The sequence below is a fragment of the Nonomuraea sp. NPDC050328 genome, assembly GCF_044459405.1.
Classification (GTDB): Bacteria; Actinomycetota; Actinomycetes; order Streptosporangiales; family Streptosporangiaceae; genus Nonomuraea.
On sequence record NZ_JBITIW010000019.1, the window covers coordinates 57672 to 115342 of the forward strand.

The window sequence follows — 57671 nt, forward strand, 5'->3', positions numbered from 1 at the left end:
GGCTCGGCGCGGGCGGCGCCGTCGCGGCCGGCGTCAGCGCGCCGCTGGCCGACTTCCTGGGCTCCTGGCCCGGGGCACTGGCTTCCTGGTCGGTGCTCGCGTTGGCCGGAGTGGCGGCGTGGACGGCGTCCCGGCGCTCCCTGGCCCTGGACCGGGCGGCCGCCCCCGCCGGCCCGCTCACCACGGGGCTGCCCTGGCGCAGTGGGGTGGCCTGGCGAGTGACCGCGCTGTCGGCGGCCAACTCCGCCCTCTACTACTGCGAGCTGGCCTGGGTCGTGCCCCTGCTCCAGGAGAGCGGGCTCGGCACCGGGGCCGGAATGCTGCTCACCGCGATGATCTGCATCCAGGTGGTCGCGATGCTCGCCGTACCGGCCCTGCTAGGCGAACGGCGCGACCTGCGCGTGGGGCTGACCCTGACGGCGGCGCTGACGGCGCTCGGCTTCACCGGCCTGGCCCTCGCGCCCGCCACGGCGACGTGGCTGTGGATCCTCGCCTTGGGCGTCGGGCACGGCGGCCTGTTCACCCTGGTTCTGACCGTGCCGGTAGCGGTCAGCCGCGACTCCGCCGAGGCGGGCAGGATCAGCGCGATGGCCTTCTTCGTCGGGTACGGCTGCGCCGCGCTGGTTCCCATGCTGGTGGGCATCCTGCGCGACGCCATGGCCGATTTCCGCCTCGCCTTCCTGCTCCTGGCCGCGGCGGCCGCCCTGACCATCGTGCCCATCACGCGGCTCCGAAGAGGGGTGGCGCATTCATGACCGCCCGGGCTGGCGGGAGGCCGAGGTGAGCCGCCCTCGGGCTGCTCGCGTTCGACGGCGATCAGCGGTGTAGCGCCAGAACTTCTCCCCGAAGGACGGCACGCAGCCGTTCGTACGTCGGAGCCAATCGGCGCAGGCCGACCGCGAGCGCCACGTCGTCGCCCGACACGAGCGGCCCCTGCAGGCCGCCGACGATACGGGCCTGCTCCGCGGCGACGGCCGCGCCCGCGTCGAGGCCGAGGTGCGACAGGCAGGCCGCCAGGTCGTTGAGGCGGCGAGCGCCCACCCGCACCGCGAACGCCTGCCACAGCATCCTGATCTCCGGATCCAGCCCTTCCTCCACCAGTTCGGCCGTGCGCTCGGCGGCCTCGGCCTGCCCGAGCGTGCCGGGCGGGACCTCCACATCCGCCCGGCCGGCCAGCCAGGCCAGCCCGGCCGGCAGGGAGCGCCGCAACGCCTCCTCCGAGCTGACCTGCTCGCGCCGGGTGAACCCGTACCGCATCCGGAACGGCCGCTCCAGATAAGAGATCAACTCCCCGCGCCACGCCTCGCCAAAGATGCCGACCGGCAGCGTGGCGTACGGGTAACCCTGCGGATCATGCACGAGCACGGTGTCGTCGCCCACTTCCAGCACCACCACGTAGTGGTCGGCACCCACCGCCTTGCCCGACCCCGGCTGGTACGACAGCAACCCAAGCTCAAGAGGCCCGGCCAGCACCGGACCGTCCTGGCACGCCCGGCGCAGCCGGTCCAGCGCCACCGCCACCGTCCCGCCATCGACGCGCTCGCACTCCCACCCGAGCAGACCGATCGCCGCATCGAGCCCGATCTCCGGGTCCCAGCCGAACGCGTCGAACAACGGCAGACGCCCGCCGATCAGCTGCAACCCGTACGGAGAGCCCGTCAGGACCTCGATCACAGCCGGAGACGGCGCCTCACCACCGAGGATCATCGCAAGAGAGTTGGCGTAGCAGTACGGCCCGGAGCCGACATAGGTGACAGACATGCCTCGCACCGTGCCGCCTGCCACGGTGTCAGGGTCAAGCCCGACTGCGTCTGCCTCGAAGTCCTCGTTTCGAGCGCCACTGCTTTTGGAGCTCCTACGCGCGCGTCATTCAGGCGACTTGAGGCTGGTCGGCCTCGCAGACCGGCAGGCGCTTCAGCGTGTCGGCGATCTCCAGGATTCGCCTGTGGCAGCGGCGGAGACGACCGCCGCGCCGCTGCTGGGCGACGAGCACGGGAAGGCGTCGTGCAACACCTTCACGATTAGCTGGCGCCGAAGACGAGTCGGCTGGAGGCAGTGAAGTCCTCGTCCCGCTGGAAGCGCGGCGGAACGAAGCCGTTCGCTATGTAGAAAGCGGGAGCCTGAGGGCGAGAGCCCTCACGATCATGGGGTGTTCAGGGTTTGTACAGGCGAGCACGGGTGGAGCACGGAACGCCTAGAACTATGTTCTTTCACAGCTTTTTCGCAGGTCAGCGCCGTGATAAAGGCGCGCCCTGCTGGATTCAAACCTGCGACCGTCGGACTAGAAGCAAGATCTATCGATAGTCGGACGTACCCGCTGATGCCGCTCTGTACGACAACGCATCGTTTGCGTGTCCGCCAGTGACCAAAGCTGACGCCCCATGTTCCGGACGTCCGAGCCGGAACGAGCACGGAATCGGATTCGTTTACAACAGGGTTGGAGCTTCTGGGGTTCCGCGGCGGGCGGTTTACGAGCGCTCGCGGACACCGGCAAGACGCCCGCTCTCTCGAGGCCGGCCTTGACGATGAGCGGGCGGTGACAAATTTCTCCAGAATAATCAGCCTGGGCGAGTTGCAGTTCCACACACAGGGTGAGCAGATGAAGAAGCTGCAAGAGCGCTGTGGTGAACTCAGCCGACCACTCTTCGCTGTGAACGTTGTCGAGGGCCGAGGACCTGCGGCCTGCCGGGTTCTTCTTGCGATAGCCAAACCACTTCTTGACAATCTTCATCCCGCAAACCTCGTACGTCCACACCTCAGAACGGACAGGTAAGATGCGGCCTGCGCGGATGTGCAAGGTCGCCGTCTCAGGGATGTAGGAGATGTCATCGGCATCTCCTCAGGCGTTCCGGGGATAGCTATTCGTGACTTGGCAGGTGGGACAAGTCCGGCTTGGGGGGGCCTGCAGGACGGCCCTGGGCCAGGTCGACGAAGCGCTCACCGTCGGTGTGCAGCCAAATGACGCGCTTACCTAGACGTACGGCCCGCTGCCAGAGCTCCGGGTCGGCCGTGAGCGGCACGCGTACGCCTGGGGCTCGGAGCTCTTGAGCGAAACGAGCCGTATAGCCACCGTGAGCGGCTACTGCCGCCACATACGCCCATACGTCGGGCGCAGTAACGGATAGGCCAAGACGCAGAGAGAGCACACGCGTCAGGCCTGGGGAAAGGTCGGCGAACCGGCAGCGCGATCGCGGTACAGCGGAAGTACCCTGCGGGTGCCGAAAAACCATCCGTGCAGGTCACAGGCTCGATGGGTGCTCATACCCTTCAAATCGAGGGGTCACGTGAGCCGCACCGGAACGGCATGATGATCTCTCGCGCTGCTGCGCCTGGCCCACCTAGCCGTCACGAACACCTTCTCGTTCATGCGGCTCCTGCCGATGGCCGATCGTGGCAAGGAGATCGAGATCCTGGCGCTCCGGCATCAGCTGACGGTCCTGCAGCGGCAGGTGCCCAAACCCGTGTTCACTCCGGAGGACCGGTTCCTGCTTTCAGGCCTGCTCCACCATTTGCCGATGGACAAGCTGGTGCTGCTGGTCCACCCGGACACCCTCATGCGCTGGCATCGCGACCTCCTCAGGCGCCGACACTCGGCAGCCAGCGCACCTCGGCGGTCAGGGCGCCCGCGTACCGTCCGAGCCATCCGCGCCCTGGTGCTGCGGCTCGCACAGGAGAACCCCTCCTGGGGCTATCGGCGCATCGAGCGGGGTCGTCGTCGTGGCGAGCGCGTACGCGATGCCTCAGGCGAGCTCACCCGTGCCGATCAGGACGAGTGTGGTCTTGGACAAACGGTGAGGCTCCTGGAACGTCATTGTTCTGGGAAATGAATTCCGGCCCAGCTTCGCCAGGCCGGAAAACATTGTGGTGATCCACACGAACTACTGTCAAACGCCTTGAAAACGGTAATTCGTGACACGAAATATCATTTGCGTGAAGCCAGTTCTCTATCGATCAGGTCGAGATTGTCGGCGATTTCCGCGCCCGCGATCGCGTCCGGTAATTCGTCCTCCATGAGGCGCAGCGGGCGATAGGCCAGTCCCAGCGCGCCCCAGGCCACGAGCACCACTCCGGTAAGCGCCAGCAGCAGCGCGACGCCGCGCCCGTCGCCGACGCCCACGAGGTCGCCCACCCAAGTGCCGTCCAGTGCCCCGCCGGGATTCAGCAGCGGCTCGAACCACGCCGACAGGGCCGGAGCCGTCAGGAACGCCAGCGGCGTCATCGACACCGCCAGCATCTGGTTGGTGGCCAGCACCCGCCCCTGCAGGTCGAGCCCCACCTTGAGCTGGATGATCGCCAGCCAGTGGGCATTGAGCACGCTCAGGAACACCCACGAGACAAAGCCGCCGAACGCCGCCACCCAGACCGACGGCTGCAGGCCGATGAGCACGATCCCGAAGCCGAAACCGCTGACGAAGCCGACCATGCCGATCGCGCGGCGCCTGGTGCCGTTCCAGAAGACCATGACCAGGCCGCCCGCGACCGCTCCCAGGCCCTGCAGGGCGGTGACCGTGCCGACCCCGGCGACACCGCCGAAGCCCATTACCACGGGGACGGTGATGGCCAGGGCGAGCATGCCGAAGTAGTTCTCGATCGCGAAGAAGACGATCATGACCATGAGCGGGCGCCGCCGGACGAGGAAACGCCAGCCGCCCGCGATCGCCTGCCAGAACGACTCCTCCAGGCGGCGGAAGAGCCGGTCGGGGAAGCGCACCAGCAGCAGCGTGGCCAGGCCGAACAGGAAGGTCACCACGTCCACGGCGATCACGCCGTGCACCCCGACCAGGGTGATGAGCGCCGCGCCCGCCAGCGGGGCGATCAGCATGCCCAGGCCGGTGCCCAGATTGGCCAGCGCGTTGGCCTGCATCAGGTACGGCTTGGGCACCAGTTGCGCCACCGCCGCCAGGTAGGCCGGCCGGTGGAAGGCGGTGACCAGCGACAGCACCGCCGCGATCACGCCGACCTGCCAGACCTCCAGCCGTCCCAGCCACAGCAGCACCACGAGCGCCGCCGTGGCCAGCGCCGAGACGCCGTCGCAGGCGAGCATGACCAGGCGCCGGTCCACCCGGTCGGCCACCGCTCCGCCGAGCGGCGAGGCGAGGACGGCCGGCAGCAGCGCCAGCATGGTGACCAGCGCGTAGTCGGAGACCCTGCCGCTGGACTGGTAGGCCCACACGCCCAGCGCGAAGGAGGTCAGCGCGTTGCCCAGCAGCGAGGCCGTCTGACCGGCCGCCACCGTGTAGAAACGGCGCAGATCCCGGCGAGCCTGCTCCCCGACCACCTCGACCGTCTCCAGCGGCTCGGGCACCCGGCCCGCCTCCCAGCTCGACAGGTGGCCGTCGATCAGCTCGGCCAGCCCCTCCGCCTGGTGCTTGATGAAGTAGTGACCCGCCTTCGGGATGGCGGCCAGCTCCACCCGGTCGGCGAAGGCGCCCCACTCCCTGTACCGCTCGGTGTACAGCTCGGTGGCGCGGTCGCGCTCGCCCACGACGCACAGCACCGGGGCGCGCAGCTTGCGCGGCGACTGGAGCTCGCGGGTGAACCAGGCCTGCGCCTGCTCCACGTCGTGGCGCAGGCCGCGCACCATCACCGAGACGTCGCCGGCGTCCTCGGCCATGCCCAGGGTGCGCAGGAAGTCGCGCTGGGCCCGGTCGTTGCTCCACCGATGGGCGGGGAAACGCCGGTTCCACCACTGCGAGAGCCGTCCGGGAAGCTGGGCGTCGGGGAAGCTGCCGCCCACGATCAGGCCGCTCACCTCGACACCCGCCGCCTCCAGGCGCAGCGCGAGCTCCGTCGCGACCGCCGAGCCGACGCAGTGGCCGTACAGCGCGACGGGCCCGCCGTCCTCCAGCTCGGCCGCCAGCCGGTCGACGACCTCGCCCAGCGGCAGCATCGCCTCCTCCGGCCTGGCCGGATCGTGGCCGGGCAGCTCGACCGCCAGCACCGCCGTGCCCTTGCCGCCGAGCTCGGCGGCCAGCGGCCCGAAGGAGGCCGCCGAGCCGCCGCCGTACGGCACGCACACGAGCGTACGGCGAGCGGTACGCGGACCGGCCAGGCGGTGCAGCAGCCCGCTCCCGGCCTGCGACCCCGCCTCCAAATGGGCGGCCAGCTCGCGCACCGTCGGCCTGGTGAACAGGTCGATCACCCGCAGCGACGGATCGATCAGCTTGATCGCCTTGATGGCGCGGAAGGAGTCGCCGCCGAGGGCGAAGAAGTCGTCGTCGATGCCGAAGTCCTGCTCGGGAAGCACCTGCGCCCACGCCGCCGCCACCGTCAGCTGCGCCTCGGTGCTCGGGGCGACGCGATCGGCGACGGAGATCTCCGGCGCGGGCAGCCGTGCCCTGTCCACCTTGCCGAGCGGGGTGAGCGGCAGCTCGTCCAGCACGACGATCGCCGCGGGCACCATGTAGTCGGGCAGGCGTTCCCGCAGCCCCGCCCGCAGCTCGGCCACGTCGACGCTCGCCGGCGCGACCCAGGCGGCCAGGCGGCGCGAGTGACCCTCGCCGACCGGCAGCACCGCCGCCTCCGCGACCCCCGGCTGCTCCTGCAGGGCGCTCTTGACCTCGCCCAGCTCGACACGGAAGCCGCGGATCTTGACCTGGTCGTCGACCCGGCTCAGGAACTCGACGAGGCCGTCGGCGTTGAGCCGTACCCGGTCTCCCGTGCGGTAGCAGCGGTCGGCGCCCCTGACCGGGTCGGGGACGAACCGTTCCGCGGTCAGCTCGGGCATGCCCAGGTAGCCACGCGCCACCGTGGGACCGGCGATCCACAACTCGCCCGGCACCCCGGCGGGCAGCGGTCTGCCGTGCCGGTCGACGATGTAGCAGGAGATGCCGGGCAGCGGGCGGCCGAGCGGCACCGAGCCGGAACCGGTCGGCGCGGAGGGCGCGGTGCCGGCCAGCACCGAGACCGTGGTCTCCGTGGGGCCGCAGTGGATCTGCAGCTCCAGGTCGGGGCGCGCTGCCCTGATCCGTCCGGCGAGCTCCCACGAGGTGGCCTCGCCCGCCAGGATGAGCAGCCTGCGCGGCAGCACCTCCGCCAGTTCGCCGTGGGCGGCCAGCAGCTCCAGGTGACTGGGGACCATCTTGACCACGTCCACGCCGCCGACGTCGTAGAGCGCGGGATCGGTGGCCGCGTCCTGGTCGACCAGGTGCACGGTCTTGCCGCTGATCAGCGCGCCGAACAGGCAGGTGAGGATCAGGTCGGAGGCGATCGTGGAGACCACGCCGAACGAGTCGTGCTCCGGCCCGACGTGATCGCGCACCGCGTTGAGGTAGTGCACCAGCGAGCGGTGCTCGACGCCCACGCCCTTCGGCCGGCCGGTCGAGCCCGAGGTGAACTTGACGTGCGACAGGAAGTCCGGGCGCACCGCCACCCCGGGCGGCGCCTGCGCCTCCTCCAGCAGGTCCTCCAGCACCAGCGCTCCCGGGACGCGCCCGGCGTGCTCGCGCGAGGCGATGACCAGCCGCGCGCCCGCCGTCTCGGCCATGTAGGCCAGCCGGTCGTCGGGATAGGCGGGCTCCATCGGCATGTAGGCGCCGCCCGCCTTGAGCACGCCCAGCAGGGCGGGCACCAGCGCCGTCCCGCGGCCGGTCAGCACGCCGACCGGCTCCTGGGGCAGCAGGCCCCGCGCCACCAGCCGGTGGGCGACGCCGTTGCCGAGCCGGTCGGCCTGGCGGTAGGTGAGGCTGCCGTGCGCGTCGGTGGCGGCGATCGCCTCCGGATGGCGTACGGCCTGCTCCTCGATGAGCTCGTGCACCGGGCGCGACAGGTCGAAGCCCGCCCGGCGGCCGGCGACCTGGGGGCCGTCGACCGGTTCCAGCGCGATCGAGCCCACCGGACGCTCCGGGTCGGTCAGCATGCCGTCGAGCAGCGTCAGGTACCACGACGCCATCCGCTCCGCCGTACGCGGCTCGAACAGGTCCGTGCGGTAGGCCAGCATGCCCTCGTAGCCGTCGCCGGTGTGGGTGAACGACAGGTTGAGGTCGTACTTGGCGGTCCGCACCGGCGGCTCGAAGACCTCCACCCCCAGGTCCGGGAAGGACGGTGGGGCCGGAGGGGTGTCGACGACGTTGAGCAGCACCTGGAAGATCGGCGTCGTGGCCAGGCTGCGTTCGGGGTGCAGCCGCTCGACGATGCGCTCGAACGGCACGTCACGATGGGCGAAGGCGTCCAGGGAGACCTCGCGGGTACGCGCCAGCAGCTGCGCTCCCGTCGGATCGCCTGACAGGTCGCAGCGCATGACCAGCGTGTTGACGAAGCAGCCGAGCATCGCATCGGCGTCGGAGTGCAGGCGTCCCGCCTCCGGCGCTCCCACCGGCACGTCGTCGGTGCCGCTGATCCTCGACAGCAGCGCCGACCAGGCCGCGAGGAAGACCATGAACGGGGTGCAGCCCCGTTCGGCCGCGCTCGCACGCACCTTCGCGGCCAGCTCGGGCGTCAGCCGTACCGGCACCTCGGCGCCCGTCCAGGCGGCCACGCTCGGGCGTGCCCGGTCGGTGGGCAGGTCCAGCACGCCCTCCAGGCCCGCCAGCCGCGCCTCCCACCAGGCCAGGTCACCCTCGGGGCGGGTGGCCAGCCAGGCGGCGTAGTCGCCGTAGCGCACCCTCGGTGGCGGCGGCGCCTGCCTGCCGCCCAGCTGGGCCGCGTAGAGCGCGCCGAGCTCGGCGACGGCCAGGTCGCGTGACCAGGCGTCGAAGGCGATGTGGTGGACGGTGAGCGCCAGCACGTGCTCGTCGGGTTCAACGCGGAACAGCGTGGCGCGGGCCGGGGGCTCGGTGGCCAGGTCGAAGGGCGTCTGCTGCTCGCGGCGCAGGCACTCGGCCAGTTCCTCCCTGCCCACCTCCGCCAGCCGCACCGGGATCGTGTCCGCGGGCAGGGCGGTCGTGGTCTCGCCGTCGACGGTGCTGCGCAGGACCGGATGGCGCTCGGCCAGGTCGTGCACGGCGCCGAGGAGGGCGTCGGGGTCGAGCTCGCCGGTCAGGCGGATGGCGGTGGGCACGTTGTAGGCGGCACCGTCGTCGAGTTGCGACAGGAACCAGAGCCTGGCCTGGGCGGGGCTGAGAGGCGTGGGACCCTCGGCCACGGGGATGCCCGCGGGCCGCTCGCCCAGCGCCCTGCGGCCCGCCGAGAGGCGGGCGGCGAGACGCTGCTTGACCCGCTCGTCACTCATGGTCATCGCGCGCCTCCCTCACGGAAGTCGCCCGCCTCCGCCTCGCCGTCCAGGTCGGCCAGCAACAGCGCTTCGACGGCCGCGGCGAAGGTTCCCAGCGTCGGCCGCTCGAACAGCAGCCGCACCGGCACCTCCAGCTCCAGCACCTCACGCAGCCGCCCGGTCACCCGGGTCGCCGCCACCGAGTGCCCGCCCAGAACGAAGAAGTCGTCGAGCACGCCGAGCCCGGTACGCTCCAGCACCTCCGACCACACCTCGGCGACGAGCAGCTCGGCCTCCGTCTCCGGCGGCGGTGAATCGGCCACGGACGTGCGCACCGGCTTGGGCAGCGCCCGCCGGTCCACCTTGCCCGAGGACGTGGTCGGCATCGCCTCCATCGCCACCCACTGGCCGGGCACCATGTAGCCGGGCAGCCGCTCCCGCAGCCGGGCCTCCAGGACGGCGAGATCACCCGCGCCGACCACGTAACCCACCAGCTGGTCACCGTCCACGACGGTCACCACCGCGTCCGCCACGTGCTCGCGCAACACCGCCTCGATCTCGCCGAGCTCGATGCGATGGCCGCGCACCTTGACCTGGTGGTCGCGGCGGCCCAGGTAGTCGAGCGACCCGTCGGCCCGCCACCGGGCCAGGTCGCCCGTCCGATAGCGGCGCTCGCCCGGCACGAAGGGGTCGTCGCCGAACACCGTCGAGGGCCGTCCCCGGTATCCACGGGCGACGCCCGCGCCGCCGATCCACAACTCGCCCGTCGCCCCGCGCGGCATGAGCCTGCCCGCCTGGTCGAGCACGTAGGCGCGCTCGCCGGGCAACGGCCTGCCGATCGGCACGCCGTCGTCCATGGGTCCTTCGAGGAGGGCGAGCGTGGAGTAGATCGTGGTCTCGGTCGGGCCGTAGGCGTTCCACAGCCGCCCCACCCGCGCCGCGAGATCGCGGGCGAGTGCGGGGTCGAGCGCCTCGCCCATGCTCAGCACCTGCATCGGCGCGCCCGCCCAGCCGGCGGCCATCAGCATCCTGAGCGTCGTCGGCGTCGCGGTCATCAGGGTCGCGCCGGACGCATCGATCCTGCTGGCGATGGCGTGACCGTCGACCATGCTGTCGCGGTCGAGCAGTTCCACGCGCAGGCCGCAGGCCAGTCCCGCCCAGAAGTCGAAGCCGAAGACGTCGAAGGAGAACGGGGTCAGGCCCAGCATCACCTCGCCCGGCCGGATGCCGACGGTCTGGCGTACGGCGGCGACGAACGCCGCCAGGTTGGCATGCGTGACCTCCACGCCCTTGGGGCGGCCGGTCGAGCCGGAGGTGTAGAGCACGTAGGCGAGGCCGCCCGGCTCGGCGGCGATGTCCTCGGCGGTGGCGTCCGGGAGGGTGTCGATGTCGATCACCTCGACGCCCAGGCCCTCGGCCACCGCCCGCGTCTGCGCCGTCGCCAGCACCACCTGGGCGCCTGAGTCGTCGACCTGGAAGCGCAGCCGTTCGGCCGGGTGCTCGGGATCGAGCGGCACATAGGCGGCACCGGCCCGGGCGACGCCGAGCACGGCCACGGTGAGCCTGCGGTCACGCGGCAGGCACACGCCGACGACGACCTCGCCGCCCGGATCAGCCGGAGGGCCGCCGACCAGGGCGTGGGCGACGCGGGCCGAGCTCCGGGCCAGCTCGCCGTACGTCAGCGTGCCCGTCCCGTCGTCGACGGCGATCGTGTCGGCCTGCCGTACGGCATGCGCCAGCACGGCGTGCACCGCGGTCGGCGGCACGTCGGCGGGCAGCGCCTGACCCGCGCCCAGCTCCAGCAGCGCGGCCCGCTCCTCCTCGCCGACCAGGTCGAACCCCGACACCGGCCGGTCAGGCGCGCCTGGCACCTGCTCGACGAGGCGCACGAACCGCGCGGCCAGCTCCTCTGCCGCAAGCCGCCCGAACAGGTCCTCGTCGTACTCGACCTGCACCTCCATCCCGCGCGACCCGGCGTTGACGAACACCGTGCACGGCGCCTGCGCGCCGCCGCCGCTCACCTCGCCGAGCAGCTCGACCCCGCCGACCCGCACCGGTACGGCAGGCGGCTGCAGGGAGAGCACCACCGGCGTGAGCATGGCCCCGCGGGGCCGTTCGACCCCGGACACCGCCAGCCGCTCGTGCGCGGGCAGCGCCATGTGGTCCATGGCCCGCGCGGTGGCCGCGGCCGACCGTGCGATCGCTTCGCGGACGGGCAGGTCGTGGTCGAGGCGCAGCCGTACGGGCAGGGCGTCCACCAGCGGTCCGACCAGGTTGTCGAGGCCCGGCCTGGCCCGGTCGGCGACCGCCGCCCCGAGCAGGACGTCCGCCCGGTCGGTCTGGGCGGCCACCAGCAGGCCCAGGATGGTCAGGTAGACGGAGAACGGCGTGGTGCCGCAGGCTGCGGCCAGGTCGCCGACCGCGGCGGCGGCCCGCTCGGCCAGCGGCAGCGTGACACGCCCGCCCCTGCCGCGTCCCGGACCGTCGCCGGTGGACAGCAGCTCGTACGGCGGAGCGGCTCCGGCCAGTTCGTCGGCCCAGTGGGCGCGCAACGGCTGCAGCCCGGCGAGAGCCTGCTGCTTGGCCAGCGCGACATCGCCCACCTGGAAGGCGGGGGCGCCCGTGACGGCCGCCTGCCCCGTGCCAGGGACGTGACGGGCGAGTTCGGCCATGAGCAGGCCGATCGACCAGCCGTCGAACGCCGTGTGGTCGCTCGACACCACCAGGTCGGCACTCCCGTCGCCCACCCAGAGCAGGTCGGCGCGCAGCAACGGCGTGTCCGCGGTCAGGTCGAACCCGGCCACGGGCAGGGCCGTGACGTAGGCCTCCTGCCCGGCGGCGTCCATGGACCGCAGGTCGTGCACCGTGACGGGGACGGGCTGCGGCGGCAGCACCGACGCTTCTGGGGTGCCTTCCGGGCCGGTGACGATGACGCTGCGCAGCACCTCGTGCTCGGCCACGAGCCGGTCGAGTGCCCGCTGGACGGGATCGGGCGTGTCGATGCCGTGCACGCGCAGCCGTACCGCGATCGCCGTGGCCGTGGTGCTCTGGCCGACCTCGCGCAGTAGCCACATGCCGTGCTGGGCGGCGGTGAGGGGGTAACGGGTGCGGCCGTGGTGCCGGGTGAGCGCGGTGGCGGCTTGTGCGGCTTGTGCGGCTTGTGCCGCGGGTTCCGCGGCGACGTATTCGGCCAGTTCGGCGACGGTGGGGCGGCCGAGGAAGGCGGTGAGGGACACGCGGACGCCCAGATCGGCCTCGATGCGCGCGCAGGCCTGGGCGGCGGCCATGGAATGCCCGCCGAGGTCGAGGAAGTGGTCGTGGACGCCGACGGGATCCGGGATGCCGAGCACGCCGGCGACGATGCCGGCCAGGCGTTGCTCGATCACGGTGTGGGGCGAGCTGCCTGGCGCGAGCTGCTCGGCAGTCCCCGGGTCGAGGTCCATCGCGGCCAGCCGAGCGCGGTCGATCTTGCCGGTGGGGCCGAGCGGCAGCCGCTCCATGACCACGACCCGAGCGGGCACCATGTGGTCCGGTAACCGCTCCCGCATCCACCCGCGCAAGCCGGCAGGCGTGGCGTCCCCCTCCACGTACGCCACCAGCCGCCGAACCCCCGCCTGGTCGGCGCGCGCGAGCACGGCCGCGTTGCGCACCTGCGGGTGCGCCGCCAGCGCGGCCCTGACCTCGCCGAGCTCGACCCGGAACCCCGCGACCTTCACCTGGTCGTCGTCACGCCCGGCGTAGACGAAGATCCCGCCCTCGACCCGGGCCTGATCCCCGGTCCGATAGTGGCGCTCACCCTCGTGGATGACGAAACGGGACTCCGTGAGCTCGGCCCGGTCGAGGTAGCCGCGTCCGACGAGCGGCCCCGACACCCACAACTCGCCCGTCTCCCCGTCGGCCACACGGCGCCCGTCGGGGTCACGCACCGACAGCACCGACCCGGCGTGTCCGAGCCCGATCGGAGGCTCACCGGCAGAGTCTCGGGGGATGTCGTGAGAACCGCAGGTCACGGTGCACTCGGTCGGTCCGTATACGTTTACAACGCGGCGCACGCCCGGGTTCGCGTAGATCCGCTCCACCAAGGCACGGGTCAGCGGCTCGCCTCCGGACACGACGGTCCGCACCCCGGCGGGCAGCGGCTGGGCCAGCAGCGAGACGAGCGCCGAGGGCGCGCCGTACACGGTGGTGACCTCGTCACGCGCGGGCAGGCCGGGCAGGGCGAGCAGGTTGTCGGCGAGGATCACCGTGCCCCCGCAGATCAGCGGCAGGAACAGCTGGCTGACCGACGGGTCGAAGCAGATCGAGGTGGCCGCCAGCATGCCCGTGACCTCGTCGGCGAAGAAGCCGGTCTCGGCCGTCAGCAGGGCCATGAGGTTGCGGTGCTCGATGACCACGCCCTTGGGCAGGCCGGTCGAGCCCGAGGTGTACATGATGTAGGCGGCGTCGCCGTCGGCGCCGGGCACGTCAGGGGCGTGCGGAGCGGGCGCGGAATCGTGGGCGAGCACGATGGGAGTCGCCGAACCGCACAGGACACCGCGTCGCGCCACGTCGGCGGAGGTGATCAGGAGCTTGGCGCCGGAATCCCGGGCGATGTAGTCGAGCCGTTCCGCGGGATAGGCGGGATCGAGCGGCACGTAGGCCGCGCCCGCCTTCCAGACGCCCAGGAGTGCCGCGAGCATCGTCGCATCGCGGTCCAGGCAGACACCCACGGCCGCCTCCCGGCCCGCCCCGTGGCGGCCCAGATCGTGGGCGATGCCGTTGGCGAGGTGGTCGAGCTCGGCGTAGGTGAGGCGGGTGGTCCCCGCCACGACGGCGGTGCGCTCTGGGGTGTGACGCACCTGCTGTGCAAAGGCCTCGTGGACCCGTAACGCCATAGAGGTCTCCTCATCGATCACATACGACGCCGGTCAGCGTGCCATGATCCCGAGAAGAAGGTGATGATTTGTCAGGTTGCATTACCGTAACGTCATCGGTCGAGTCACCCCCCGAGCACCGCCCGCAACGCCTGCCCCAGGTGTGCCGCTGCTCATCGGCCGCCGAGTGGGACGTGGCGTTCGAGGCGTGGGAGCGGGCGCACGCAGCGCTGATACGGCCGGCGGGTGGTCGGGTGGCGATCGTAGAGCCATCGACGAAACACCCTGAAGGAGCACACCGACATGAACACCCTCAACGCGCAGGACCAGGTCACCCTGCGGATCGCCGCCTAGTACTCCAGTGACGCTTTGAGATCATGGCGAGGACACGCTTGGTGGTGACGTCGCCAGGTGGACCAGCGCAGAAGCCTGGTGATGGAGGGTGTGGGGCTGAGCTTGAGTGCGGCCAGGAGTCGACGGATCTCGGGGATGGTTAAGGCGATGGCCTGGTCACTGCCGGGGTCGGGTTGAGTGGCGACCAGGACGGCGAGGAGGACCAGGGCGAGCATGGCGAGAGTGATGTGCCGGTGCCAGGGTGTCCACCCACGGACCTGGTAGTGGTCCAATCCACCCTGGCCCTTGGCGGCCTGGAAGGACTCCTCGATCGCCCATCGGATCCCGGCTGTGCGGACCAGGCGCAGCAAGGGCATCGGGGTGGGGCGTAGCAGCGGTAGAAGGCCAGTTCGCCGGTGTTCAGGTTGCGGCGAATCAGCAGCCATCGCCAGCCGGGCAGGTGGGTGTCGATGCGAGCCCAGGCCCACGCGTAGATGCGGTGGCCTTTGACGCCTGCTCCGGCGCTGTAGCGGTGCCGGTGCCGGTCGGCGACGGTGTGAGCGATCTGGAGAGCGGTCGTGTCCTGCCCGTCCAGGCGGACGCGCCGGTTGCCGGCGATGGCCAGCACGTAGCCGATCTGGCGTTCCTCCAACGCGGCGCGCAGGCGCGGGTCTTGGCCGTAGACCTCATCGCCGGTCACCCACGAGATGTCGATCCCGGCGTCGAGGGCGGCCAGGATCATTGCGGTGGCCCGGGCCGGCTTGGTGGCGAAGCCGACCTCGGCGGGGATGCCGGCCCGGTGGCACCGGTCGGGCCGGCCAGCCAGGAGCGCTCGGGCAGGTAGAGGCGGCGGTCGACCAGCGCCCGTCCGCGAGCGGTGGCGGAGGCCAGGAAGACGCCGATCTGGCAGTTGTCGATCCGGCCGAGGGTGCCGGAATGCTGGCGTTGAACCCCGGCCGAGCCGGTGCCCTTCTTGTCGAATCCGGTCTCATCCACGATGAGAGCCCGCCGGGCCCGAGGTGGTCGACCACGTAGGCGCGCACGTATCGCGGACCTCGTCGGCGTTCCAGGAAGCGGTCCTCAGCAGGCGTTGCATCGCCTGAGGCCCTGCAAGCCCGGCATGGTGGGCCAGGTTCCAGCAGTTCTTGCGGTCCACCTCGGCCAGCAGAGCGTGGACGTAGGCGGTCGCGGTACGGCGTGGTTCGACACGGGTGAATCGGTGAGCGATCCGGCCCAGGAGATCATTGAGGGTGACGAGCCATCGGTCAGGGGTTACGAGGTCGGCCGCGGCCACTGCGCGACCTACGGTTGTTCTCACAAACTCCGCATGATCACGCAGTGGCCCTTCTCATGCGTCCCAACCTCGAAGATCGCGAAGTGTCACTGGAGTACCAGTGCTGTGACCGGAAATGATCACCGGGTTGGCGGGTAGGACCTACCGGCCGATTGGATGGGCTGGTCTTGTTCGATTGGCGCTCGGGAGGCCCGGTGACGCAACCGGTCAAGGTCCGCAGGCTCACGGACCCGGAAGGCCAGAGGCTGCAGCGGATCGTGCGGCGCGGCACGATGAGCACGGTCCGCTATCGACGGGCGATGATCCTGCTGGCCTCGGCCGGCGGCAATACGGTGCCGGTCATCGCCCGCCTGGTGCAGGCCGATGAGGACACCATGCGCGAGGTGATCCACCGGTTCAACGAGATCGGGCTGGCCTGCCGGGACCCTCAGTGAGCGGGAGGCCGTCCCCGCCTGCTCAGTCCTGATGACGAAGACTTCGTCGCGCAGACGGCCACCCGCCCGAACAAGCTCGGCCAGCCCTTCACCCGCTGCTCCATCCGCAAGCTCCTCGCCTACCTGCGCCGCCTTCCCGGCCGGGCCATCTCGATCGACCTGGAGACCTCACGTACCCTGCTGCACCAACACGGGGTCTCCTTCCAGCGCACCAAGACCTGGAAGGAGTCTCCGGATCCGGACTTCGACGCCAAGCTCGATCAGACCGAGTACGCGCTGACGCAGCGGCCGAGGCGGACCTTCGCCTTCGACGAGTTCGGCCCGCTCGGCATCCGGCCGACCGCGGGGACTGGCTGGGCCCCGCAGGGTGAGCCGGACCGACTGCCGGCCACCTACCACCGCACCCAGGGCGCCACCTACTTCCACGGTTGCTACTCCGTCGGCGACGACCTGCTGTGGGGTGTCAACCGGGCACGCAAGGGCATCGACCACACCTGGGCCGTTCTGAAGTCGATCCGCGCCGCCCGTCCGGACGGCGCCCCGATCTACGTGATCCTGGACAACCTGTCGGCACACAAGAACTGGCGCATCCGCACCTGGGCGAAGAAGAACAAGGTCAAGCTGCTGTTCACCCCCACGTATGCCTCCTGGGCCAACCCGATCGAGGCGCACTTCGGACCGCTCCGCCAGTTCACTCTGGCCAACTCCGACCACCCGAACCACACCGTCCAGACCGCGCACTGCACGCCTATCTACGCTGGCGCAACGCGCACACTCGCCATCCCGACGTGCCGGCCGCCCAACGACGCGAACGCGCTCGCATCCGAAGTGAGAAGGGCATCCGCTGGGGCTGCCGGCCACTCACACCAGCAGCCTGAATCCCGCATTCGAGCCGGTGGAGGTTTCCGATCACAGCACTAGCTGTCAGCAGGAAGAGCCGACGAGGTGAGATGACGGCCTCGTTCCGATGGGAGCGCGCGGAACGAGGCCGTTGTCACGCGCGGAGGGAGCGGTGAACACGACGACAGACAGCATGTTGATCATGGTGTGTACAGGGTTGGTACGGGCGAGCACCGGCGGAGCACCGAACGGCTAGAGCTATGTCCCAAAGGAGGGTGCGGCCACGCGTTACCCCAGGTCAGCGCCATGATCCAAGCGCGCCCTGCAGGATTCGAACCTGCGACCGTCGGATTAGAAGCAAGATCTTTCAATGGTCAGGCGCACCCTCTTATGCCGTTCTATGCGACGACGCGTAAGTTGGCGTATCTGTCGGTGACCAGCGATGACGCCCCATGCCCGGTACTCCCGAGAACGAACCGAGCACCGACTGAACCCACCCCCTTACGAGGCGATCACTGCGCAGCGCGGATCTGGTGCTGGTCGAAGGGATCCCACCCGTGGCATCACCGCTACCGGTTCCATCGCCGCGAAGTGGCGACAGTCCTGTCAGTGACCACCGGCTCCCGCCCATCGGTGTGCGGGAGCGGGTGGGGAGTCCCCGGGGGAGCGCACAAGCGTACGCTCCCCCGCGGGGCCGCGCCGCCGCCCTCGAAGGCGCGGGCCGGCTAGCTTTTCACCGGCGGCACGATGAGCGTCGGCCGGTGGGCGTGGTGCAGCACGTGGTTCGAGACGCTGCCCAGCAGTACCGAACGCACCCCGGCCAGTCCGCGCGACCCGGTCACGATCAGCGAGGCGTCGAGCTCGTCGGCCATGTCCACGATGGTCTTCCAGATCGATTCGTCGTCGGCGACCTTCCGGTGGGTCACCTCCCGCATGCCCGCCGCCCTGGCCAGTTCCGCGCCTTCCGCGGCCTGCTGCTCCGCCGCCTCCTTGCCCGCGTCCCCGGGTTCGGCGACGAGCGTGAATCCGGCGATCTGGCGTCGCGTGAGCTGCACGAGCAGCGGCTCCCACACGGTGATCACGACAGCGGACTCGGCGACGAGATGCTTGGCGGCGAACTCGATCGCGCTCTTCGAGTCGGCCGATCCGTCGTAAGCGATGAGGATGGTCATGGCGTGCTCTCCTGTGTCGGTCGGCGATGGGTGATGGGGCCGTGAGCGAGCACCTCGGTCAGGGCGGAGACGTTGTGGCCTTCGTGGTCGGCCTCGACGGCTCGGCTCACCAGGTCGTACAGCGGAGCGAGCCAGGTCACGTCCACGCGCGTCTCCCCGGCCAGATCCCCGTCGTGGGCCTCTCCTGCCAGGAAGAGCTTCATCGAGGATGCGGCGTCGCTGTAGGCGCCGCTGTTGATTTCCCCGGCGTAGGCCGGAAGCAGGGGCTTGATCATGTCCTCACCGCGTCTTCGATCGCCGCGGCGTGGATCGCGCCCTTGGAGATGAGCGGAGCGGCCTGGTGAGGGGTACGGTTCCACGCCGTCGTGGGGTTCCCGGCCCGGAGGATCGCGTCGGCGATGGCCGTACCATCGAGCCCGGCCCGGCAGCGGTCACGGTGTCGTCTGGTCATGAGGCGTCCCATCAGTGGTGGACGGTCACCGCGTGCTTGCCGGCCTTCGCGCCGGTGCTCGCAGACGGCTCGGCGGCCTGGGCGGGCTTGCGGTGGAACAGGAGCAGCAGCGCCGTGGCCAGGCCGATCAGTGCGAAGATCGCGGTGGCCAGGAACCCTGCCTGGAAGCCGTCGTTCAGGCCGGCGGGACTCGTTCCTGTGGTGTAGGCGAAGGCCACCGACGAGGCGATGGCGATGCCGAGAGCGGCGCCGATCTGGAAGACGGCGTTGTTGATGCCGGACACCAGGCCGGACTCCTCGGACTTGGCGCCGGTCAGCGACGCGATGGAGGCTGCGACGTTGGTGCTGCCGATGCCGGAGCCGAAGATGACCAGGCCGAAGAACAGGTCGCTCCAGTAGCCGCCGTCCGGGTCGATCCGGGTCAGCAGCAGCAGGCCACCGGAGAGCAGCGTCATGCCGACGATCGCGATCGGCTTGTAGCCGACCTTGGCGACCAGGCGGGCGCTGACGTTCGCGCCGATGATCGACATGACCGCGTAGACCGCCGTGCTGAGGCCGAACTTCACCGCGCTGTAGCCGAGCACCTGCTGGGCGTAGAGCGAGGTGATGAGCGCCCCGCCGTACACCGCCATGGCGACGATGATCATCAGGATGTTGCCGCCGACCACCGTCGGCGAGCGGAAGATCCGCAGCGGCACCAGCGGCGCCTTCGATCGGCTCTCGATCACCGTGAAGATCACGAGCAGCACTACGGCGGCGGCCAGCATGACGATCGTCTGGCCGCTGCCCCAGCCCGCGATCGGCGCCTCGGACACGGCGTAGACGAGCAGCGCGATGGCGGCGGTGATGGTCACCGCGCCCGCCGGGTCGAACTGGCGGCGGCCCGGCTGGACGGGCGTTTGCTTCAGCAGCCTCGGGCCGAAGATCAGCACCGCGGCGACAACGGGGACGTTGATGTAGAAGATCCACGGCCAGCCGAGGCCGTCGGTGATCGGGCCGCCGATGAGCAGCGCGGCGGTGGCGCCGAACGCGCCGATGCCGGTCCAGATACCCAGCGCCTTGTTGCGCTCGGGGCCCTCGGCGAAGGTGTGCATGAGCACCGCCATCGCGGTCGGGGTCATGATCGCGGCGGCTGCGCCCTGGACGACGCGGGCCGCGATGAGCACCTCGTCGGTCCACGCCATGCCGCACAGCACGGAGGCGACGCCGAACAGGGCGGTGCCGTACAGGAACATCCGGCGCCCGCCGAGCAGGTCGGCGGTGCGCCCGCCGAACATCAGCAGGCCACCGAAGCTCAGCAGGTAGGCGCTCATCACCCACTGGACACCGCCCGGGGCGAAGCCGAGTTCGCTCTCGATCGAGGGCAGGGCCAGCATGACGATCTGGGAGTCGACGATGACCATGAAGAAGGCGGCGACCAGCAGGGTAAGTGCCAGCCATCTCCGTGGATCGGGAGCTGCTTCCCTGGATTCACGGGACATCATGATTTTCCTCATTTTCGGAGATACCTGGGCAGCACGAAGCCGCCCCCGGATGGGGGCCGGGGCCTCGCGCGGCTTAGTGGGGAGGGGAGATCCTCGCGGTCAGGCACATGCGGTCGAGCGCGTTCGCGATGGAGACCGCCATGATCAGATTCGCGAGGCTGTAGGGGCCGAGCAGGTGCTCCGCCGTGCCGTACACGTCGTCGGGTACGCCGTCGGCGGGGAGCCTGGTCATGCTCTCGGTGAGCGCCAGGGCGGCGCGTTCTGAGTCGGTGAACCGGCGTGAGTCGCGCCAGCCCGCCAGCTCGTTGATCCGCTCCTGCCGTTCACCCAGGCGGATCGCCTCCGCAGAGCGCTGGGCCAGGGCGTACGCGCAGCCGTTGAGCTGGGCGACCCGGATACGCGCCAGTTCGCGCAGCCGGTCGTCGCAAAGCCCCTCGTGGCGCAGCACGTCCTCCAACTCGTTGATCAGGGCAACGGCTCGTGGCGACACCGTCGCCAGCTCGATGCGCTGCCTGGTCATCGGGTTGTTCAGCCCTTCGTCGTCGGCGGTCGTCCGCCTGGAACAGTGTGAATGGGACGTATGGCCACGAACAATGGTGAAGTTCTCACCCTTCGGTAAGGTGCGCTTACCGAAGGGAGGTGCCGGTGAACTGGCAGGAGCTGGAGACGTTTCTGACGCTGGCCGAAGAGCTGCATTTCGGTCGCGCGGCCGACCGTTTGCACGTGTCGCGCGCCCGGGTCAGCCAGATGACGCAGGCCCTGGAACGCCGTGTCGGCGGCGCGCTGTTCGAGCGCACCAGCCGCCGGGTGGTGATGACCTCGCTGGGCAGGCAGCTGCGTGAGGACCTCGCCCCGCACTGTCACGGCATCCTCGAAGCCCTGGCCAAGGCCTCGGACACCGCGCGCGGCACCGGCGGCGTGCTGCGCGTGGGATTCTCCAGCCCGGCGGCCAGCGAGCAGGTCATGCTGGTCGTCAAAGCCTTCCGCGCGTCGCACCCGAGCTGCGAGGTGCAGATCCGCGAGGTTCACCTGTCCGACCGCTTCGGTGCGCTGCGGCGGGGCGAGCTCGACCTCCAAGTGGTCGAGCTGCCCGTGGACGAGCTCGACCTCACCGTGGGCCCGGTGCTCCTGCGCGACCCGACCGTGCTCGCCGTCTCCGCCACCCATCGCCTGGCCGGCCGTACCTCGGTCTCCGTCGAGGACCTCGGAGGTGAGAACCTGCTGCTCATCGACGGCATGCCCGGCTATTTCCGCGCGCGTCACATGCCCGATCGCACCCCCGCCGGACGCCCGATCCGGCACTCGGTCATCACCAAGTACTGGCAGGAGCTGCTCGCGCTGGTCGCGGCGGGTGACGGCGTCACGATCGCCGCTGCCCAGGGCACCCGCTACTACCCACGGCCCAACCTGGTGTACGTCCCCTTCCACGACGTCGCGCCGTTCGAGTACGCGCTCATGTGGCGTACGGCCGGCGTCTCCGCCAAGGCCCTGGCGTTCTCCAGAGTGGCGGCACAGACCTGCGACTCCCCCTGATCACTAACCAACAACAGCGCCACCGGTCTGCACTGATCGTGCCCCCGTGTACGGGGCCTTCTATTGTGAGCTGTATCTGACTTTGATCCGGGTGTTCAGCTGGCTGGTGTTGCTGGGGCGTGGCCAGGCGTCCAACGATGTCGAGATCATGGTCCTTCGCCACGAGGTTGCGGTGCTGAAGCGTCAGGTTGTGCGGCCGAAGCCGGACTGGGCTGATAGAGCGCTCCTGGCGGCGCTGGCCCGTTTCCTGCCGCCGACGCTGCGCGCTCATCGGCTGGTCGCCCCGGGCACCTTGCTGGCTGGCATCGGCGTTTGATCAAGTGCGCATGGACATATCCACACCGTCGCCGGCCGTCCCGGAGCCAGTAAAGAGGTCCGGGATTTGGTCTTCCGTCTGGCGCGGAGAACCCGAGGTGGGGGTATCGGCGGATCCATGGTGAACTGGTTCGGCTCGGTGTGCGCCCAGCTCTTGCTCCGTCCAGCCGTGGACCGGGAGGCCCACCCATGCACGAGACAGTCGCCGTCCCGCTTGAAGCGTCAAATCATCGTGGGAGTATGAACACCGACGAGCCGAACTGGCTGGACGACGAGGAACAGCGGACCTGGCTCGCCATGGTTGGCATGCTGGTCAGCCTCCCCGCCGCCCTGGATGCCCGACTCCAGCGCGACGCCGGCATCTGCCACTTCGAGTACCAGGTCCTCGCCGGGCTCTCCATGTCCCCCGAGCGCACCCTGCGCATGAGCGACCTGGCGGAATTCGCCGAAGCCTCCCTCTCCCGGCTCTCCCACACCGCCAAGCGCCTGGAGAAGAAGGGCTGGCTCACCCGCACCCCCGACCCCGACGACGGCCGCTTCACCCTCGCCATCCTCACCGACGCCGGCTGGGACAAGGTCACCGCCACCGGCCACGTCGCCGAGGTATGCCGCCTGGTCATCGATCCTGTACTGCCTCAGAACTCATCGCGTAGTGCTTGATCTGCGGTTTTGACCTCTAGGAGCCGCGCAGGCAAGATCGCGATTTGTGTCGGTGCGTCTGCTGTCTCTGACCTTGATCCGGGTGTTTGGCTGGCTGGTGTTGCTGGGTCGTGGTCAGGCTTCCAAGGATGTCGAGATCATGGTGCTCCGCCATGAGGTGGCCGTGTTGAAGTGTCAGGTCGTCCGGCCGAGGCCGGACTGGGTCGATCGCGCGCTTCTCGCGGCCTTGGCCCGCTTCCTGCCGTCGGGGCTGCGATCTCATCGGCTAGTCACCCCCGGCACTTCGTTGGCCCGGCATCGTCGTTTGATCAGACGCTCCTGGACCTACCCCCACCGCACCGGCCGTCCCGGAGCCAGCAAAGAGGTCAGGGCGCTGGTCCTTCGTCTGCCCAGGAGAATCCGAGGTGGGGGTACCGGAAAGTCCACGGCGAACTGGTGCGGCTCGGTGTGCAGGTCAGCGCGGCGACGGTGCGGCGGATTCTGCGTCCACCCCAACAGCCGCCGGCGCCACGAAGCTTCGACACCTCGTGGCGGACGTTCCTGCGCCTGCAGGCGAAAGGACTGTTGGCCTGTGACTTCTTCCACGTCGACACGATCTTCTTGAAGCGCCTGTACGTGTTGTTCGTGATGGAGGTGGAGACCCGACGCGTACACATCCTGGGCGTTACCGCCCATCCCACCGGAGCCTGGACCGCGCAGCAGGCCCGCAACCTGCTCATGGATCTCGGGCACCGGGCTACCTCGTTCCGGTTCCTCATCCGAGACCGGGATGCCAAATCCACCGCCGCCTTCGCTCAGCTCTTCACCGACGAGGGGATCACGGTGATGAAGACGCCACCGCGGACACCTCGGGCCAACTGCTATGCCGAACGCTGGGTGCGCACCGTCCGAGCCGAATGCACCGACCAGATGCTGATCTACGACGAACGTCACCTGAGATCGGTCCTGGAGGAGTACGCCGAGCACTACAACAACCATCGCCCGCACCAGTCCCGCCAACAACGCCTACCCAATCAAGACGAGCACGTTGTTTTGTCCCGCTGGAAGGCCGGATTCAGCGCCGCAGGGTGCTCAGCGGAGCGAACAACGAGTACCACCGAGCAGCCTAGCCAACCCAAAGAAACACCAGCTCAGGCCATGTGTACGAAGTTTGAAGCGATACACTTTAATCGATGATTGCGGTGACCTCGGCCTCAATGAGAATGCCGGGCTCAAAGAGGATATCGACCCCGATCAGCGCGAGCGGCGGCGTAGCGGTATCGAACTCGCGGTCTGCCTGCTCGATGCCCGCGTTGAAGGCGTCGTACATTTCTCTCTTCCAGCCTGCGGCGTACCACGTAAAGCGGACGACGTCGTGGAACGTCGCTCCTGCCGCGTCCAGCGCCTTGGCGACGTTGCGGTAGACCTGGGCAACCTGTCCGGCGAGATCGCCCGGCGCCACGAGGTCGCCGTTCTCGTCCCAGGCGACCTGTCCCGCGATGTGGACCTGCCTGCTTCCCGTCGCCACCGCGACGTGGTGGTAGATCGGGACTCGGACATGCCCGTCAGGGTTGATGAGCGAAACAGCCATGAGATCTCCTCATTAGTCTTTCGTCTGGTTGGGTGAGCCCAAAGGCGCAGTTGTTCAGTCGAGGATTGCGAGGGCTTCGATCTCGACCAGGTGGCCGTGGATGTCTAGCGCCGCAACGCCCAGCAGTGTGGCCGGTGGGACCGGAAGCCCCCGGTTTCGCGGGCCGCGCACGAGGTCTCTTCCAGGAGCAGGGGCATCTTGTCGCCGCGAGTTCACATTCGCCGGCCATGATCCCCCTCGGGATCCCAGGGCGCCTGCCCGGCGACGAAGATCAGCCCTCGTCCCTACGCGATCGGCACCTGTCGTTAGACGTTGATCTCGGGCAACCCGCTGGGGTTCGCCAGGGTGATGACCATGCCGTCTGTCTCCTTGCCCAGCACTCGCGGGTCCGCGTCCGCCGGACCAGGACACTTGTGCTCTCTTGTGGTTACTCAAGAACCATAGGAGAGTGTGCGCTGACATGGAAGAACGCACTTTTCAGTGACGGGGGAACCTGATGGTGACCAAGCAGTTCAGCGGCTTGACCGACGAAGCGGACCTGAGGCGCGCGGACTCCCTGGCACGAGAGATCTTCTCGGATGTCGCCAACAAGTGGGCGTTGCTGATCATCGAGGCTCTGGGGCAACGCACCCTGCGCTTCACCGAGCTGCGGAACGAGGTCGAGGGCATCAGCCACAAGATGCTCACCCAGAACCTACGCATGCTGGAGCGCAACGGCCTGGCCGAGCGGAAGGTGCACCCCACCGTGCCGCCGCGGGTCGAGTACACCCTCACCGAGCCGGGTCAAGCCCTGCGAGCAACGGTCGACCTGATCTGCGGTTGGACCCACCAGTACTTCGGCCACATCGAGGGCGCCCGCCGCCGCTTCGACGCCTGACAGCGTGGGGCGTACGAGCGACGCAGTCGACCACCTCGTCGGGGCGCTCCGCCCGTCCGTGTGAGAAGCGTCCGTGCCTGCTCATCGGACAAGAACTCAACCGGCATCGCGAACCTCCGCCAGGTCAACATCAAGACGGATCAAGGCTAGGCTCGCGGGTGACCCTGGCCGACTGGATCCTGGTCTGCTCCGAGCGTTAGGGAGTCGTGATCGACCTGCAGAGCCATCTGTCCACCCTGGCCTGGAACAAGGAGACCCTGCCGCCGCCGCTGCTGGAGCTGGCCGCCGACGTCCTGGAGCACCTGTTCTCACCCGGCGCCCTCCCGGCTGCCGCCCAGGCCCGCCCGTTCCACGAGCACTACGACGTCTTCGAGAGCGTCACCGCGCTACGCGCGCTCGCCGCCCGACCGGCCGACCTGCCGACCTGCCGACGCCGACACCACGCGCGAGATCATCTCGGGGATCACGCGCGGCGACCTGGACACGGCCCGTGGCGTCGACGGGTCGGCCGGCGGCCCGTACTACTACAAACTGAACAAGGAGGTCGAGGCCGCCCGGCCCCGGCTCGGTGCCCGCCTGATCGCAGCCGTCGACGCCATCGACGCCTCCTGACCTCCCGTCTGCTCCGAAGGGGCCCGGCCGTACCGCCGGGCCTAAGGAGGGAGTTGGCGGGGATCGGCCCGGCTTTCCGGGCTCCCTTGATGCCCTTCGGTCCGGAACGAGGCCATGACTCCCCTGTATCCCAGGCGCGGGCCGGCTGGGCGGTCCATTACTCCGCCTTGGTATGTCACACCCCAGGCTGTGCCCCAGACTGGGACAAGCTGCGAGGGTGGACCTGCTCAGACGGACGATCTACTGGATGGCACGGTTGATCGAACTGGCTCTGGTCGGGCTTGGGCTGTACGTCGTGCTCGGTCCTGACCGGAACCGCCTCGCCATCCTGGGCCTGTGGGACGTCCTCGCGATCGTCTACCTCGCCGCCGGTTTTCTGGTCCTGCGCAGGTCACGGTTGGACGTCACGCCGCGTCGCCGGCCGGCGGTTCCATCCGTTCTGCCCGGCCTGCGGCCCGATTTCCTGTTCGCCGCGACGGCCAGCGCGGTCGGAGTTCTGGCCGCCGTCCTGACGATCCTTATCAGGCACGACCAGGACGTTCAGCTCGTGGGCGGCGTCGCCATGATCAGCTCCTGGCTACTCCTGCACGTCGGGTACAGCGGCATGTACGCCGAGGTTGACGAGCAGCACGGCGGCCTGGCCTTCCCCGGCGACGCCGCCCCCGGCCGAGTCGACTATCTGTATTTCTCCTTTTCCATCGGCGCCACGTTCGCCGCCTCCGACGTGTCGGTCACTACCCGCCGGATGCGCTGGCAGGTCATGGTCCACAGCGTCGTGTCGTTCTTCTACAACGCCGCTGTCATCGCCATCGCCATCGGTCTGCTCAAGCCCTGAGAGGACGGGCTGGAAGTCAAACATGACAACTTCGCTGGGCATGACCTCCTCCGTCGCCAAGACCAGCCTCGAGGACTTCCGCGCCGAGCTGGCCGCCATCGACGCCGAACCCCCGACCGCCAACTAGTCCACTCCACGCTCAGCCGCTCTCGGCCCCTCACAACCCACAGACCTTCACACCGAGACCTCCGATAGCCCAAGGCGTCAAGCGGCGGCCGCCGCTGGCTGTTCGGGGAAGGCCTTGGCGATGTCGTAGGTCTGGCCGGTGCTCAGACAGTGGAACAGCTGTCCGAGCATCCGGTTGAACAGATGCCGCAGGGCGGCCCAGTGCCGATCGCCGCGTTCGCGCCGCTGGTCGTAGTGCTGGCGGGCTGGCGGGTGGTTGACGATGGCGCTGAACGCCCAGGTCATCCCCGCGGCCGTCAGCCTGTTGTTCTTCACCACTCTTCGGGTGATGGTGAGGGTTCGCCCAGAGGCCCGTGTGATGGGAGCCGACCCCGCGTAAGCCTTCAGGGCGCGGGCGTCGGGGAACCGTTGGCGATCGTCGCCGATCTCCGCCAGGAGACGGGCGCCGTTGAGGTCGCCCACGCTGGGGAAGCTGGTGATCACCCGGTAGTCGGGGTGCTCGCCGAAGGCCTCAGCGGTGGCGGCGGCGAGTTGGTTGGCGTTGGCGCACTCGGTCTCCAAGACGGCCAGCAGGGCGCGGGCGTGTTCGCCCATAGCCTTCTCGACGCGCGGTGGTTGCCGAAGCTGCGGGCGCTTGAGCGCCTGCAGCAGCTCGGCGGCGAGTTCGTCGACGCGGCGCTTGCGCCCGGCCCGGCGCAGGGCGGCCGCGATGCGGGCGCTGGTGAGCTTGAGCGCGGCGGCCGGGGTGGGCGCGATCGCCACAGGACCGCCCGCGCTTCCTTGCTGGCCAGGTTCGTTCCGCCGGTCGCGAAGGCGCCCAGGAAGCTTGGGTAGAACTCCCGCAGCAGCGAGCGCAGCTCGTTGGATGCCTTGGTTCGTCGCCAGGTGGCGTCCTGAGCAGCGCGGGCCAAGACTGCGATGGCACGGGCCAGCTCGCTGTCGGCCGGCAGCGCACGATGGGCGTGGGCGTCGGTGCGCAGGATGTTGGCCAGGGACATCGCGTCAATGTGGTCGGACTTCTTGCGGGCCACGCTGTGGCGCTCGCGATAGCGCGCCACCGCCATCGGATTGATGGCGTAGACCGGGCGGCCGGTCTCCCGCAGAGCGGCGACAAGCAGACCGCGCGGCGTTTCGATCGCCACAGGGATCGGGGCGTCAGCGTTGTCGCCGGCCTCGGCGAGCATCGCCAGCAGCTCGCCGAACCCCTCCACGCTCTCGGCGATCCGCCGCTTGGCCACCCAGCCGCCCGTCCTGGTCAACCAGCGCGATGTCGTGATGTCCTTCCGCCCAGTCGATCCCGCAGAACACCCTCACCCGTTCACTCTCCTGTCCATCCCTCCCACGAACTCCAACGGTCTGGCCTGGTCAAGACCCTGGCGAGAACGCGCGGCACCCTAATAACAAGGCTCGATGGCCTTCCCTCCGATTGAGCCGTTCGCGATCCCAGCAACCCGCACGACCTCCGCTCTTGGGGAGAGCTCCATGGCTCAGCACATGCGAGGTTTGCGCCGTGCGGGCGGGCTCGAACCACGATTAGCAATCTGCCTGCACTCACCGCCCCGGGTGGCCCGAACACACCAAAAGACGTCACGTCGTCTCCATGGCGGGCCCGGGCCACCGGCGCCGTCTCACGTCATCCCGTCTCGGTGCAGGCCTCGAGGGCCACGGCATTACCAGGTCTGCGCGAGTGCCGGCACTGCCCGCCAGGCGTACGCAGGGCGAGGCAGCGGCTTTATTAGGCATTACAACGATGACGGCGTGCTGCCAACGCCTGTCGCGTGTGCTGCCAGCCGTGTCGCGCTCAACGACGGGACCGCTCGTTTCGTCCCGGACGGAAGCCATGATCACCCCGGAGCAAGTTAGTGCATAAGTCAGAGTTACGCGGTTCTACGAGCCGGGGCGCCCGCTCGCAGCATCGCAGAGGCATGATCGAGGCGTTTTCTCCCTGCGCCACACAGGAGGCCCGTAGATGGCCCGTCGACGCCCTCGCCAAGCCGTAGCCCGGCCCCACAGCATCGGCCCTCTACGGCTGTCTGACAGCGAGCTGGAGACCATCGAGGCAGCGGCCGAACTCGACGGCCTGTCCGTCGGAGCCTTCGCCGCGGAGGCCGCCCGGGCCGTCGCCGAGCGCGGCTACTCCCTGCCGCTCACCCCACGCGAGCAACTCGCCGAGGTGATCCAGACCCGCATCGCGCTGACCGGGTCGAGCGGGGCCTGCGAGAGGTGGCGGCCGCGCTCGACCCGTACGGCACGCCGACCTCCTGGCCGAGATCGCCACCCTGCACCCGCGCCTGGGCCCGGCCGCCCGCCGGGTCGAAGCCGCCGGCGACGCCATCGCCGAAGCGCTCCCGCGCCGTCGCCGCTGCCCCCTCCGGCACACACCCCCTCCCCCATTTGTCCAACCGTCTCGTCTCATCTCCTCGCGCGCGTCTGCACGCGTAGGGGCACACACTCCGACATGAGACACCCCTTGGACAACCCGCCTCGGGCCCCTCCGAGACCAAGATCCTTTTCCGTCGCGTACCAAGACATCCGATCTGCCCAGTCGTCAAGCGGCGATCGGGTCGTGACTGCGGAAGGCGACTTCCTCGTTGTAGGCACGCCCTTCTGGAGGCAGTAGTGCAGGCAGCCGAGCATGCGGTTGAAGGTGTTGCGCAGGGCGCTGGAGTGCCGGTCTCCGTTCGCGCGTCGGCGATCGTAGTGCGAACGAGCGCCGGCGGATCGCAGAGAGGCGAAGGCCCAGACATACCCGGCGGCTGCCAGGCGCTGGTTCCTCACCTTGCGGTGGTGGACGACCAGGCTTTTGCCCGAGGCCCGGGTGATTGGCGCGGATCCTGCGTAGGCCTTGAGCGCGCGGGCGTCGGCGAATCGGGCGCGGTCGTCGCCGAGCTCGGCGAGTACGCGGGCGCCGGTGAGTTCGCCCAGGCCGGGGAAGCTGGTGACGATGGCGGCGACCGGATGCTGGGTGAAGGCCTCGCCGGCGGCCTGGGCGAGCTCGTCGGCAGCGCGGCAGGCCGCGTCCAGCTGGAGCAGGATGGCCTGGGCCTATCGGCCAAAGGCTGCTTCGACGGCGGGGAGTTGGCGAAGCCGTTCTTCGCCGAAGTAGGCCTGGAGCTTGTCGGCCCACGCTTCGATGTTGCGCTGGCGGCCGGAGGATCCAAGGAGCGCGTGCAGGCGACGGCTGGTGAGTTTGGCGGCCGCGCCCGGGGTGGGGGGCGGCGGCGAGGATAGTGCGGGCCTCGCGCGAGGTCAGGCCGATGTTCTTAACCTGGAAGACCTTCAGTGCGGCGGGGAAGTACTCGCGCAGCAGGGAACGCAGTTGGTTGGCAAGCTGCTGGCTGTTCCAGGCCGCGTCCTGCTGGGCGCGCGCGAGGACGGTGATGACCTGCGCCAGTTCGGTGTCGCCGGGCAGCGGCCGGTGGTGGTCGGCATCGACACGCAGGATGTTGGCCAGGGTGAAGGCGTCGGCGTGGTCGGACTTCGACCGGGCTACCGTGTGGCGCTCGCGGTAGCGGGCGACGGCCATGCCGATCTCAAGTGGATTGATCGCGTAGACCCTGCGGCCGGTGGAGCGCAGGCAGGCCACCAGCAGGCCGCGGCTGGTCTCGATCGCGACGGGGATGCGGGCGTCGGGGCGGTCGCCGTGTTCGGCCAGCAGCTGGATCAGCGTTCGCCAGCCGTTGACGTCGTCGCTGATTCGGCGCTTGGCCACCAACTTCCCGGCCTCGTCGACCAGGGCGACGTCGTGGTGCTTTTCGGCCCAGTCGATCCCGCACGTGATGGTCAACGTGACTCCTTCGTAGTGTTCGTCCTGGTGAGAGCCTTGCAGGGGCACGCCACGCCCTAATGAGAGAGCTCGACGGCTCGACATCCGATCAGCAGTTCATGACCCCAGCCGGCCACCGGCCCGCGCACTGCGTGAGGGCTCGACGGGCCCCGGTATGAGTGGGCGGCGACTCCTGTGACTGGCTCATGGCACGATCCTGGCGACCATGTACAAAGGCCGGTGATGGTGGGGTGGAGCCGAGGTGCACTGCCTTGGTAGAGGGCTCGGGGCCCGGTATCTTCATAGGCTTTCACTCGGCTCCTGCCCGCCATCACCGGCCTGCTCAGCCCTGCTAGGTGCTGCCTGCGATGGGGAGTCTGGGCTCCAGTCCGAGTCGAGACATCAGCAGGGGAGAGCCGGGCCTTCTCGACATCCGCCGAGGGGCTCGGGAAGTCATTAGGTATCTTCATCGTCCGGGACGAAACGAAGGCGAGACACACCCCCTGCGGCAGGCATGGCCGACACTCCCGCGATGCCCCTCCGTGCCGGGGACACGCGCACGTCGTCGCTACCGGGCAGCAACGCGACGAGCCTTCTGGAAAGGCTCCAGAAGGCTCGTAGGAATCATGCCGAGTGGGCTATTTACACGGCTTAATTCCCGTATCAGCCGCCCATCCGGCGATAACTCTCTGCCTCCTTTCGGTGGTGTGTCCATGAAGAATCTTCAGGCACGGCTCGATCTGTGGTTCCAGCCAGGTCCAGCTTGCGCCAAACCGGATAAGAGTGACAATTGCGGATCGTGTAGTAGACGATTTTCATAGCGTAAGTGCCTGTGTCACAACCAGTAGTGAGGCAGCGTGATCACACAGTCTCGAGGCCCAAGGACGATGCGCCATGGATGAGGCCGACGGCTCCTCCGAGCGATTTCACCGTCTCGATCGGGCTGCATGAGGCCCTCCTCGTCGCGCGCATGGTCGGTATCTCGAACCCCGCCGATGAGTTTCCACACCGTCATGGGTCTACCCGTCAAAGCAGCGTTGCTCGCACCCACGGCGGTGGCACACGTAGCCTTCGGCTGGTGGGTGAGGCGAATGAAAGGACCCCCTTGATGGACTTCGTGACCTCCCAGGATGGCACCCGCCTTGCTTTCGACCGCTACGGCGACGGCCCGCCGCTGATCTACGTCGGTGGTGCTCTCAATGACCGCCGCTCCGGCGTAGCGGTTGCCGAACCACTGTCGTCACGTTTCACCCTGTACTACTACGACAGACGCGGCCGCGGTGACAGCGGAGACACTCAGCCCTTCGCCGTTGAACGCGAGATCGAGGACCTCGCAGCCCTCATCAGCGCTGCCGGCGGCCAGGCAGCCGTGTTCGGCATCTCTTCCGGTGGCGCCCTGTCCCTGCGGGCTGCCGCAGCGCTCGGACCCGGTGTTATCCCCCGCCTGGCCGTCTATGAGGTTCCCTTCACCGACGGCAGCCGCGAGGCCCTCCAGGAGCGTGCCACCTACGCCGCCGACCTGGCCGCCCTTCTGGCCGAAGGCCGCCACGGCGATGCCGTGGCACGCTTCATGAAGCTGGTCGGCACGCCCGAAGACGTGATCGCCCAGATGCGGACCGCCCCCTTCTGGCCCACCCTGGAGCCCTTCGGGCCCAGCCTCGCCTACGACTCCGAGGCCGTCCACGCCTCCGCCGGAGGCGCCATTCCCATGGAGGTGATCAAGGCCGTAGAGATCCCCGTTCTCGTCATGGACGGCGGAGCCAGCCCGCCCGCGCTGCGCGATCCTGCTCGCGCCCTGGCCGCCGCCCTGCCAAACGCCCACCATGAGACCATGCCCGGTCAGACCCACGACGTCGCACCCGAACCCCTGGCGCGCAGCCTGGCCGCCTTCCTTTAGTACCTTCTTCTAAGCCCGATGGTGATCATTGGTTGGGCTTGTGGCTGGTGAGGGCATAGCGTGCTGCGACGTCTCAGGTTTTGGTTGAGGCGTGGGTGGTGAGGTGAGTCTGCGGGCATGCCGGAACTGCGGGGCGGTGCTGCCGGACTGGATGCGGCCGCAGGCGGTGTTGTGCCGCGGGGCGTGTCGCGCGCCGTACTGGCGGTGGACTCAAGAAGCCCGAGCACGGATCAAGGAGATGCCGCAGGAGGCGCCGGCGGCCCTGGCGGTCTGCCCTGAGTGCCAGACGGAGGGGCTGGCAGGGGTGGATCTTCGTGCGGATGCGGTGATGTGTTCGGCGAAATGCCGGACTCGGGCCTGGAGGCGCCGGAAGAAGCGTTCCTGAAAGCGTCACCGTGACGGATTCTCGTACGTTTACTTGTGACAGCTAGCGTCGCTTCTCTCCCTGCTGAGATACCTCTATTACTAGGGCATTGTGACCATGAGTTATGGGGTTGAGACTCTCGGTTCGAACGGTTCGAACGGTTCGATCGGGCGAAGGGAGAGGTACTCATGGACAGCACGACCAACGCGAGCACCGGAGTCACCCTGCACACCGACACCGACACCGGCACGGCCGCCGGCCGGGTGGGCGCGGTGAGCCTGGAGCGCTACGAACAGCTCGTGGCTCGTATCCTGGAGATCGACGAGCAGCACATGGTCGCGCAATCCGAGACCGGCGACGCGACGCTGGAGATCGTGCCTATCCAGCCCGTCGGCGGCTCGCGCCCGCACACCGACCTACTGGTCGGGGCCGAGGTCTGGCTGCAGCGCCTGTCCGACGACACCCGCATCCCGGCCGCGACGCTGGAGGCTCGCCGATGGGTCTCCTCCCGCTGGCCGGCCCGACACCGCCAGCGCGGCGTCTCCTACGCCGTCCACAAGATCCTGGCCTCGATCAACGACGACGAGCTGCGGTGGGAGAAGATCCTCGACCCGCCCCTCAACCAGCGCACCCGGACGTAAGGAGTGGACCGAGGACGCGGCCAAGCGCGTCGTCGGGCACAAGGTGAACCACCCGGTGACCACGGAGGAGAAGGTGCAGGCCATCCACGACCTGGTCGTCGACGAGCAGGTCGCCTCCGCCATCGCGACCGACCTGCTGCGCCGGCCGGACGTCGCCTTCAAGGCCATGACCGACCGCGTCGCCCGGGGCGCCGTCAACCGGGCCCAGTTCGAGCACTCCCGGCAGATCGTCGAGCGCAACACGCCCCCGGCCGCCGCCCGCAGCCTGGGCGAACTGCGCACCCGCGGCGAATTCCTGTCTCTGGTCACCGCGTGCTCCGCCTTCACCGCGGCGATCAGCCGGACGATTCCTACGCTGGCCGACGTCCAGCTCCGTGACGCCGAGCAGAACGTGCTGCGCCAGCAGGTCGCCAAGGTCCGGGCGACGGCCGACTGGCTGGAGACCGTCCTGGACACCGGCAACGTGAGCATGGACGACCGCCTAGCCGCGCTCCTGCGCGGCGAGTGACCGGCCGGCAGAAGATGGAGGCATGCCATGCCGAAACCAGACCGGCCACGTCTGGCCCGCGGCGGTCGCACCCTGTCGGAGACCGTCTGTGGTGACCGGGTCTACTCCGCGTTGATGGAGGCGCGCCCGGCCGGGCTGCCCTTCAAGCAGCTCGTGGTGGCCACCCAGATGTCAGCCCATCACACCCGCAAGGGCCTCAACTACGTCAAAGACGTCCCGGCCCTGGAACGGAAGACGCCCTTGATCTGGACCCGCAAGCATGGCTTCCAGCTCTCCGACAACCCCTCGGACTGGATCGCCTTCGAGGTCGAGGCCCTATCGGCCGAGCTGACCCACATCACCCGCACCACGAAGCGGGTGTTCGCGCCGCACGCGGCCGCCCGGCCCGACGACGCGTTCGCCGAACTCGCCCTCGACTACATCTGTGGCATGAAGGCCGGGCTGACCGGCATCATCGCCGCCGGAAAGAACATCCGCTGACCGAACCATTCCGAGGGGAGCACGACCTGCGATGCGCCGGCGCCGCTACCCCTCCGACACCACCAACGCCGAATGGGCACTGATCGAGCCCCTCCTGCCGATCCCGGCCTGCCAGACCCCCAAAGGCGGCAGGCCGGAAGCCCATCCCCGGCGCGAGATCATCGACGCCATCCGCTACCTGGTCGACAACGGCTGCAAATGGCGCGCATTACCTGCCGACTTTCCGCCCTGGCGCACCGTCTATGGCTTCTCGCCCGCTGGGCTCACGCCGGTGTCCTGGATTCATCCGCGACCAGCTCCGTGAACGCATCCGCACCCGCGCCGGACGCTGCCCCCGACCCGTCACCGCGATCGTCGACTCCCAATCGGTCAAGGCCGCCGAGACCGTCGCCAAACGCGACCGCGGCTATGACGCGGCCAAAAAGATCAACGGCACCAAACGACACGTCATCGTGGACACCCGCGGCCTGCCGGTCCTGACGATGGTCACAGCCGCAGACTTCCCTGACCGCGCGGGGGCCCGGGAACTGCTACTGCGCCTGCGCCTGGCCCACCCTCAGCTGACGCTTATCGGAGGGACTCGGCCTATTCCGGCGAGCTCGTCACCTGGGCTGAACACCGCCTGAGGTTCACTCTGAAGATCGTCAACCGGCCGCCCGGCAAACCCGGCTTCGTCGTGCTCGCCCGCCGTTGGATCGTCGAGCGCACCCTGTCCTGGCTGATGCGCGCCCGCCCGCAACTGCCGCGACTACGAACGTCTGCATGCCCACAGCGAAGCGCATCTCACCCTGGCGGCCATCACCCTTATGAGTCGGCGCCTGATCCGCCGATCGCCCCGACGAACGATCACAGCGGCCTGTTAGCGTCGCGCGAAGGCGTCACACCGTGACACCTTCAAACGCGAACGGCTAATCCGAACGCGAAGAACGGGCCCGCAACACGATCAACCGCGCGGGCGGATCACCGTGCCGCTCTCGCCACGCCGCCGTCCGGCAGCGGCTGGAGCAGAACTGAGCGTCCACCCGCTTCTGCAGCGTGATCCACCAACTGCGCCCGCACACTGGGCACGTCGCCGATGGCCGCTGCTTGGCCATGTCTCGGGACGCAGGCCCCCGCCTCAACCCGTTGGCCACGATCTCGGCCAGAGCCGCGTCATACTCCTCACGCCGCCGGCAGCGGGCTCGCCAGCTGTGTGATCGGCAGGCCGACGAGCAGAAACGCCGTGACGACCGCGCTGTCACCGCCAGCTCGGTCCCACAGCCCTCGCACACACGGACATCGGCTCGCCGACCCACAACGCGATTCTCACGCGCTGTCACAGCCCTCGCTAGGGCCTACCACCTTGAGAAACAGGCACTCAGCGTACGCCGCATCCCGCCCACCCACATTCCTCTACGCCAGGCCCCGAGGCGGTGTATACCCCTCCCCTGCCTCTAGCGCAGGGAGACGGGGATAGGTGAAATGCGGTCGACACCAACCAAAGGCGAGCAGCCCGAGCTGACCACAACGACCGCTCGGTCCTGCCATCTCAGCGACAACAGGACCTGCGCGGTCAGGCATGGCGTGTGATCATCCTGCGGATAACCCACGCACTGTCTGGTTACGCGTCGAGGGAACGCCAAAGAACACGTTGTTCGGATTGCTGGCGTCAGGTTCCGAAGACGTCCGCGCTAATACCTGAAGTCGTGTGCGTTGATGTTGCATAGGACACTCCGGGCACCGTCCCATCTGGCGCTGACGTTGATGCCGCTGCTGCCGTGCTGACCGACCTGATCGCTGGACAACTCCGAACCGATGCCCGTGCACTGGCGACTGATCAGCGACCAGGCCGTGCTGAGCCATCCCCGCGTGATCGCCACCGCGGAGATCGGATTGGTCTCACAGTCCTTGTTTGCCGGTGGCCCAGTACGGCTTGGTGGTGATGGCGCGGCGCGGCAGGATCCCGCGGTCGACGAGCGTGCGGCGTTGGCGCTGGAGGGATTGGGCGTGGCCGAGCAGCAGCGCGCCGTCGACACCGGCGAGTTCGCCGTTCGCGGCGCTGTGTTCCAGCCAGGTCTGGAGCGCGGCGCCCGGTGCTTGTCCGGCGGGCAGGAAGCGGTGTCGGGGCCAGCGCTCGGCGAGGAGTTGCAGGGCGTCGGACGGCGCTTCGATGACGACGATGTCTTCCGCGCCGGCGTAGGCGTCGATGGTGCCCAGTGTGCAGCCGTCGCCGAGGTAAAGGCGTGAGGTGCCGTGTTCGCGCAGGGGCCGGTAGCGTCCGGTCAGCACCGTGACCTCGGTGCCGGCGCGCAGGCCGCGGATCCAGCGGGTGCCGGGGCCGCCAGCCTGGGCAGCGCCCAGGATGGTGACGTGTTCGGGGTCTTGTGCGTCCACCGTCCACAGGGTGTAGCGGCGGCCTTGAGTGGGGGTGACGCGGACCTGGATCTCGTGGCCTGGGTGCCAGCCGCCGGGCGGCGCTTCGGCGCGTAGGCCCACTTCGACGAATCCCGGGGCGGGTTCGCCGCGGCCGAGAACGTGTGCGCGACGGCCCATGAGGGATTCGGCGAGCTTGCCGATGAGTGGGGGCGCCTGAGGCATGGGTGGTGTCCTTTCCGGTTGATGCGGTCGGTAGGCCGGCATCGGGCCGCCGCGCCGGGGAAAGTTCGACTGGCGATGGGTGACCGCCACGGCCGTTACGTCCGTCGGGGTGGGGGGACATGCCTGGCACACTACACCGTTTAGTGTAGTACTACACCGGTCGGTGTAGGTTTGTGCCGTGGACAACATGGCGGACACCGGCAAGCAGGTACGCGAAGGGTCACAAGCGAAGAGGGCGGCCATCGTCTCCGCCGCCCGCGAACTGTTCGCGCGCCAGGGGGTGGACGGCGTCAGCATGGACGCCGTTGCCGCCCACGCGGGCGTCTCCAAACGCACCGTCTACGACTACTACGGCGACAAGAACCGCCTGTTCCTCGCCATCCTGTCCGACACCTCCGCCGCCCTGAACGCCTCCGTCCAGCACGCCCTGGACCGCCACCTGCCCACCGGCGGAAGCATCACCACAGTCCCCGAACTGCAGAACGCGATCACCGCGTTGGTCCTCGAACTCGGCAGGACGCTCGTCGGCTCCGCCGACTACGCCGCAGCGTTCGCGCTCGTCGCCCAGCGGCGCTGGCGGGAGCCGGGCAGCCGGGACGACCTCGTGACCGTGTCCGCCGAAGACGCCCTCGCCGAACGCCTCGCCCACTTCACGAACGCCGGACTCTTGGACACCAACGACCCGCGAACGGCTGCCTCCCACCTGGCCGCCCTGACCATCCTGCTGGCCTACAACGACCAGCCCGACCCCGCCACCGCCGACCACGACCGCATCCGCCAGATCATGACCGACGGAGCCCGAGCCTTCATTCGCGCCTACGCCGCCCGCTGACCCGATCCCCCGCGCGGCGCGTCACCGGCCTGCGGACGGACGCGATGCTCGCTGTCGCGGGTGACGGCGTGGAGCACGCCAGGTCGGTGATGGAGGCGCATCCGATCAGGACGAAGTCGCAGCCGACGCCGAGGATGGCCTCTGAAAGGATTTCTCGGTGGAGGAACTCGTGGCCCTGGGCGGTCGGCCGTGCCGTACGACTCCAGCGAAGCGTTTCATAAACGAACACCTGTGAAACAGCGCCTCCGGCTGTGCACGGCCAGGGCGGCCCGAGGTCGAGGTCACCGGACAGCAGCTCGACGCTAGCACGGCGACCGGTCAGGAACAGCGGGCCGGTACGGCGGCCGTCCAGCCGGGCGGTGGCGGTGCGCCAGACGATGACGTCGGCGGCACCCTTTGGCGCGGACCCGGACGCGGCGATCACGGCGGGGGGACGCTGGAGCAGATCGGCGCCCTGTGCGGCTCGGGCCGCCGAGCGGCCTGGATGCGCCGAAACCGCCTCCGAGCACGCGCACAGGTCTTTACGCACTTAGGGCAGCTGGCCGCCCCCTCTATGTCAAGCCGTGGGCCGCAGGTCTTGCCGAGCCCATTCCTCGAAGCTGGTGAGCGAGAGGCCGAGGTCCCTGGCGTACTGCGGGCGGGCTGGCCCGCTATGTTCATCCACTCGTGTGAGGTACCCATCGCCGGCATTCCGGCGGCAAGTGCCTGCTGCTCGATCATGCAGCGCGATGGCCGGGAACGCACGTCGCCGGTGAAGGTCGGGCCGCCGAACTGCTCTACGGCCACGTCGTTCTGTCTGGAGATCGACTGGTGACCCGACAAAGGCGCGTTCAGCATCTCCGCCTCAACACCAAGGGCTGCCGGCAACCGGGCCAGCAGGGATCTGACGTCTCCTGCTCGTCCAGCAGCTCAACCCACCCAGCGGCCGTCGACGGCCCGGTCGGCCTTGCCGTACCAAGTGTGCGGCCCCGGCCAGTCGACCGCAGCGAGTGCCGAGCTGGGCGGACCGGTGGCCACTGGCCGGGGCAGGCCCGCCTCCACCTCGAGCTGCAGCCACCGCATGGCGCTGCGGACCTCCTGCGTGACCACCGCTCATGAGTCCAGGACGAGGCGTCCAGAGAGGCGGCCGGCGCGGGGCCGCCGGCCCGGGAACCGGCGGTCCCTACATCCGGCCCGCAAGACCATTCGCATCCAACCGCTTCGCAAGACGCAGCATCGATCATGCTCGCATGCAAGCGAACAAGATCGCCTGGTCGGCCGCGCTGCTCGCGCTGACCACGACATTCACCTCCGTTGCCGCACCCGCGTCCGCCTCAGCCGCGCCGATCGCCTACAACAGCGACTTCAACGGCGACGGCTACAACGACCTGGCCGTGGGCATGCCGTCCTACCCGGCTGTCTCAGGAAGCAGCAACACCGGCCTGATCACCGTCCTGTACGGCGGCCCGGACGGTTTCACCGGGCACTCCCACCTGCGCCCGGAACCCGGCTGCATGCTCTACTCGATCAACACTCCCTGCTCGGGATGGGGCTTGGCGCTGACCGCGGCCGACACCGACGGCAACGGAAGAACCGACCTGATCTCCAGCGGCTATCGATCGCGTCAGATCCACTCCTGGACCAGCGGCAACGACACCACCCGCCAGCTTGAAACCGGCCCCAACCACATGGAGTCGCTGGCCTTCGGGCTGGCCGACCAGGGCGACCTGCGTCCCGACATCGTGGGCATCTACCGGTCGGGCTACAACCAGGCGCTCGGCGGCTGGTACAACGGCGGCGCCTTCGAGGCCAACAAGCTCAGCCCCACCCGTTCCCTCACCGCCCGGTCCGCGGTGATCGGTGACATCCACGGCGACGGGGGACTGGAGGGCATGTGGGTGGGCTGGGACTCCCTCGCCAACACCGGCACCCACCTGTGGTACAGCGGCGACCTGCGCAATCCGTCCCCCGATCCGCACGTCATGGGCAGCCCCCAGGCGTGCGAGGCCGCACCCGGCACGACCAGGCTGGCCTGCCCGAAGCCCGACTCCAAGCTGGTGCTCGGCGACGTGAACGGCAACGGCTACCGCGACCTGATCATGGTCACTCCCAGCACCGGCACCATCAACGTCTGGTACGGCGACAAATACGGCGCCGGCATGTACGGAGTCGGCTTCACCGCTCGCGACCTGACCTGGCTGACCAGCCTCTCGCCGAGCGAGGGGAGCCGTACCCCGAGCCTGGCCGCCGGCGACTTCAACGGCGACGGCTCGGCCGACCTCGTCATCGGCCTTCCCTACGCCACGGTGTCCGGCGTGGACCGGGCCGGCGCGGTCGCCCTCATCCCCGGCTCGCCGGTCGGCCCTGCCCTGTCCCGCACGCAGATCATCACCCAGGACGGCATCGCCCCTCCCGGCGCCGACCCCACCGGCGACCCGGTCAGCGAGCAGTCGGTCTCCGGCGACGCCTTCGGCCTGTCGGTCTCGATCATCGACCTCACCCGGGACGGCAAGGGCGAACTCGTGGTGGGCGCGCCCGGCAAGAACGCCTTCCAGGGCATGCTGGCCGTCCTGCCCGGCACCGCCACCGGCATCCCGGCCGGCGGCCAGGTCGTCCATGCCGCCGCGGCCGGGCTCGGCGAGGCCGGCCGGTTCGGTTACGCCCTGCTGCACTGAGCCGTCCGACTTACCGCCTGTGGCATGTCAGTACCTCACGCACCGTTCGGCAATCATTGGAGGCGAGTGATCATTTCGTGCCGCAAGGCAGGGAACGCTCCGGCGTTGCATGATCATGCAGAATCGCCTCCGAAAAGCGGACATCAGGGCATAAATCTTCGATTCGTTCATGCATGGGATTAGCTGTCTGCGTTTGCGCAGGTCAGCCTTATGCAATCCCGGGCAGAGCGGATTCTGGCTGGTGTCGACCTCGGAGGGGGCGCACAGCGCTTCGCCACCGCCAGCCCCCTTCGCTCGTAGAGATCACGCACCGTGCCTATCTGCTCCCGCCTTCCAGACCCGGACTGCGCCGTCGCCACTAGCGCTGGCCAGCAGGTGACTGTCAGGGCTCCACGCCACCGCGTTCACCGCGCCGTCGTGGGCGGTGAGTGGCTGGCCTTCTTCGCTCCCGACAACCTGCCGCGCCAGGTCCTGGCCGGACAGAGCGACCTCGACGAGCTCCAGGTTGACCAGACTCTGGTTCTGCTGGTCTCATACAGCCTCACCACCGTGAGCACCCAAGACGTCCCGGACGCGCGAGCGTCCGGCGGCGGAATGAGCGGTCAGGCCGTAGCGGGCCGGCTCATCCAGGCGCCGCAGCGGGGCACCGCAGCCTCCAACTCCAGCCGGCCGAGCTCAGTGCTGCTGCGCCCGCGCCTGGTCCCTGCGGCCCGCCGGGTCAAGGCCGCCGGTGACGTCATGCCTGAAGCGCTCCCCCGCCGCCGCTGACCCTGGCACGCTCCCCGCCCCTCTCCACCTTTGTCCAATCGTCTCGTCTCATCCTTCGCGCGCGTCTGCACGCGTAGGGGCACGCGCTGAGACATGAGACAAAGCCGTTGGACAACGGGCCCGGGTTCCCTCCGAGACCATGATCTTTTTCCGGTGCGTACCTAGCTGACGCAGTCTTGGGTGCTGCTTCCCAGAGCCACCCCGGCGACGATGCCGTCCTTCTCGGGGAAGAACTCGTAGTAGGCCTTCGGGTTGCCGGGGACGGAGACATAGGGCCGGCCGGTGTCCAGCACGAACTTCAGCCGCGGGTAGGCCTTCTTGACCTGCTTCATCGTGGAGCCGATGCCGATGCCCTCAGGGGTCTTGACGCCCCTGGGCGCGAAGATGACCGCGACGCCGACCTTTTTGGAGATGTACAGGCCCACCCGGGACTTGCCGGTGGGGTGCGCCCTGAAGTACCACCCCGAGCATGTTCCCCCAGCGGCGGTCCGCTTGCGCGCCACCTTTCCGGTTGTTTTGGCCTTCTTCGCGCTCATCCCGAGCTTGACCTTGCCGTACCCGTAGGGTCCCAGCGTGGGCCGAGCGTCCTGAGCAAGCGCGGGCGTCCCCGAGGCGAGGAGCGCCCCGCCGGCCAGCACCGCGACAAGCACCTTCTTCATGACGGCCCTCCTTCTCTACTCGCGAGCCGTACGCCTCCTTTGGACTGACGGCCGGGAGAAGAAGTTCACCAGATGAAACGTCTGGTATCGCTCGCTGAGAGCGGCCTCACGATCGCCATGCGCTGGATGCTCGAGGAAGGGAGCTGGGGGCGATCGACGGTCCGGTAGCTGACGCGGTCGACGGACCCGAGCGTCGTGATCGAGCGCAAATATTCTCTACCACTCTCGAGGCCGGCCCGCCCGGCCGGTGGCCACCGACCGGCTCTACACGGTGGCGTTCGGCTCGGACGGCCTGCTGGCCTCGGGCGGCGTCGACGCCACGGCGCGACTGTGGGACATCGACCCCGAGCGGGTCGCGCGACGGGCCTGCGCACTGGCCCACCCCGCGATCACTCGGCCGCAGTGGGAGCGACACCTGCCCGGCGTGCCGTACCAACCGCCCTGCCACTGAGAGCCGCACCAGGCGCTTCGCGAGTCGAGTCACCCACCTGGCACCCCTTCAGGCGGCTCGGCGATGAGGGAGGTCATCTCCGCACTCTGAAGTCACGGAATTCGGCGAGGACATCGAACCCGGCCAGACCGACCCGGCCCACGCCTTCTGGGTCGACTCCGGGCACCTCGCGCCGGGACACCTGCCGGCCGTCCAGATAGAAGGTGTAGGTCGAGCCCTTCCTGGTCACCTTGAGCGTGTGGAAGTCATCGGGGTCGAAGCCGAACGGCCAGGAGATGCGCTCCCAGCTGAACGCGCCCTTCTCCATCACCAGGACGGTGAGCTTGCCGTCCGCGGTGAGCGGTTCGACGTAGTAGCCGATGTCGTTGCCGGGCTCGGTGTTGGAGAACAGCAAGCCGTACTTCGGAGTCTTGTCCCGGCGGCCGTACTCGAGCAGGCGCGTGCGGACCGAGAGCGTGAAGCTGGTGCTCATCGGCCGCTTCGTCCACATCAGGAACCCCCAGCCGGGGCCGGTGGGTTCTTGGGGGTATCCGGTCAGCTTGGCGCTGCGTGGGCCGGTGATGTCCCACTCCGACACGTCACCCCTTGTATCCCAGCGTCCAGACGCTGCAGGGCGTCGGGTGGGGGTGCCCGTCGGGGTGGGCGTGGGAGTGGCGGCCGGCGAGGGGGTCGGGCTTGTGCTCGGGGTGGCCTTCCGGGCGGAAGCCGGCGGGGTCGTACCGGTCGGCGTGCCGGGCGCCAGCGTGGCAGGAGCCAGCGGGGCTGAGGCTGACAGGCCGAGCGTGGTGGTGGCCGCTGGGTCTGCGACGGCGTGCGGCCCGGTCAAGGGCGCCGGCCACAGGACGTAGGCCGCACCCACCGCCACCGCCACCCCGGCCGCCGCCGCCGCGGGCCGTCCCCACTTGGTGGTACGGCGGGCAGCCTGGTCTGGTCTGGGCGCCGCCGGTGTGGTGTCACGGCGAGAAACCCCGGCTTCGCCCGGGCCGCTGTCCCCGTGAGGGCCACTGGGCACGCGGTCCCGGGGAGGCGTCACGGGTGCGGCGGCTGGAGAGCCGTCCATCAGCGCGTGCCAGGCCGTCTGTGCGTCAGGGCGCAGCGCGGGATCCTTCTGGAAACACGCCTTCAGCACGTCGTGCAGCGGCTCACCGATGGCCTGGAGGTCAGGCTCGACGGTGAGGACCCGGTGCATGACCGCAGGGACGGAGTCGAGACCAAAGGCGGGCGAACCGGTGGCGGCGTAGACCATCGTCCCGGCCCACGAGAACAGGTCCGAGGCGGGCCCGATCTGCTCGGCCCGAATCTGCTCGGGCGACATGTACCCGGGCGAGCCCACCACGCTGCTGGCGGTGACGGAGGAGGCGTCCAGCGCCCTGGCGATGCCGAAGTCGATCACCCTGGGCCCGTCAGCGGCGAGCAACACGTTGGAAGGCTTGAAATCGCGGTGCACGATGCCCGCCCGGTGGATGGAGATCAGCGCGGTCATGGTCGCCACCGCGAGCCGTACCAGATCGTCGCCGGTCAAGGGGCCACGCGTGCGTACGGCCTGCTGGAGGGAGACGCCCTCGACCAGTTCGGAGACGATGTACGGCACCGCGCCCGCGAATCCGACGTCGAGCACGCGTGCCGTACAGAACTGGGCCACCCGGCGGGTCAGCTCGACCTCACGCTGGAAGCGCTGCACGGCGGCGGCGTCACCGGCGAAGCGGGCGTGCAGGACCTTGGCCGCGATGGCGGTGCCGTCCGGCGCCCGTCCGGCGAAGACGGAGCCCTGGCCGCCCTCGCCGAGGAAACCGAGAAGCGTGTAGGGGCCCAGCGCTGTCGGATCCCCCTGGCGCAGTGGCTGCATGAAGGGGATCTTAGGATGAATCAGGTACGAACCAGCGCCGGAGCCGGCATTCCATCAGATCACGCAACGCGCCGGGATGGCCGGTGGCGATGACGGGCCGATCAGGTTCTGCGTGAGATGACCATGAGGTATTCGCAGGGCGCGTTCGTCTCGCGACGGTGAGGGTCAGCCCGGTGGAGACCTGGGCGGGGAGGTGATGGACGATCATCTCTGCCCCTCCCGCGCCCGCGGCCGCTCGAAGCCCGTTTCCGGGTCACGGGACGAGTGTGGCTGCGCATGACCACGGCCACCCGGACGCGGCGGTGTCCGGCGCTCCGATCAGGTCCGAGAGCGACGCGTCGAGCGCGAGCATGTGACCGATGTGGCCACATCACCCACCGGCACGAAGACCACGTGAGCGGTTTGATCGCGCCGGATGGCTCCGAAGCGTTCGCCAGCCTCGAGCGCGCGTGGATCGGCGCGGGCGACCTCTCGGTGTTCACCGGGCGGCTCGAGCCGATCCACGACCGGGTCGAGCCGGTGTCGGCGTGTGCCGCTCTGTCCGGCGCCGTCAGAGGAAGCCGTTCCTTAGGCAGGCGATGGCGCCCAACGGTGCCGGGGCCGGCGGGGATGCGGACACTCCCCCGCGCTCCAGCGGGCTGGTCCGGCAACCGCCACCGCTGGCTTCGCCGAAATCGGGTAGTTGACATCGACTACTCGGGGACTGATAGTTGATCCTGACTACAGGAGCCCCGATGCCGAAGCCGCGCAAACCCGCGAACCTGCTGGCCCTGGCCGTAATGTCGTACCTGAGCTGGCGGCCGATGCACCCGTACGAGCTGAGCCGTACGCTGCGGGACCACGGAGACGACCGCAGCATCAAGTTCACCCACGGATCGCTCTACATGGTGGTCGGCCAGCTCCTCAAGGCGGGGCTGATCGCCGAGGTGGAGACCAGCCGCCAGGGGCAGTTGCCGGAGCGGACCGTGTACAGCCTGACCGAGGCGGGGCGCCTGGAGCTGCGCGACTGGCTGCGCGAGCTGGTCGAACAGCCCAGGCACGAGTATCCCGGCTTCGTCGCGGCACTGTCGCTGATCGGGGCGCTGCCTCCGGACGAGGCCGTGGCGCTGTTGCGTGGGCGGCTGGAGCGGCTGGCCGAGCGGCGCAAGGAGACCGTGGCGCTGATCGACGGCACGCTCAGCTCCGGCCTTCCGGAGCTGTTCGTCATCGAGGAGGAGTACCGGCTCGCGGTGCTCGACGCCGAGATCGCCTTCGTCGAGCGGTTCGTCCGCCGCATCGTGGAACCCGGGACGGGCTGGCGCGACGCGTGGGCGCGGGCGCACGGCCGCTTCGCGACAGGGGGTGGGCCGCCAGGCTGACCCGAAAACGATCTCGGCCGAGGTGCGGGAACACCACGGCCGAGGTCGCCTCGTACTGATCCCGCGGGAACGGAACCGGTCGCACGAGATAGGCAACCACCAGCGTAGCCGGAACTCTCCTCCGCGGGATGTCTCACCACGAGCCTGCTCTCTGGAGGAGTTCTGTCATGTTCCTTGCCGTTCGTCCGCCGTTAGCCGCCCGCTGGGCCGCTCTCGGCGCGGTAGCCGGTCCTGCCCTGTTCGAGCTGTCCTGGCTCGTGCTCGGCTTCCTCAGTCCCGGGTACACGCTCTTCGGCCACCGGTTCGCCGGCTATTCGCCCATCAGCCAGCCGGTCAGCGGGCTCGGCATGGGCGCGACCGGACCGTACATGAACGCGGCGTTCGTCGTCACCGGCGTCATGCTGATCGTCGGCGTGGCCGGCGTCTTCCGTACGATCCAGCCGCCCGCCCGTACGACCGTCACCGTGCTGCTCTCGCTCTCCGGAGCCGGGCACATCATCTGCGGGCTCTTCGATCTGGAGCACGTGCTGCCGCACTCCCTCGGCTACCTGCTGGCCATCGGCGCTCCGGTGATCGGTTTCGCGGCTGCCGGGGCGTCGCTGCACCGCCTGCCGGAGTGGCGCCGGTCAGGCATCTGGTTGCTGGCGGCAGGCCCGCTGACGCTGGTCCTGCTCGTCGCGTTCTTCCTGACCTTCCGGCAGACCCCGGACGGAGCCGAGCACGGGTTCGCCGGTCTGGTGCAACGGCTGGGCATCGTCGAGGTGCACGCCTGCTTCGCGGCCATGGGGTGGCTGGCGTTCCGGGGACGGAGGCGGTCGTGAGGATCATCCTGCCGCGCGTGGCGGCTGTGGTGGCGCTGGTGGTCGCGCTCACCACCAGTCCGGCGCCTGCCGTCGCGTCCGCCACCTGCAGTGAGATGCGCGTGCCGGTCGCGACCGCGGTGGACCAGCCCGCACGCCATCGAATCTGGGGCCGGCTGTGCCTCCCCGCGGGCCGTACCGCCACCACGGTCCACGTGCTCGTCCACGGCCTGAACTACAGCCACGTGTACTGGGATTTCCCCTACCGCCGCCACCACTACTCCTACGTCGAGCGGGTCGGCCGGGCGGGTCACGCGACGTTCAACCTCGATCGCATCGGTGTCGGCCGCAGTTCCCACCCGGCCAGTGGCGAGGTGACCACGCAGTCCAACGCCCTGGCCGTCGCCCAGGTGGTCGCCGCGTTGCGGGCGGGCACGGCCGGACGGCGGCCGTTCGCCAAGGTGCTGCTCGTCGGGCACTCCTACGGCGCCGAGGTCGCGATACTCGCCGCCTCCCGCTTCCACGCCGCCGACGCCCTGGTGCTCACCGGCACCTCCCGCCTCAAGTCGCCCTCCGCGGCGGCGCTCGCGGCCCGGTACGGCCAGCCGGTGAGCGAGGTGCCGCGACTGGCCGCGCAGGTGCCCGCGGGAGACGACGGCTATGTCACGGTTCGAGACGAGCAGCGGCCCGCGCTCATGTACCACCGGCCGGCCGCCGACCCCGAGGTCATCGCGCGGGACAGCGCCACGAAGGAGACCAACACGATCAGCGAGCTGATGACCATCGGCGACGCCGCCGCCCCCGGGGTGAGCGAGGCCGTCTCCGTGCCGGTGTTGTTCGTCGTCGGCGACCGGGACCGCCTGATCTACGCCGCCGACGCCAACGACTGCAGCTCACCGGCCGCCCTCGTGCGAGACCAGCGGCCGTACTACCCGGGCGCGCCCCGGGTGGACGCCGTCGTGCTGGACGACGTCGGCCACGCGATCAACCTGCACCGCAGGGCTCCCATGGCGTACAGCAGGATGCTCGACTGGATCACCCGGAACGGCTGAGAGCAACGACCTCGTCCATAGCCGGGATCGAGGCGCGACGGCGGTGCCGATCTCGGGCAGGTGGTCGCGGCGGCCGCGCGCAAGGCGGTGATGTCCTGACCCCCCTTCACGGCCTTCGCGGCAGGCTCACGGTGACCACCAGGCCGCCGCCGTCCCGCGGCTCAGCCCGGACGGTTCCGGCGTGGGCGTCCGCGATGGCCCGCACGATGGACAGGCCCAGGCCGAAGCCGCGTTCCCCGCCGTCCCCGGCCGGCGGCCGGTTGTCCTGAAGCCGGCGGAACGGCTGGAACAGCGCCGCCACCTCGTACCGGGGAATCACCGGCCCGCTGTTGGCGACCTCCAGCATCGCCAGGCCGTCCTCGGTCCAGGTGCGCACCGACAACCACGCGCCGGCCTCGCGCACGTTGTGCCTGATCGCGTTCTCCACGAGGTTCTGCACCAGCCGTTCCAGCAGGTAGGGGTCGCCTGCCACGGGCGCCTCCGCCAGGTCGGCGGACGAGACCTTCACCGGGCCCTCCCCCGCCGTCGTGACGAGCACGGTGCCGGCGACGTCGTCCAGATCGACGGGATGGCGTTCGGTCACCTCGTTCTCGCTGTCGGCGAGGATCAGCAGGCCGTCGACGAGCCGCGCGTGCCGGTCGTTGACGGCGAGCAGCGCCCGGCCCAGCTCCCGCGCGTCGGAGGAGGCTCCCGGCCGGGTGACGGCCACCTCGATCAGCGCGCTCTTGACCGCCAGTGGGGTGCGCAGCTCGTGCGAGGCGCTGGCCACGAAGCGGCGCTGGCCGTCGAACGAGCCGTCCAGACGCTCCAGCATCAGGTCGAACGTGTCGGCCAGTTCCTTGATCTCGTCGCGCGGCCCGGTCAGCGCGATGCGCTCGTGCAGGCCGCGTCCCATCCCACCGGCGATCCGGCGGGCGGTCTCGGTGATCCGGTGCACGGGGGCCAGCACCCGTCCGGCGAACGTCCACGCGAGCGCACCGCCGGCCAGGCCCACGCCGCCGAGCGCGACGCAGCCCATGGTGAGCAGGGAGTCGAGCAGGTCCTCACGGTACTGGCGCTGCTGCGCCTGGATCTGCGTGACGTACTCGCGCAGCCCGACCTGCCTGCCGTCCACCTCGATCTGCCCGGCGAGCTGGAGCTGGGTGCCGTCCAGGCCCGCGGCGAGCGCCGGGTATCTGCTCGCCAGCCCGTTGTCCATCTGCTGGGCCACCAGCAGATAGGTCACCGCCAGCAGGACGATCCCGCCGGCCAGCAGCAACCCGCCGTACACGAGGGTGAGCCGTAGGCGGAACGTCATGGGATCCGGTACCCCTTCTCCGGCACGGTGATCACCACGGGCGGGTCGCCGAGCTTCCTGCGCAGCTTCATGATGGTGACGCGCACGACGTTCGTGAACGGGTCGATGTGCTCGTCCCAGACCCGTTCGAGCAGGTCCTCGGCCGACACCGCGGCGCCCTCGGCCCGCAGCAACTCGGTCAGCACCGCAAACTCGCGGTTCCCGAGGACGACCGGCCGCCCGTCGCGCCGCACCTCGCGACGGGCCGGGTCCAGCCGGATCCCGGCGCGTTCCAGCACGGGCGGTGCGGCCGGGCGCGAACGGCGGGCCAGCGCGTGCACCCGGGCGGACAGCTCCAGGAACGCGAACGGCTTGGGCAAGTAGTCGTCGGCCCCGATGGACAGCCCGGCCACCCGGTCACGCAGCCGCCCGGCGGCGGTCAGCATCAGCACCCGCGCACGCGAGCGCGACTCGACGATCCACCGGCACACCTCGTCGCCGTGCACGCGGGGCAGATCCCGGTCGAGCACGACCACGTCGTAGTCGTTGCTGTACACGCGCTCCAGCGCAGCCTGCCCGTCGTAGGTCACATCGACCGCGAACGACTCGCGGCGCAGCCACTCGGCGATCCCGTCCGCGATGATCCGCTCGTCCTCAACCACCAGAACCCGCACGGGCGTCCCCTCTCCTCGGTCGCGCCCATCCTCCGCCCCGGCAGGTGAAGCGGGCGTAACCCCGGCCCGAGTTACGTCGTGGATACCGCCGCGTGGATTGACTGCGGCCCATCGACACCGACGAGGAAAGGACGAACCCATGTGGCGACGTGGAGGGGTGACCCTGGCATTGGCCGTACTGCTGATCGGGAGCGCCGCCTGCGGCGGTGCGGAGCCGGCCGCGACCAAGCCTGCCACGGGCGGGAGCGCCGCGCCCGACGCGCAGAACGCCGACAAGGCCCGCAAGTTCTCCCAGTGCCTGCGGGAGAACGGCATCCCCGGCTTCCCTGACCCAGGCCCCGACGGAAAGCTGCCCGCGGCGCCGCTGCGCGGCCTGTCGGTGGACGAGGCCACGCAGGAGAAGGCGTTGAACGCCTGCCGTGAGCACATGCCGAGCGGCATCCTCGGCGGCCAGCAGGATCCACAGGTCCAGGACCAGCGCAGGAAGTTCGCGCAGTGCATGCGCGACAACGGCGTCTCCGGCTTCCCCGACCCCGATCCGAACGGAGGATTCGGCGATCAGAGCCGGTTCGACACCGCCGACCCGTCGGTGCGGAAGGCGACCGAGGCCTGTGAGCCGCTGCTCGTCCAGGACGGCGGCCGATGAAGCGCCGCACCCGCCTGGCCGCGGGCATCGGGGCGGTGACCGTGGTGGTCGCGGCCGGCGTCGCGACCGCGAAGGGCTTCGGCGGGGCCGAGGCGGGGACGCCGGCGCGCAGCGCCCTGCCGCCCGCGACCGCGCAGATCACCCGCGTCACGCTCACCCAGACCGAGAAGGTCCCCGGCACCCTCGGGTACGGCACGCCCACGGTCGCCGCCGCGCACGGGCTGTCCGGCACCCTCACCTGGCTGGCGCCCGAGGGCCGGCACGTCACGCGCGGCAAGGCGCTCTACAAGGTGGACAACGAGCCGGTCGTGCTGCTGTACGGCAAGCTTCCGCTCTACCGCGAGCTCGGCCCCGGCCTGTCGGGACCCGACGTGGAACTGGTCGAACGCAATCTGAAGAAGCTCGGCTACGACGGGTTCACCGCGGACGACGACTACACCTCCGCCACGGCGGAAGCCGTACGGGGCTGGCAGGACGACCTCGGCCTGCCGGAGACCGGCACGGTCAAGCCCGGCCAGGTGCTCGTGGCGCCGGGCGCGGTGCGCGTCACCGACCACAAGGCGACACCCGGCGCCCCCGCGCGCGGGGCCGTGCTCAGCCACACCGACACCACCCGGTCCGTCGTGGTCCACCTGGACGTGGCCAAGCAGGAACTGGTCAAGAAGGGCGCCAGGGCCACGGTCGAGCTGCCGGACGACACCACGGTGCCCGGGCGGGTGACCGGCATCGGCACGGTCGTCGCCGGGCAGGCCGCCAAGCCGGACGAGCCGACGACCGTGGAGGTCACGGTGTCGGTCAAGGACGGCAAGAAGCTGGGCGACCTGGACGGCGCTCCGGTGGAGGTGATCCTCCAGGCGGAACGGCGCGAGAACGTGCTGGCCGTACCCATCAACGCGCTGGTCGCGCTGCCCGGCGAGGGGTACGGCGTGCAGGTCGTCCAGGGCACCAGCACGTCCTACGCCCGGGTCGAGACCGGCATGTTCGCCGAGGGCAGGGTGGAGATCTCGGGCACCGGGCTGGCCGAGGGCATGACCGTGGGGGTGCCCGCATGAGCGAATCGGCGGAGCACACGACCTCGTCCGGGACAGAGGTGATCGGGTTGCGGGAGGTCTCCAAGCTGTACCCGGGCGGCGTCGCGGCCCTGTGCGGGGTGTCGCTCACCGTACGGCGCGGCGAGCTCGTCGCGATCGTGGGCCCGTCCGGATCGGGCAAGTCCACCATGCTCAACATGATCGGCACCCTGGACCGGCCGACGGCCGGAACGGTCGCGATCGACGGCTGGGACGTGGCCGCCCTGTCGGACCGTGAGCTGTCGGCGCTGCGGGCGGCGACCATCGGGTTCGTCTTCCAGCAGTTCCATCTGGCCTCGGGGGTGCCGATCGTCGACAACGTGGCCGACGGACTGCTGTACGCGGGCGTCCCGCTCGCCCGGCGGCGCGCCCGCGCGGTCGAGATGCTGGAACGGGTCGGGCTCGGCCACCGGATACGGCACGAGCCGCACGAGCTTTCGGGCGGGGAACGACAGCGGGTCGCCATCGCCAGGGCGGTCGTCGCGGGCCCCGTCCTGCTGCTGGCCGACGAGCCCACCGGGAACCTGGACACCGCGGCGGGGACGATCGTGATGGAGCTGCTGCGTGAGCTGCACGCGGCCGGTACCACCGTGGTGATCATCACGCACGACCGGGAGATCGCGGCGTCACTGCCCCGGCAGGTGGAGATGCGCGACGGCCTGATCATCCAGGACTCGGTATCGATGGCGGTGAACGCCTCATGAACGGCCGGGACAACACAAGCGGCCCGGAGGGCATCGGCGGCCGGGGTGACGGGGTGCGGGCCGCGGAGAGCCGATCCCTGCGCACGGTGCCCGGTGAGACGACGCGGAACCGGCGGCGGCCGGTGCCGGCCCGGTTGCGACCGCGCGACGTCGTCAGGGTCGCCGGCGCCGGACTCCGCGCCCGGCCGATGCGCGTCTTCCTGTCGGCCCTCGGCATCGCCATCGGCATCGCCGCGATGCTGGCCGTCGTCGGCATCTCCACCTCCAGCCAGGAGCACCTCAACCGCAGACTGGCCGCCCTGGGCACGAACCTGCTCACCGTCGCCCCCGGCCGATCGATCTTCGGCGAGCAATCACACCTGCCCTCCGAGTCGCTCGGCATGATCGGCCGCATCGACGGGGTGACCTCCGTGACGGCGACGGGCACCGTACCGGCCAAGGTGTACCGCCACGACCGCATCCCCGAGACCGAGTCGGGCGGCATCGCCGTGATGGCCACCCGCACGGACCTGCTGGGGACGGTCGGGGCGAAGGTGGCCGACGGCGTCTGGCTGGACGCGGCGACCTCGCAGTACCCGGCGGTGGTGCTCGGCGCCGAGGCGGCCGACCGGCTGGGGATCGCCACGGCGGGGCCGCGCACGCAGGTCTGGCTCGGCGGCCGGTGGTTCACCGTGGTCGGCATCCTGCATCCGGTGCCGCTGGTGTCGTCCCTGGACCGGACGGCGCTCATCGGCTGGCCGGTCGCCGAGTCCGAACTGGGCTTCGACGGCTACCCGACCCACGTCTACACCCGTACCAGGGACGACGCGGTGACGCGGGTGCGGGACGTCCTGGCCGCCACGGCCAACCCTGAGCACCCGGAGCAGGTCGAGATCTCCCGCCCGTCCGACGCGCTGGCCGCCAAGGAGGCCGCGGACGAGACGCTGACGAGCCTTCTGCTCGGCCTCGGCGGTGTGGCGCTGCTGGTGGGCGGCATCGGGGTGGCCAACACGATGGTCATCTCGGTGCTGGAGCGGCGGGCGGAGATCGGCCTGCGCCGCTCGCTCGGGGCCACCCGCGGCCAGATCCGGCTGCAGTTCCTCGGAGAGTCGCAACTGCTGTCGGCTCTCGGCGGCGCGGGCGGCGTGGTGCTCGGCTCGCTCGTGGTCACGTTGTACGCCTCCACGCAGGAGTGGCCGACGGTCATCCCGCTGTGGGCGTCGGCGGGCGGGCTGGCGGCCACGCTGCTGATCGGCGGAGTGGCGGGACTGTACCCGGCGGTGCGCGCGTCCCGGCTGTCACCCACGGAGGCCCTGGCTGCACACTGACGCTCACGAACCCGCGACGACCTCAGTCAGAGGTGATCCATCCCGATCCGGGCAGGACCGCTCGCACTTCGCGCTGCGTCAATCCCGTGGTGTAGAGCTTGATCACACCACACCGCCCTTTGCTTCCGTTCGGTCGGCAGAGAGGCGAGATCTAGGGGAATTCTCTGACCGATAATCCGTTCGGCCTCATCGATTGAACCGCGAGTTACAGCCTCCGAGAAGATGGCTTCAGGGTAGACGTTTCCGTCAATTTCCTGCCAGACGTGAATCTCCCTGGACTTGAGCCATCGCCCGGCCGGCCCCAGTCAGGGGCCGGCCCGTAACGCGTCGGAGTGGCCAGGCATCACCAGCGACACAAGGCCCCGCGAAACTCGCTTTTCGTGGCAAGCCGCCCTGTAGTAGCCTCCCCGGTTCGATCACTTCGGGGAGGGAAGTTGCGTTCCGCCGCTCTTGTCGCTGTCGCCGCTCTGCTGATCGCGTCGTGCGCGTCACCCACGACAGACACGGCCTCCCGGCCGCCCTCGCAGCCGTCGGCACCGCCGCCCGTGTACGCCGTGGAGGGGCTGGCCGGCTGGGACGTCCCCGAACCGTTCCGGGTCGAGGTCAAGGCCGTCGAGCGCCGTCCCAAGCTGACGATCCTGCGCATGGTGATCACCAACCCCACGCAGAAGCCCCAGACCGGTCACTTCGCCAGCGACCGCTCCCGGGCCGACTTCGCCGACTTCCGGCTGCTCGACCCGGTCAACGGCAGGCACTACACCCCGCTTCGCGAGAACGACGCTGACGGCCAGGCGTTCGGCACCCGGCACGGCAGGTACAGCGACGACTTCCAGCCCGGCGTGCCGTACCCCGTGGAGGTCTATTTCCCGCCCCTGCCGCCCGGGACGAAGACCGTCACGGTCGCGCCGACGACGCAGATGGGCCCGCTGACCGGCATCCCCGTCACGGAAGGCGCCGCGGACCCGGTCTCGAAGCCGGGCGACCCGTGGCAGATCGTGGCTCCCCAAGGCCAGATCTGGGAAGGCGCCTGGAACGTCGAGGAACTGGTCGAGACCCCGAGACGCACCACCAGGCAGGACGGGACCACCGAGACGATCGGCCTGCGCACCGACGTCCTGTTCGCCTTCGACAAGGCCACGCTCGGCCCGAAGGCGACCGCTGTCCTCGACGAGGTCGTCGAGGAGACTCGCCGCCGTGCCGACCCGGCCAAGCCGCCCGTGATCGTCACCGGGCACACCGACAGCAAGGGCGACGACGCCTACAATCAGCAGCTTTCCGTACGGCGAGCGGACTCGGTCAGCGAGTACCTCCAGGCCAAGCTCGGCACCGACTACCGGTACCAGACCGACGGCAAGGGAGAAACCCAGCCCGTCGCCCCGAACGAGCAGCCGGGCGGCGCCGACAACCCCGAGGGCCGCGCGCTCAACCGCCGCGTCGACATCTCCTACACGATCAAGCAGGAGAACCCGGGCGCCACGGGCAGCGAGCCGTCCGTCGGTGACGTGCGCGGCTCCGTGCTGCCACCCGCGCCGTTCCGCACGAGTCCGGGTGAGCCGGTGACGACCTTCGACCACCGCGGGAAGTACAAGGTCGACGTGCTGCCCGCCTTCCGTGACGGCGCCTACCTGGTGGTCAGCTTCGACGTGACCGCCCTGGTCGACCACGTCCCGATCCCCGGGCCGTTCGAGTGGTGGGTGAACGACTTCGTCAGGCCGTCCAGCTACGGGGCCATCGTCGTCGTGGACCCGGCGACCAAGGCGCGCTACTTCCCGATTCGCTGGGCGGAGAACCAGATCCACCACCTCGCCGAGGGGCAGAAGGGCCGGGCGTACGCCTACTTCCCCGCGCCGCCCGACGACAGGACCTCGATCACGCTGCAGGTCCAGGGCGGGCAGACCGTCCCCGAGGTGCCGATCGTGCGCTGGGACCGGTAGGCCGCCAGACGCCTTACCGGCTTCCGCGCGGGGTGCCTTGTCCAGGAGATGCGCTCCAGCATCATGCAGGGTGATGCCGCAGCAATCCGGCTCGTCCGCCCATAACTTGGAGATCGCGATCGCCCGGAAGCAGGTGTCGCAGGTCGGGCCGGCGCGGTCGTGGATGGCCCAGCGGCCGGCGCTCCACGGGGTCCGGCGGCCGGGCTCTCCTTGAGCTACTGGGCGTTGGCCTAGCGGTCGGGAGGCGAGCCGGCTCCGGTGGGGCCGGTCGGCAGAGCGGCAACCGCCGAACAGGACGGTGCGCGCCACGCCTTGACGGCGGCCATGAGCTGAGCTCGCTGTCGGCGCGTCCCGCAAGGCGGTGGCCGGCCGTACCTGACTGCTCACGGGCGGAGTGGCGCGTACGACGGCCGGGCGCGATGCCCGTCCTGTCGACAATCTTCGCGGGAAACTGCTGGATCACACGGCGGTGGCGAGGAACCGCGTGACCGCGGCCAGCCAGGCCTCCGGCTGATCGATGTGCGCCATGTGCCCCGCCTCTTCCAGCACCGGCCCTCCCGCCATGCCCGTAGATAGGTGCCGGTGAACCTCACCTGCTTCAGCCGCCAGACGTGCAACGGAGCGGTCGCCAGCGCCTCGGCACGCGTCAGCTCGGCCCCCTCCAGCGGCGAGGTGTCCCACACCGACGGGTGCGCGGCGCGGCGGCGCTCATACTCCTCCCACCCGTCGAAGGCGTCCGAGGGCACCGGCAGCACGCTGCTGGAAGCGATGATCAGGCGGCGCACCAGGTGAGGAGCCTGGACGGCCAGCCGCTGGGCGATCAGACCGCCGTAGGAGAATCCGAGCACGTCCACCCGCGAGGCGCCGATGAGCTCGACGAGGTCTCCCACGATCGCGTCGGGCGTGAGTGGATCGGCAACCGGAGAACGGCCACACCCCCGCAGATCCGGAAACAGCAGGCGATGCTCACCGGCCAGCGTCTTCAGCGGTTCCACCAGATAGCTGTGATCCCAGTCCGGGCCGCCGTGGACGACCAGCACCGTACGATCAGCCGGCCCATCGAACTCTCGAACGTAAAGACGCATGGCGAGATGCTAGCCATGCGACCAACCGGGAAACGGTCTCGGCAGCCTCCTGGATCCATCCAGCTCAGCCGTACTCGCGAACGCCGGGCAGGCGACCCCGTCGACCGCACCACCTCGTCCGGGGCGGCACGTCTGGTGCCGGCGTCGAGAACCGGCACTGATCCGGGGTCTGATCCCATGCCAGCGGCCCAAGCGCTCACACGCGGGCAGGGAGCCTCATAGCGGCGAGACTCTCCTGCAGCACCTGACCGACACCGAGGAGTCGGACTCACGATGCGGCGGGCACCGGGGCGCGTTCGTCCAGCAGGCGCGCCTCGCGCAGATCGGACCAGAGCCCCGCGGGGATCGGCGCCGCGAACGCCTCCCTGTTGCGCAGCACCTCCTCCTCCGAGCGCATGCCGACGACGACGCCCGCCACCACCGGGTGCAGCAGGGGGAAGGCCATCGCGGCCTGCGGGACGCTCACACCGTGCCCCGCGCAGACGTCCGCGATTCCGCTGACCCGTTCCAGCAGCTCAGGGGTGGCGGGTCCGTAGTCGTACCTTGCGTCCTCGGCGGGCCTGTCGGTGGCCAGCAGTCCGGAGTTGAAGACGGAGGCGGCGACGACGGAGACGCCGCGCGCGGCGCATGCGGGCAGCAGTTCGTCCAAGGCGGTGTGGTCCAGCAGGGTGTAGCGACCCGACAGCATGACGACGTCCGCGTCGGTCTCCCGCACCAGACGGGCCAGCTTGCCGGGGTGGTACATGCCCGCGCCCACGGCGCCGACCACGCCCTGGGCGCGCAGCTCGGCCAACGCCGGATAGCCCTCGCGCAGGGCAGCCTCGAAATGCTGTTCGGCGTCGTGCAGGTACAGCACGTCGATCCGGTCGAGGCCCATGCGGGTCAGCGAGTCCTCGACGCTGCGCAGGACGCCGTCGCGAGAGAAGTCCCAGACCCGGCGATGGGTGGCAGGGACGGCGAAGCTCTCGTCCATCCGCCCTCGCGGGTCCTGCGGGATCAGCAGCCGTCCCACCTTCGTCGACAGGGTGAAGTCCGCCCGTGGCCGGCCGCGCAGCAGCTCGCCGATGCGGCGCTCGGAGTGCCCGATGCCGTAGTGCGGCGCGGTGTCGAAATACCGGATTCCTGACTCCCAGGCGGCCGCCAGCGCCTGCGCCGCGGTGTCGTCGTCCAGCGGGGCGAACAGGCCGCCCAGGGGCCCGCCGCCGAAGCCCAGTTCGGTGACCGTCGTCGTGCTGTGTCCGAGCCGATGCGTACGCATGTGGTGTGTCTCCCTTGTCAGCGGTTACGGCGTCGCCAGTCAGAAGGCGGGGAAGGCCCAGCCCGAGGGATGGAAAGGCTCGCGTTCCCAGCGGAAGGCGAGCGAGGCGGCGGCGATCGCACCCGGGCGGAACTCCTCGACACGCCCCGCCGCCGCCAGGGAGGTCAGGGACGTGCCGCCCAGGTAGGCCGCGCCCAGCTCGGCAGCCGTCAGGCGCAGGTCCGGCCGAGCGCGGGTGCGTTCGCAGGTGACGGTGTCGCCATCGGCCAGCAGGCGGTGGCGACCGGCGTTCCATGGACAGAACGGGTCCTGGACCTCCAGCACCAGATCCAGGGGCGTCGCGTAGCGGCGAGCGGTGAGCGCGCGGCCGATGTCCACGAGGCGGACCCACAGGTTGTCGATCAGCGTGGTGCGAGCCGCGCGTGGGTCGGTGAGCAGGTGGTTGAGGGGTTCGTCGAGGGCGCCGTCGTAGGCGAGCCCGGTGTGCGCGTCGAGGTCGATGAGGAAGCGCCACATGGCGGCGT

General features: G+C 69.7%; 45 protein-coding genes and 6 pseudogenes (2 of these 51 cut by a window edge). 26 read left to right on the top strand and 25 right to left on the bottom strand.

Annotated features, from left to right (window positions below):
• On the top strand, window positions 1-755 hold the 3' portion of the coding sequence (locus tag ACIBG7_RS42715; protein WP_397340000.1) for a CynX/NimT family MFS transporter. Its footprint begins 436 nt before the window's first position; 755 of the gene's 1191 nt are visible here — the last part of the coding sequence; its start codon lies off the left edge, out of view; it ends in the stop codon at window positions 753-755.
• A 61-nt stretch (window positions 756-816) separates the two neighbouring features.
• Here ACIBG7_RS42715 and ACIBG7_RS42720 read toward each other — a convergent pair whose 3' ends face one another.
• From ACIBG7_RS42720 to ACIBG7_RS42730, 3 genes are all read right to left on the bottom strand, one after another.
• Complete coding sequence (locus ACIBG7_RS42720) at window positions 817-1761, bottom strand: hypothetical protein (protein WP_397340001.1); 945 nt, start codon at window positions 1759-1761, stop codon at window positions 817-819.
• Window positions 1762-2281: 520 nt separating this feature from the next.
• Window positions 2282-2824, bottom strand: coding sequence for a type ISP restriction/modification enzyme (locus tag ACIBG7_RS42725; protein ID WP_397340043.1), 543 nt, complete (start codon window positions 2822-2824; stop codon window positions 2282-2284).
• Window positions 2825-2858: 34 nt separating this feature from the next.
• Window positions 2859-3230: a type ISP restriction/modification enzyme gene (locus ACIBG7_RS42730; RefSeq protein ID WP_397340002.1), complete on the bottom strand. Its 372-nt coding sequence runs from the start codon at window positions 3228-3230 to the stop codon at window positions 2859-2861.
• A 135-nt stretch (window positions 3231-3365) separates the two neighbouring features.
• On the opposite strand from ACIBG7_RS42730, the gene ACIBG7_RS42735 reads away from it, so the two are divergent.
• Entirely contained in the window at window positions 3366-3827 is a 462-nt protein-coding gene (locus ACIBG7_RS42735; protein WP_397340003.1) for a hypothetical protein, read from the top strand.
• A 95-nt stretch (window positions 3828-3922) separates the two neighbouring features.
• On the opposite strand, the gene ACIBG7_RS42740 is transcribed toward ACIBG7_RS42735, so the two are convergent.
• The 3 genes and pseudogenes from ACIBG7_RS42740 to ACIBG7_RS42750 all read right to left on the bottom strand — a co-directional run bounded on the left by ACIBG7_RS42740 (window position 3923) and on the right by ACIBG7_RS42750 (window position 15574).
• On the bottom strand, window positions 3923-9175 hold the full coding sequence (locus tag ACIBG7_RS42740; protein WP_397340004.1) for an amino acid adenylation domain-containing protein: 5253 nt from the start codon (window positions 9173-9175) through the stop codon (window positions 3923-3925).
• The gene (locus ACIBG7_RS42745) at window positions 9172-14025 is read right to left on the bottom strand and encodes an amino acid adenylation domain-containing protein (protein ID WP_397340005.1); all 4854 of its coding nucleotides are present in this window, start codon (window positions 14023-14025) and stop codon (window positions 9172-9174) included. The genes ACIBG7_RS42740 and ACIBG7_RS42745 overlap by 4 nt, the downstream gene beginning before the upstream one ends.
• Window positions 14026-14354: 329 nt before the next feature.
• Window positions 14355-15574 (bottom strand): annotated as a pseudogene (locus ACIBG7_RS42750) (IS701 family transposase).
• A 251-nt stretch (window positions 15575-15825) separates the two neighbouring features.
• Between ACIBG7_RS42750 and ACIBG7_RS42755 the strand changes: the two are divergent.
• A pseudogene (locus ACIBG7_RS42755) lies at window positions 15826-16943 on the top strand (IS630 family transposase).
• A gap of 687 nt (window positions 16944-17630) precedes the next feature.
• Here the strand turns inward: ACIBG7_RS42755 and ACIBG7_RS42760 are convergent.
• The 5 genes from ACIBG7_RS42760 to ACIBG7_RS42780 form a co-directional block, all read right to left on the bottom strand.
• On the bottom strand, window positions 17631-18077 hold the full coding sequence (locus tag ACIBG7_RS42760; protein ID WP_397340006.1) for a universal stress protein: 447 nt from the start codon (window positions 18075-18077) through the stop codon (window positions 17631-17633).
• On the bottom strand, window positions 18074-18352 hold the full coding sequence (locus ACIBG7_RS42765) for a hypothetical protein (protein ID WP_397340007.1): 279 nt from the start codon (window positions 18350-18352) through the stop codon (window positions 18074-18076). Before ACIBG7_RS42765 ends, ACIBG7_RS42760 begins: the two co-directional genes overlap by 4 nt.
• Entirely contained in the window at window positions 18349-18528 is a 180-nt protein-coding gene (locus ACIBG7_RS42770; protein ID WP_397340008.1) for an NAD(P)-binding domain-containing protein, read from the bottom strand. Before ACIBG7_RS42770 ends, ACIBG7_RS42765 begins: the two co-directional genes overlap by 4 nt.
• 11 nt (window positions 18529-18539) lie before the next feature.
• Window positions 18540-20012, bottom strand: coding sequence for an MFS transporter (locus tag ACIBG7_RS42775; RefSeq protein ID WP_397340009.1), 1473 nt, complete (start codon window positions 20010-20012; stop codon window positions 18540-18542).
• A 73-nt stretch (window positions 20013-20085) separates the two neighbouring features.
• The gene (locus tag ACIBG7_RS42780) at window positions 20086-20532 is read right to left on the bottom strand and encodes a carboxymuconolactone decarboxylase family protein (RefSeq protein WP_397340010.1); all 447 of its coding nucleotides are present in this window, start codon (window positions 20530-20532) and stop codon (window positions 20086-20088) included.
• Between the two features lie 125 nt (window positions 20533-20657).
• Here ACIBG7_RS42780 and ACIBG7_RS42785 point away from each other — a divergent pair, with 125 nt between their 5' ends.
• From ACIBG7_RS42785 to ACIBG7_RS42800, 4 genes are all read left to right on the top strand, one after another.
• The gene (locus ACIBG7_RS42785) at window positions 20658-21545 is read left to right on the top strand and encodes a LysR family transcriptional regulator (protein WP_397340011.1); all 888 of its coding nucleotides are present in this window, start codon (window positions 20658-20660) and stop codon (window positions 21543-21545) included.
• Window positions 21546-21591: 46 nt separating this feature from the next.
• On the top strand, window positions 21592-21861 hold the full coding sequence (locus ACIBG7_RS42790) for a hypothetical protein (RefSeq protein ID WP_397340012.1): 270 nt from the start codon (window positions 21592-21594) through the stop codon (window positions 21859-21861).
• Between the two features lie 239 nt (window positions 21862-22100).
• Complete coding sequence (locus ACIBG7_RS42795) at window positions 22101-22520, top strand: MarR family winged helix-turn-helix transcriptional regulator (RefSeq protein ID WP_397340013.1); 420 nt, start codon at window positions 22101-22103, stop codon at window positions 22518-22520.
• Window positions 22521-22955: 435 nt separating this feature from the next.
• Window positions 22956-23696, top strand: a complete 741-nt coding sequence (locus tag ACIBG7_RS42800; protein ID WP_397340014.1) for an integrase core domain-containing protein — start codon at window positions 22956-22958, stop codon at window positions 23694-23696.
• On the opposite strand, the gene ACIBG7_RS42805 is transcribed toward ACIBG7_RS42800, so the two are convergent.
• On the bottom strand, window positions 23686-24090 hold the full coding sequence (locus tag ACIBG7_RS42805; protein WP_397340015.1) for a RidA family protein: 405 nt from the start codon (window positions 24088-24090) through the stop codon (window positions 23686-23688). The genes ACIBG7_RS42800 and ACIBG7_RS42805 overlap by 11 nt on opposite strands.
• Before the next feature lie 520 nt (window positions 24091-24610).
• On the opposite strand from ACIBG7_RS42805, the gene ACIBG7_RS42810 reads away from it, so the two are divergent.
• Together ACIBG7_RS42810 and ACIBG7_RS42815 are read left to right on the top strand one after the other, a co-directional pair.
• Window positions 24611-24967 carry a winged helix-turn-helix transcriptional regulator gene (locus ACIBG7_RS42810; RefSeq protein WP_397340016.1) on the top strand — a complete coding sequence of 119 codons (357 nt, stop codon included), beginning with the start codon at window positions 24611-24613 and terminating at the stop codon, window positions 24965-24967.
• 829 nt (window positions 24968-25796) lie between these two features.
• Window positions 25797-26414: a DUF1345 domain-containing protein gene (locus tag ACIBG7_RS42815; RefSeq protein ID WP_397340017.1), complete on the top strand. Its 618-nt coding sequence runs from the start codon at window positions 25797-25799 to the stop codon at window positions 26412-26414.
• 204 nt (window positions 26415-26618) lie between these two features.
• Here ACIBG7_RS42815 and ACIBG7_RS42820 read toward each other — a convergent pair.
• Window positions 26619-27854: pseudogene (locus tag ACIBG7_RS42820) on the bottom strand (IS110 family transposase).
• 1293 nt (window positions 27855-29147) lie between these two features.
• A pseudogene (locus ACIBG7_RS42825) lies at window positions 29148-30369 on the bottom strand (IS110 family transposase); the annotation flags it as partial.
• 1045 nt (window positions 30370-31414) lie between these two features.
• Between ACIBG7_RS42825 and ACIBG7_RS42830 the strand changes: the two are divergent.
• From ACIBG7_RS42830 to ACIBG7_RS42850, 5 genes and pseudogenes are all read left to right on the top strand, one after another.
• Window positions 31415-32203 carry an alpha/beta fold hydrolase gene (locus ACIBG7_RS42830; protein ID WP_397340018.1) on the top strand — a complete coding sequence of 263 codons (789 nt, stop codon included), beginning with the start codon at window positions 31415-31417 and terminating at the stop codon, window positions 32201-32203.
• A 552-nt stretch (window positions 32204-32755) separates the two neighbouring features.
• Entirely contained in the window at window positions 32756-33208 is a 453-nt protein-coding gene (locus ACIBG7_RS42835) for a DUF6192 family protein (RefSeq protein WP_397340019.1), read from the top strand.
• 28 nt (window positions 33209-33236) lie between these two features.
• Window positions 33237-33716, top strand: a pseudogene (locus tag ACIBG7_RS42840) (DUF6192 family protein); the annotation flags it as partial.
• A 27-nt stretch (window positions 33717-33743) separates the two neighbouring features.
• Window positions 33744-34196, top strand: a complete 453-nt coding sequence (locus ACIBG7_RS42845; RefSeq protein ID WP_397340020.1) for a hypothetical protein — start codon at window positions 33744-33746, stop codon at window positions 34194-34196.
• A 31-nt stretch (window positions 34197-34227) separates the two neighbouring features.
• Window positions 34228-35032: pseudogene (locus ACIBG7_RS42850) on the top strand (IS5 family transposase); the annotation flags it as partial.
• Window positions 35033-36074: 1042 nt separating this feature from the next.
• Here ACIBG7_RS42850 and ACIBG7_RS42855 read toward each other — a convergent pair.
• Window positions 36075-36773: a hypothetical protein gene (locus tag ACIBG7_RS42855; RefSeq protein WP_397340021.1), complete on the bottom strand. Its 699-nt coding sequence runs from the start codon at window positions 36771-36773 to the stop codon at window positions 36075-36077.
• A gap of 187 nt (window positions 36774-36960) precedes the next feature.
• On the opposite strand from ACIBG7_RS42855, the gene ACIBG7_RS42860 reads away from it, so the two are divergent.
• A complete protein-coding gene (locus tag ACIBG7_RS42860; RefSeq protein WP_397340044.1) occupies window positions 36961-37605 on the top strand; it encodes a TetR/AcrR family transcriptional regulator in 645 nt (214 codons plus the stop codon).
• Here the strand turns inward: ACIBG7_RS42860 and ACIBG7_RS42865 are convergent.
• Together ACIBG7_RS42865 and ACIBG7_RS42870 are read right to left on the bottom strand one after the other, a co-directional pair.
• Window positions 37580-38029: a hypothetical protein gene (locus ACIBG7_RS42865; protein ID WP_397340022.1), complete on the bottom strand. Its 450-nt coding sequence runs from the start codon at window positions 38027-38029 to the stop codon at window positions 37580-37582. The genes ACIBG7_RS42860 and ACIBG7_RS42865 overlap by 26 nt on opposite strands.
• Window positions 38030-38514: 485 nt before the next feature.
• A complete protein-coding gene (locus ACIBG7_RS42870; protein ID WP_397340023.1) occupies window positions 38515-38694 on the bottom strand; it encodes a hypothetical protein in 180 nt (59 codons plus the stop codon).
• 140 nt (window positions 38695-38834) lie between these two features.
• Here ACIBG7_RS42870 and ACIBG7_RS42875 point away from each other — a divergent pair, with 140 nt between their 5' ends.
• The gene (locus ACIBG7_RS42875) at window positions 38835-40259 is read left to right on the top strand and encodes an FG-GAP and VCBS repeat-containing protein (protein ID WP_397340024.1); all 1425 of its coding nucleotides are present in this window, start codon (window positions 38835-38837) and stop codon (window positions 40257-40259) included.
• Between the two features lie 303 nt (window positions 40260-40562).
• Here the strand turns inward: ACIBG7_RS42875 and ACIBG7_RS42880 are convergent, their stop codons facing one another.
• Window positions 40563-40667, bottom strand: a complete 105-nt coding sequence (locus ACIBG7_RS42880; RefSeq protein ID WP_397340025.1) for a WD40 repeat domain-containing protein — start codon at window positions 40665-40667, stop codon at window positions 40563-40565.
• 9 nt (window positions 40668-40676) lie between these two features.
• On the opposite strand from ACIBG7_RS42880, the gene ACIBG7_RS42885 reads away from it, so the two are divergent.
• Window positions 40677-41027 (top strand): hypothetical protein, encoded by a 351-nt coding sequence (locus ACIBG7_RS42885; protein WP_397340026.1) that lies wholly within the window; start codon window positions 40677-40679, stop codon window positions 41025-41027.
• Between the two features lie 161 nt (window positions 41028-41188).
• On the opposite strand, the gene ACIBG7_RS42890 is transcribed toward ACIBG7_RS42885, so the two are convergent.
• Window positions 41189-41686 (bottom strand): hypothetical protein, encoded by a 498-nt coding sequence (locus ACIBG7_RS42890; RefSeq protein WP_397340027.1) that lies wholly within the window; start codon window positions 41684-41686, stop codon window positions 41189-41191.
• A gap of 247 nt (window positions 41687-41933) precedes the next feature.
• Here ACIBG7_RS42890 and ACIBG7_RS42895 point away from each other — a divergent pair, with 247 nt between their 5' ends.
• Entirely contained in the window at window positions 41934-42137 is a 204-nt protein-coding gene (locus ACIBG7_RS42895) for a hypothetical protein (RefSeq protein WP_397340028.1), read from the top strand.
• 73 nt (window positions 42138-42210) lie between these two features.
• On the opposite strand, the gene ACIBG7_RS42900 is transcribed toward ACIBG7_RS42895, so the two are convergent.
• Window positions 42211-43983, bottom strand: a complete 1773-nt coding sequence (locus tag ACIBG7_RS42900) for a protein kinase (protein ID WP_397340029.1) — start codon at window positions 43981-43983, stop codon at window positions 42211-42213.
• A 734-nt stretch (window positions 43984-44717) separates the two neighbouring features.
• Between ACIBG7_RS42900 and ACIBG7_RS42905 the strand changes: the two genes are divergently transcribed.
• From ACIBG7_RS42905 to ACIBG7_RS42915, 3 genes are all read left to right on the top strand, one after another.
• The gene (locus ACIBG7_RS42905; RefSeq protein WP_397340030.1) at window positions 44718-45341 is read left to right on the top strand and encodes a PadR family transcriptional regulator; all 624 of its coding nucleotides are present in this window, start codon (window positions 44718-44720) and stop codon (window positions 45339-45341) included.
• A gap of 167 nt (window positions 45342-45508) precedes the next feature.
• Complete coding sequence (locus ACIBG7_RS42910) at window positions 45509-46162, top strand: DUF998 domain-containing protein (protein WP_397340031.1); 654 nt, start codon at window positions 45509-45511, stop codon at window positions 46160-46162.
• Window positions 46159-47193: an alpha/beta hydrolase gene (locus ACIBG7_RS42915; RefSeq protein ID WP_397340032.1), complete on the top strand. Its 1035-nt coding sequence runs from the start codon at window positions 46159-46161 to the stop codon at window positions 47191-47193. The genes ACIBG7_RS42910 and ACIBG7_RS42915 overlap by 4 nt, the downstream gene beginning before the upstream one ends.
• Before the next feature lie 106 nt (window positions 47194-47299).
• Here the strand turns inward: ACIBG7_RS42915 and ACIBG7_RS42920 are convergent, their stop codons facing one another.
• On the bottom strand, window positions 47300-48490 hold the full coding sequence (locus ACIBG7_RS42920) for a sensor histidine kinase (protein WP_397340033.1): 1191 nt from the start codon (window positions 48488-48490) through the stop codon (window positions 47300-47302).
• A complete protein-coding gene (locus ACIBG7_RS42925; protein WP_357935242.1) occupies window positions 48487-49143 on the bottom strand; it encodes a response regulator transcription factor in 657 nt (218 codons plus the stop codon). Before ACIBG7_RS42925 ends, ACIBG7_RS42920 begins: the two co-directional genes overlap by 4 nt.
• Window positions 49144-49282: 139 nt before the next feature.
• On the opposite strand from ACIBG7_RS42925, the gene ACIBG7_RS42930 reads away from it, so the two are divergent.
• The 5 genes from ACIBG7_RS42930 to ACIBG7_RS42950 all read left to right on the top strand — a co-directional run bounded on the left by ACIBG7_RS42930 (window position 49283) and on the right by ACIBG7_RS42950 (window position 54804).
• Window positions 49283-49789: a hypothetical protein gene (locus ACIBG7_RS42930; protein ID WP_357935239.1), complete on the top strand. Its 507-nt coding sequence runs from the start codon at window positions 49283-49285 to the stop codon at window positions 49787-49789.
• Window positions 49786-50841 (top strand): peptidoglycan-binding protein, encoded by a 1056-nt coding sequence (locus tag ACIBG7_RS42935; protein WP_397340034.1) that lies wholly within the window; start codon window positions 49786-49788, stop codon window positions 50839-50841. The genes ACIBG7_RS42930 and ACIBG7_RS42935 overlap by 4 nt, the downstream gene beginning before the upstream one ends.
• On the top strand, window positions 50838-51563 hold the full coding sequence (locus tag ACIBG7_RS42940) for an ABC transporter ATP-binding protein (protein ID WP_357935233.1): 726 nt from the start codon (window positions 50838-50840) through the stop codon (window positions 51561-51563). Before ACIBG7_RS42935 ends, ACIBG7_RS42940 begins: the two co-directional genes overlap by 4 nt.
• Entirely contained in the window at window positions 51560-52870 is a 1311-nt protein-coding gene (locus ACIBG7_RS42945) for an ABC transporter permease (RefSeq protein WP_397340035.1), read from the top strand. Before ACIBG7_RS42940 ends, ACIBG7_RS42945 begins: the two co-directional genes overlap by 4 nt.
• Before the next feature lie 545 nt (window positions 52871-53415).
• Window positions 53416-54804, top strand: coding sequence for an OmpA family protein (locus ACIBG7_RS42950; protein ID WP_397340036.1), 1389 nt, complete (start codon window positions 53416-53418; stop codon window positions 54802-54804).
• Between the two features lie 383 nt (window positions 54805-55187).
• Here ACIBG7_RS42950 and ACIBG7_RS42955 read toward each other — a convergent pair whose 3' ends face one another.
• From ACIBG7_RS42955 to ACIBG7_RS42965, 3 genes are all read right to left on the bottom strand, one after another.
• On the bottom strand, window positions 55188-55889 hold the full coding sequence (locus tag ACIBG7_RS42955; RefSeq protein ID WP_397340037.1) for an alpha/beta fold hydrolase: 702 nt from the start codon (window positions 55887-55889) through the stop codon (window positions 55188-55190).
• A gap of 268 nt (window positions 55890-56157) precedes the next feature.
• A complete protein-coding gene (locus ACIBG7_RS42960) occupies window positions 56158-57147 on the bottom strand; it encodes an aldo/keto reductase (protein ID WP_397340038.1) in 990 nt (329 codons plus the stop codon).
• 39 nt (window positions 57148-57186) lie between these two features.
• Window positions 57187-57671: the end of a GNAT family N-acetyltransferase gene (locus ACIBG7_RS42965; protein ID WP_397340039.1), read on the bottom strand. 739 nt of this gene lie beyond the right edge of the window; 485 of the gene's 1224 nt are visible here — the last part of the coding sequence; its start codon lies beyond the right edge, outside the window — the gene reads right to left on this strand; it ends in the stop codon at window positions 57187-57189.

Coding starts and splice junctions, on each gene's coding strand:
- ACIBG7_RS42720 (WP_397340001.1), bottom strand. CDS start 1,761: ATGTCTGTCACCTATGTCGGCTCCGGGCCGTACTGCTACGCCAACTCT.
- ACIBG7_RS42730 (WP_397340002.1), bottom strand. CDS start 3,230: ATGGTTTTTCGGCACCCGCAGGGTACTTCCGCTGTACCGCGATCGCGC.
- ACIBG7_RS42735 (WP_397340003.1), top strand. CDS start 3,366: ATGCGGCTCCTGCCGATGGCCGATCGTGGCAAGGAGATCGAGATCCTG.
- ACIBG7_RS42740 (WP_397340004.1), bottom strand. CDS start 9,175: ATGACCATGAGTGACGAGCGGGTCAAGCAGCGTCTCGCCGCCCGCCTC.
- ACIBG7_RS42745 (WP_397340005.1), bottom strand. CDS start 14,025: ATGGCGTTACGGGTCCACGAGGCCTTTGCACAGCAGGTGCGTCACACC.
- ACIBG7_RS42760 (WP_397340006.1), bottom strand. CDS start 18,077: ATGACCATCCTCATCGCTTACGACGGATCGGCCGACTCGAAGAGCGCG.
- ACIBG7_RS42765 (WP_397340007.1), bottom strand. CDS start 18,352: ATGATCAAGCCCCTGCTTCCGGCCTACGCCGGGGAAATCAACAGCGGC.
- ACIBG7_RS42770 (WP_397340008.1), bottom strand. CDS start 18,528: ATGACCAGACGACACCGTGACCGCTGCCGGGCCGGGCTCGATGGTACG.
- ACIBG7_RS42775 (WP_397340009.1), bottom strand. CDS start 20,012: ATGATGTCCCGTGAATCCAGGGAAGCAGCTCCCGATCCACGGAGATGG.
- ACIBG7_RS42780 (WP_397340010.1), bottom strand. CDS start 20,532: ATGACCAGGCAGCGCATCGAGCTGGCGACGGTGTCGCCACGAGCCGTT.
- ACIBG7_RS42795 (WP_397340013.1), top strand. CDS start 22,101: ATGAACACCGACGAGCCGAACTGGCTGGACGACGAGGAACAGCGGACC.
- ACIBG7_RS42805 (WP_397340015.1), bottom strand. CDS start 24,090: ATGGCTGTTTCGCTCATCAACCCTGACGGGCATGTCCGAGTCCCGATC.
- ACIBG7_RS42830 (WP_397340018.1), top strand. CDS start 31,415: ATGGACTTCGTGACCTCCCAGGATGGCACCCGCCTTGCTTTCGACCGC.
- ACIBG7_RS42835 (WP_397340019.1), top strand. CDS start 32,756: ATGGACAGCACGACCAACGCGAGCACCGGAGTCACCCTGCACACCGAC.
- ACIBG7_RS42845 (WP_397340020.1), top strand. CDS start 33,744: ATGCCGAAACCAGACCGGCCACGTCTGGCCCGCGGCGGTCGCACCCTG.
- ACIBG7_RS42855 (WP_397340021.1), bottom strand. CDS start 36,773: ATGCCTCAGGCGCCCCCACTCATCGGCAAGCTCGCCGAATCCCTCATG.
- ACIBG7_RS42860 (WP_397340044.1), top strand. CDS start 36,961: ATGGCGGACACCGGCAAGCAGGTACGCGAAGGGTCACAAGCGAAGAGG.
- ACIBG7_RS42875 (WP_397340024.1), top strand. CDS start 38,835: ATGCAAGCGAACAAGATCGCCTGGTCGGCCGCGCTGCTCGCGCTGACC.
- ACIBG7_RS42890 (WP_397340027.1), bottom strand. CDS start 41,686: ATGAAGAAGGTGCTTGTCGCGGTGCTGGCCGGCGGGGCGCTCCTCGCC.
- ACIBG7_RS42900 (WP_397340029.1), bottom strand. CDS start 43,983: ATGCAGCCACTGCGCCAGGGGGATCCGACAGCGCTGGGCCCCTACACG.
- ACIBG7_RS42905 (WP_397340030.1), top strand. CDS start 44,718: ATGCCGAAGCCGCGCAAACCCGCGAACCTGCTGGCCCTGGCCGTAATG.
- ACIBG7_RS42910 (WP_397340031.1), top strand. CDS start 45,509: ATGTTCCTTGCCGTTCGTCCGCCGTTAGCCGCCCGCTGGGCCGCTCTC.
- ACIBG7_RS42920 (WP_397340033.1), bottom strand. CDS start 48,490: ATGACGTTCCGCCTACGGCTCACCCTCGTGTACGGCGGGTTGCTGCTG.
- ACIBG7_RS42930 (WP_357935239.1), top strand. CDS start 49,283: ATGTGGCGACGTGGAGGGGTGACCCTGGCATTGGCCGTACTGCTGATC.
- ACIBG7_RS42935 (WP_397340034.1), top strand. CDS start 49,786: ATGAAGCGCCGCACCCGCCTGGCCGCGGGCATCGGGGCGGTGACCGTG.
- ACIBG7_RS42940 (WP_357935233.1), top strand. CDS start 50,838: ATGAGCGAATCGGCGGAGCACACGACCTCGTCCGGGACAGAGGTGATC.
- ACIBG7_RS42945 (WP_397340035.1), top strand. CDS start 51,560: ATGAACGGCCGGGACAACACAAGCGGCCCGGAGGGCATCGGCGGCCGG.
- ACIBG7_RS42955 (WP_397340037.1), bottom strand. CDS start 55,889: ATGCGTCTTTACGTTCGAGAGTTCGATGGGCCGGCTGATCGTACGGTG.
- ACIBG7_RS42960 (WP_397340038.1), bottom strand. CDS start 57,147: ATGCGTACGCATCGGCTCGGACACAGCACGACGACGGTCACCGAACTG.